This window comes from Aeromonas sp. s13, from assembly GCF_040907905.1.
Taxonomy (GTDB): domain Bacteria; phylum Pseudomonadota; class Gammaproteobacteria; order Enterobacterales; family Aeromonadaceae; genus Aeromonas; species Aeromonas veronii.
Window position 1 is genome coordinate 1 of record NZ_JBFOCS010000034.1, and the last position, 50,217, is coordinate 50,217.

Here is a 50,217-nt window from a genome sequence, read left to right on the forward strand (position 1 = left end):
ATGAAGGGGGTGGCGGCACGACTTCCCCCCTGCTGCTGTTGCTGGCCCTCTGGCCCCGCCTCTGGCGCCGGAGCACCCCGCGCCGTTGAATCCTGCACCACGGGGGTTACCGCCCCCGTGAACCTGTGACCGAATCAAGGAATGTGAAGTGAAACCATCCGTACTGGTTATTGCAACCCTCTCAGCCCTGCTCAGCGCCTGTGGCGGCGGGGAAGATAACGCACCACTGGCGATCCCGGACTACCGGGTCGATGTCGCCCTGCCGACTGCCGGTACCCTGTGCGCCGATCTGGATCAGAACTGGCAATGTGATCCTGCCGACCCTGCCGTCAGCGGCGAAGGAGCTCTGGCCCTGGTCAGCCGTTCGGCCAACATCGTCAACTCGCCTCTGCTTTTCGTACCGAGGAGCGGAGGCCTGCTACTGGCACATCCGGCCGCCAAAGGGGATCCACAACGGCTGCAACCAACCCTGCTCAGTACCCTGTGGCAGAGCCGCATTGCCGAAGGGGTGGCCGCCGATCGCGCTCTGTCACTGCTGCTGGCCGATCTCGCCCCGCTGCAACCGGGCAGCGATCGCGCCGCCCTCGCGGGCCTCGGCCAGTTTGATCAGGCGCTGCAGCAGGTGGCGATCAGCTTGCAGCAACAGGCCCGCGCACGACTTGCCAACGCCAAGGAGACCCAGTTGCTCACCACCAGCTATCGCGCCATCAGCCTGATGCTGGCGCAATTGGCTCAGGAGTGGCAACGCAACGGCCAGTTTGCTGAAGAGACCCAAAGAGAGCTGCTGGCCCTGCTGGTGCAGCAGCAGCCACGCAACCTGCTGACCGTCACCGGCGTCACCACCTTTAGCGATGGCAACGACCCGCTGCTGGAACAGGAACCCGCCGACTATCCGGGACAAGATGCCAGCTGGAATCGCACTCGTCCCCAACTTGCCTATCGCAAGCTCGATGATCGCGGTCAGGTGCTCCCCGACAACGCGCCGAGCTGGCAGTGCGTCAAGGATCTCAATACCGGTCTGGTGTGGGAGGTCAAATCGGATGATCCCTTGAGTCCTGACTGGAAAAGCAGACCCTTTGCCTATGAGGATGAGCAGTTCAAGGCGACCGCAGGCGAGCAGCAAGAGGCCTACCAGCATATTCATAAGAGGATCGAACAGCTCACCGCCGAAGGAGATCTGGCGGCCCTCGCCCGGGCACAGGCGCTGACCACCATGCTGACCACCCGCGCGTATCAGCAGTGGCTCAATGGCGAGCAGCGCTGCGGCATCAGCCAGTGGCGGCTGCCCACCATGGGTGAGCTGATGTCACTGATGCACTACGGTAGCCTGGCCAAGGACCCGCTGGGTCAGCGCATCATCGTGGATACCCGTTACTTCCCGGATATCGCCTCCTCGGAAGATGACACCTACCATGGCTACTACTGGAGCGCCACCAGCAACACCGCCCAGCGCTTCTCCGGTGGCCCCATCAGCAAACGCACAGTCCTGCTCTTGGGAGAAGATGCGGGCACCACCTATCCCGCGCGAGTGCAGCAAGATGAATATATCGAGCTGATGCAAGTACGACTGGTCGCTACTCCCCAATAATCCGAGGAATATCATGAGCCTTTATCGCTTTTCGTTCGCCATGATGGTACTGATGGCCCCCCTGGCCCACGGTGCTGCCATTTGTGATGACACCATGGATCGCACCGCCCCCTCTGCCCGTTTTCTTGACCATGGCAACGGCACCGTCACGGATCAACACACCGGCCTCACCTGGATGCGATGCAAACTGGGGCAGACATGGAGTGGCAGCAGTTGCCTGGGGGAACCGACCGTTTACTACTGGCAGCAGGGGCTGCAAGTGGCGGAGCGGATCCGCAGTGACAGCAGCCATGCTCTCTATCACTTCGGCGGTATCAGCCAGTGGCGCCTGCCCGACATCAAGGAGCTGGCAACCCTGGTCGAGCATGCCTGCTACAAGCCCTCTCTCAATGAAGCCATTTTCCCGCGCGCCATGGCGGGGGGCGGTAAAGAGGTCAATGAGGGTTATGTCTATCTGATGAGCAGCACGGTAACCTCCGCCAATGGTCAGCGGGCGTATCTGGACATCACCTCGGGAGATATCGGTCTTCGCGCCATTGGCGCCTACCCGGATCAGGTCTTGCTGGTCGCCAATAAACCCTGACCGCCCCACGCTCGAAACCGGAACGCGATGACAGGAGAGGCTTGAAAGCCTCTCTTTTTATTGCTCTTGCCGCCCCCCCCCTACCTCACCCGCCATCACGCTCTTCTCCCGCCTGTGCCCCCTGCCCGCGATACCGATCTGATCCTGCTTCGCACGCGACATACCCCTTTCAGGTGATGACGAGGAGCAACTCTCTGCGCTTTCCAGGCCTTTCTCGCCCGCCATAACCAGCAAAAAAGTGCGCTTCTTAACAAAATTTAATTACCGGTTAACCGATTAATAATTAACCCGTAAAAATGACATGTAAATCAGTGCGAAAGTGTCATAATGCGTAACATTATTGTTAAGTCACTTGATTAATTTGGTTAGGAAAAACCTCTATGTTTGCTGATATTTCTGCTCAACATTGGGCTTTTGCCATTTATGTCATCGGTGCCATCACCATCTGTCTGGTGATGATAGGCCTCGCTGCCCTGCTGGGAGGTCGCGCCTACGGCCGCACCAAGAACAAGCCATTTGAATCTGGTGTCGACTCGGTCGGCAGTGCCCGCCTGCGTTTTTCCGCCAAGTTCTATCTGGTCGCCATGTTCTTCGTCATCTTCGACGTCGAGGCGCTCTACCTGTTTGCCTGGTCTGTCTCCGTGCGGGAGAGCGGCTGGGTCGGCTTTATAGAAGCCACCATTTTCATCGGACTGCTGCTTATCGGCCTGATCTACCTCTGGCGCATCGGCGCACTGGACTGGTCGCCGCGCAAACCGCAGCTGAACAACAAAAACAGTGATTGAACCACAGACCCTTTCCTTGAGGTTGCACCATGAAGTACACCCTGACCCGGATTGACCCGGATGCACCCGTTGAGCGCTACCCCCAGGAGCAGCGCCAGACCGTCGATGACCCACTGGCGCAAGAAGCGACGCGCGGCATCATGATGGGCCGCCTCGAGGAGGTGCTGCAAGACACAGTCAACTGGGGCCGCAAAAACTCCCTCTGGCCTTACAACTTCGGCATCTCCTGCTGCTACGTGGAGATGTGTACCGCCTTCACCTCCCCCCACGATGTGGCCCGCTTCGGCGCCGAAGTTATCCGCGCTTCGCCCCGTCAGGCCGATTTCATGGTGATTGCAGGGACCCCCTTCATCAAGATGGCGCCAGTCATCCAGCGCCTGTATGAACAGCTGCTCGAACCCAAGTGGGTTATCTCCATGGGGGCCTGTGCCAACTCCGGCGGCATGTATGACATCTATTCCGTGGTGCAGGGGGTGGACAAGTTCCTGCCGGTCGACGTCTACATTCCGGGTTGCCCGCCCCGTCCCGAAGCCTTTTTGCAAGCCCTGATGCTGCTGCAGGACTCCATCGGCAAAGAGCGCCGTCCCCTCTCCTGGGTAGTGGGCGATCAGGGGATCTACCGTCCCCAGATGCAGGCCGAAAAAGAGCGCAAGCGCGGCGAACGGATCAATGTGACCAACCTGCGCACGCCGGATGAGATCTGACCATGAAACTGACTCGTGATTTTCCCAGCAATTACGCCATGGCCCAGTGGCAGCCCAGCGACCACAAGGATGCCAAAGTCATTGGCGAACTGTTTGCCCACTTCGGGGCCGAGCACTTCACCGTGCAGACCACGCGCACCGGCGTGCCGGTGGTCTGGCTTCCCCGCGAACTGCTGCAGGATGTGATGGGCTTTTTGCGCAAGGTGCCCTCCCCGTTTGTGATGCTGTTTGATCTCAGCGCCACCGATGAGCGGCTGCGCAGCCATCGCGACGGTCTGCCCCAGAGCGATTTCACCGTCTTCTATCACCTCATCTCCATCGACCGTAACGCCGATGTGATGTTGAAAGTGGCGCTGGCCGAAAGTGACCTGCATCTGCCCACCATCACCAACCACTTCCCCAACGCCAACTGGTACGAGCGGGAAGTGTGGGATCTGATGGGCATCACCTTCGATGGCCACCCCCATCTGACCCGCATCATGATGCCCAAGAGCTGGCAGGGTCACCCGCTGCGCAAGGATTACCCGGCGCGCGCTACCGAATTCGATCCCTTCATGCTCGATGCCGCCAAACAGGACATGGAGCAGGAGAACCTGCTGTTCAAACCGGAAGAGTGGGGGCTGGCCCGCGGCAACGAGAATGAGGACTACATGTTCCTCAACCTCGGCCCCAATCACCCCTCTGCCCACGGCGCCTTCCGCCTTGTGTTGCAGCTCGATGGCGAGGAGATCCGCAACTGCGTGCCCGATATCGGTTACCACCATCGCGGTGCCGAGAAGATGGGCGAGCGCCAGTCCTGGCACAGCTATATCCCCTATACCGACCGGGTCGAGTATCTGGGCGGGGTGATGAACAACCTCCCCTATGTGCTGGCGGTCGAGAAGCTGGCCGGCATCAAGGTGCCGCAGCGGGTCGACATGATCCGGGTGATGATGGCGGAGCTGTTCCGCATCCAGAGCCACCTCTTGTTCCTCGGAACCTATATCCAGGACGTGGGGGCCATGACCCCGGTCTTCTTCACCTTCACCGACAGGCAGAAGATCTACACCATCATCGAAGCGATCACCGGTGCCCGCATGCACCCGGCCTGGTTCCGTATCGGCGGTGTCGCCCACGACCTGCCGAAGGGATGGCAGCGGCTGGTGCAGGACAACCTGTTGAGCTGGCTGCCCAAGCGGCTGATGGATTACGAAAAAGCGGCGATGCGCAACAGCATTCTGCGCGGTCGCACCATAGGCGTCTCTGCCTACACCACCGAGCAGGCGTTGTCCTGGGGCACCACGGGGGCCGGATTGCGCGCCACCGGCCTCAACTTCGACGTGCGCAAGTGGCGTCCCTATTCGGGCTATGACCAGTTCGACTTTGAAGTGCCGGTCGGCAGCAATGGCGATGCCTACGACAGAGCCACCGTGCGGATCGAGGAGATCCGCCAGAGCATGTCGATCATCGAGCAGTGCATGAAGAACATGCCGGAGGGCCCCTTCAAGGCGGATCACCCCCTCACCACCCCACCGCCCAAAGAGCGCACCCTGCAGCACATCGAGACCCTGATCAACCACTTCCTGCAAGTGTCTTGGGGCCCGGTGATGCCCGCTGCCGAGTCGTTCCAGATGATTGAGGCGACCAAGGGGGTCAACAGTTACTACCTGACCAGTGACGGCTCCACCATGAGCTACCGGACCCGGATCCGCACCCCGAGCTTTGCTCACCTGCAGCAGATCCCCTCGGTGATCAAGGGCAGCATGGTGTCGGACCTCATCGTCTATCTGGGCAGTATCGATTTTGTTATGTCGGATGTGGACCGTTAAGTGATCCGCCATCCCGGCCATGGCCGGGAATCGGGATCGCCGGACGAGCAGTAAAAGGACAAGCCACCAAAGGTCAAGTCATGAGCCAGCAATGTCAGTGTCACAATAATCAGACCCCACAGGGGCAAGGGGCATGCAGCAGCAAACAGGACGACTTCGTTCTGAGCCAGGCTGAACGCGATGCCATCGAACACGAGAAACACCACTACGAAGATCCCCGCGCCGCCAGCATCGAAGCGCTCAAGATCGTGCAGCAGGCCAGAGGCTGGGTACCCGACGGCGCCATTCACGCCGTCGCGGCCGAGCTCGGCATTCCCGCCAGCGACGTGGAGGGGGTTGCCACCTTCTATAGCCAGATCTTCCGCCAGCCGGTAGGGCGTCACATCATCCGCGTCTGCGACAGCATGGTCTGCTACATCAATGGCCATGAAGATCTGCTGGCCGGTCTCAAGGAGGTGATGAACCTCGGCCCCGGTCAAACCACCCCGGATGGCCGCTTCACCCTGCTGCCGGTCTGCTGCCTTGGCAACTGCGACAAGGGGCCAGCGCTCATGATCGATGACGACACCTATGGCGGCCTCGATCCGGTGACCTTGCTGAAAACGCTGGAGGCTTACCCATGAGCCTGCCGCAGAACAAACTCCTCGCCTCTCTTGGCACCGCCAATCGCACCCCGCGAGCCCCCGAGACCCACCCGCTCACCTGGCGGCTGCGGGATGACGGCCAGCCGGTGTGGCTGGAGGAGTATCAGGCCAAACAGGGCTATGAAGCGGTGCGCAAGGCGCTCGGCCAGATGAGCCCGGACGAGATTGTCAGTACCGTCAAGGATGCCGGTCTCAAGGGGCGCGGCGGTGCAGGCTTCCCCACTGGCGTGAAGTGGGGGCTGATGCCCAAAGACGAGAGCATGAACATTCGTTACCTGCTCTGCAACGCCGACGAGATGGAGCCCAACACCTGGAAAGATCGCCTGCTGATGGAGCAACTGCCCCATCTGCTGATCGAGGGGATGATCATCAGTGCCCGGGCGCTCAAAGCCTATCGCGGCTACATCTTCCTGCGTGGCGAATACGTTGATGCCGCCATCCACCTGCGCCGTGCGGTGGAAGAGGCCAAGGCCGCCGGTCTGCTGGGCAAGAACATTCTGGGATCCGGTTTTGACTTCGAGCTGTTCGTCCACACCGGCGCCGGCCGCTACATCTGTGGTGAAGAGACGGCGTTGATCAACTCGCTGGAAGGGCGCCGTGCCAACCCGCGCGCCAAACCCCCCTTCCCCGCCGTTTCCGGCGTCTGGGGCAAACCCACCTGCGTCAACAACGTCGAGACCCTCTGCAACGTCCCCGCCATTATCGGCAACGGGGTCGCCTGGTATCACGGGCTGGCGCTGCCGGGCTCGGAAGATCACGGCACCAAGCTGATGGGCTTCTCCGGCAAGGTGAACAACCCCGGGGTCTGGGAGCTGCCGTTTGGCATCACCGCCCGCGAGCTGTTTGAAAATTACGCCGGCGGCATGAAGAGCGGCTATCGCCTGAAAGCCTGGCAACCGGGCGGCGCAGGCACCGGCTTCCTGCTGCCGGAGCACCTCGATGCCCAGATGTATACCGCCGGTATCGGCAAGGTCGGTACCCGGATGGGGACTGGCCTCGCCATGGCGGTGGATGACTCCATCAGCATGGTCTCCCTGCTGCGCAACATGGAGGAGTTCTTCGCCCGCGAGTCGTGTGGCTGGTGCACGCCCTGTCGCGATGGCCTGCCCTGGAGCGTCAAGCTGCTACGGGCACTGGAACGTGGCGAAGGGCAATCCGGCGATCTGGCGACTCTGGAACAACTCTGCGGTTTCCTTGGCCCGGGCAAGACCTTCTGCGCCCACGCACCGGGCGCCGTCGAGCCGCTGGCCAGCGCCATCAAATATTTCCGCTCCGAATTCGAGGCCGGGATCAAAGGCAGCGGTGATAACCGCAAGCCGGTCAAAGGGATCCAGCCCAATCTGCTGGGCGAGCGCTGGTAACGACACCACAGATTTCACAAAACAGGTTTCAGGGAAGTTGTATGGCAACCATTTATGTAGACGGCAAAGAGTACGAGGTAGACGGAGCAGATAACCTGCTGCAAGCCTGTCTGTCGCTGGGTCTGGACGTCCCCTATTTCTGCTGGCATCCGGCGCTGGGTAGCGTTGGCGCCTGCCGCCAGTGTGCGGTCAAACAGTATCAGAATGCCGATGACAAACGCGGTCGTCTGGTCATGTCTTGCATGACCCCGGCCACCGATGGCAGCTACATCGCCATCGAGGATGAAGAGGCTAAAGAATTTCGCAAGAGCGTGGTGGAGTGGCTGATGACCAACCACCCTCACGACTGCCCGGTGTGTGAAGAGGGCGGCGCCTGCCACCTGCAGGACATGACGGTGATGACTGGCCACAACAGCCGTCGCTACCGCTTCACCAAACGCACCCACCAGAATCAGGAGCTGGGCCCCTTCATCGGTCACGAGATGAACCGCTGCATCGCCTGCTACCGCTGCGTCCGTTACTACAAGGATTATGCCGGTGGCGAGGATCTCGGGGTCTATGGTGCCCACGACAACGTCTATTTCGGGCGGGTCGAGGATGGCACCCTGGAGAGTGAATTTTCCGGCAACCTGGTGGAGGTCTGCCCCACCGGCGTCTTCACCGACAAGACCCACTCCGAACGTTACAACCGCAAGTGGGACATGCAGTTTGCCCCCAGCATCTGCCAGCAATGCTCCGTGGGTTGCAACATCAGCCCGGGCGAGCGTTATGGCGAACTGCGCCGCATCGAAAACCGCTTCCACGGCAGCGTCAACCACTACTTCCTTTGTGACCGTGGCCGCTTTGGCTATGGCTATGTCAATCTGGCCGACCGCCCGCGCCAACCGCTGCTCAAAGATGGCAACGACCAGCTTACCATCACGGTCGATGGCGCCCTCAACCGAGCCGCCGATGCCCTGCGCACGGCCCGCGACCTCATCGGCATCGGCTCGCCCCGCGCCTCGCTGGAGAGCAACTTTGCCCTGCGCGAGTTGGTGGGTGAAGCCAACTTCTACGCAGGCGTCGAGCAGGCCGAATGGGCCTGTCAGCTGAAGATGCTGCAGATCCTGCAACAGGGCGGCGTGCCGACTCCGAGCCTGCGGGACATGGAAGAGGCTGATGCCATTCTGCTGCTCGGCGAAGATGTCACCATGAGCGCCGCCCGTATCGCGTTGGCGCTGCGCCAAGCGGTCAAGGGCAAGGCTCGCGAGCTGGCCCGCAAGATGAAGGTCGATCTGTGGCAAGTCGCCGCCGTTCAGACCCTGGGTCAGAACGAGCGCTACCCGCTGCTCATCACCAGCCTCGACACCACCCGTCTGGACGATGTGGCGGCCGACAAGCTGCACGCCCCCTATGCCGATCAGGCGCGCATTGGCTTTGCCATCGCCAACCTGCTCGACCCGAGTGCACCGGCCGTGGCCGACCTCTGCCCCGAGCTGCAAGCACAAGCGACTCGCTGGGCCGAGCTGCTCGGCAACGCCAGGAAGCCGCTCATCATTGCAGGCTCCACTGCCCGCTATGTGGCGCTGCTTGAGGCGGCCAGCAACATTGCCCGCGCCCTGAAAGGCCGAGGACTGGAAGCCAACATCGCGCTGGTTGGCCAGGAGGCCAACTCGCTGGGTCTGGCCATGCTCGGCGCTCAAACCTTGTCAGACAAGCCGCTCGAAGCCGCCCTTGCGCGTATCGAGGCCGAAGAGGGGTTGGCGCTGGTCACCCTGGAGAACGATCTCTACCGCCGCGCGCCGCGCAACCGGGTGGATGCTGCGCTGGCACGGCTGCAGCACCTGCTGGTCATCGACCATCAGGCAACCCCGACCGCCAACAAGGCAGATCTGGTGCTGCCAGCGGCCAGTTTTGCCGAGGCCGATGGCACCCTGGTGAACATGGAAGGGCGCGCCCAGCGCTTCTTCCAGGTCTATGCGCCCGCCTTCTACAACACCGATATTCAGGTGCGTGAAGGGTGGCGCTGGCTGGCGGCGCTGCAAGGAGCGATAGAACGCAAGCCGCTGCGCTGGCAGAACTTCGACCAGGTCAACCATGACTGCGCCACCAGCAATCCGCTGCTGGCTACCATGCTGGAAGCGGCGCCCAACGCAGGCTTGCGGATCCGTGGCATGCGACTGGCCCGTGAGCCGCATCGTTACAGCGGTCGCACCTCCATGCTGGCGGATCAGAACGTCAGCGAGCCGCGGGTAGCGCAAGATCCCGACTCCCCCTTCAACTTCTCCATGGAAGGGTATGCCGGAGCCCGTCAGCCGCTGCCGCAAGTACCGTTCGCCTGGGCGCCGGGCTGGAACTCTCCCTCCGCCTGGAACAAGTTCCAGGATGAAGTGGGTGGCAAACTGCGTGCTGGCGATCCGGGTCGCCGTCTGCTGGAAGCAACAGACCCGCAGGCAGAAGGCAAGGAGCTGCTCGGCTGGTTCACCACCATCCCCACCCCCTTCAAGGCCGTAGAGGCGCTGCAAGTGGTCAATTATGCCCAGCTGTTTGGCGGCGAGGAGCTCTCCGCTCGCAGCCCGGTTATTCAGGCCCGGATAAACGAACCCGAGCTGGTGCTCAATCCCCTTGATGCGCAGCGTCTGGCCCTCCACGGGGGCAGTCAGGTCTCCTTCTCCTGGGGCGGTAGCCACTGGCAACTGCGTCTGCGGCTTAGCGAGCAGCTGAGCGCCGGTCTGGTGGGGCTCCCCCTTGGGGTGAACGGCCTGCCGACGGCCCTGCAACAAGCCTCAATCACTAACCTGCAGGAGGTGATCGCATGAGCGAGTCGCTGATCGATCTGTTGCTGGAGGTGGGCAAGGCACTGATCGTGCTGGTGGGGATCGTGGGGGCTGGCGCCTTCATGAGCTTCATCGAGCGTCGCCTGCTGGCTCTGTGGCAGGATCGCTATGGCCCCAACCGGGTGGGGCCGTTTGGTCTGCTCCAGCTGGCCGCCGACATGATCAAGATGTTCTTCAAGGAGGACTGGATCCCGCCGTTCGCTGATCGGCGGATCTTTATCCTGGCCCCCATCATCGCCTTCACTGCCTTTATTCTGGCGTTTGCGGTGGTGCCCATCACCCCCACCTGGGGCGTGGCGGATCTCAATGTGGGGCTGCTCTACATCCTGGCCATCGCAGGGCTGGCGGTCTATGCGGTGCTGTTCGCCGGCTGGTCGAGCAACAACAAATACTCATTGCTCGGCAGCTTGCGTGCCTCGGCCCAGACCCTCTCCTACGAGGTGTTTCTCGGGCTATCCCTGATGGGGATTGTGATCCAGACCGGCAGTTTCAACCTGCGCGACATCGTCGAGGCACAGGCAGACTTGTGGAACGTGGTGCCCCAGATTTTGGGCTTTGTCACCTTCCTGTTTGCCGGTGTCGCCGTCACCCACCGTCACCCGTTCGATCAGCCGGAAGCCGAGCAGGAGCTCGCCGATGGCTATCACATCGAGTATGCGGGGATGAAGTGGGGTCTCTTCTTCGTGGGCGAATATATCGGCATCGTGCTGATCTCCTCGCTCATCGTGACCCTCTTCTTCGGTGGCTGGCACGGCCCCTGGCTGCCCCCCTTCATCTGGTTTGCCCTGAAGACCGCCTGTTTCATGGTGTTCTTCATCCTGCTGCGGGCCTCCCTGCCTCGCCCGCGCTTTGACCAGGTGATGTCGTTTGGCTGGAAAGTCTGCTTGCCGCTGACCCTGATCAATATGCTGGTCACCGCGGCAGTTGTACTGATAAGTACGCAGTGAGGCACTCAATATGAAAATTGTTAGCATTATTCAGGGTGTCGGCACCCAGTTACGCAGCCTGGCCATGGTCTTCTCCCATGCCTGGAGGCCCCGTGAAACCCTCAACTATCCGGAGCAGGCAGTCTATGCGGCCCCCCGCTACCGCGGTCGCATCGTGCTGACCCGCGACCCGGACGGGGACGAGCGCTGCGTGGCCTGCAACCTCTGCGCAGTTGCCTGCCCGGTCGGCTGCATCTCGCTGCAAAAATCCGAGCGGGAAGATGGTCGCTGGTATCCGGAGTTCTTTCGCATCAACTTCTCTCGCTGCATCTTCTGCGGCCTGTGTGAAGAGGCTTGCCCCACCACCGCCATACAGCTGACACCGGATTTCGAGATGGGTGAGTATCGCCGCCAGGATCTGGTGTACGAGAAGGAGGATCTGCTGATCAGCGGGCCCGGCAAATACCCGGACTACAACTTCTATCGCATGAGCGGGATGGCCATCGACGGCAAGCCGAAAGGGGATGCCGAAAACGAAGCCAAGCCCATCGATGTCAAGAGCCTGCTGCCCTGAGGAGTCAATCATGGAACTGGCATTTTATGCCTCGGCCCTGGTGGCCATTTACAGCACGCTGCGGGTGATCAGCACCAGCAATCCCATGCATGCGCTGCTCAATCTCATCATCTCCCTCATCGCCGTGGCCATGATCTTCTTCTGCCTGGGTGCCGCCTTTGCGGGGGCCCTGCAGGTGATCGTCTACGCCGGCGCCATCATGGTGCTGTTCGTGTTCGTGGTGATGATGCTGAACCTGGGGAGTGCCCAGGCACAGGAGAAAAAGTGGCTCACCCCCATGACCTGGGGGGGGCCAGCCCTGCTCTCGCTGATCCTGCTGGGCTTTCTGGCCCACGGCATTCTCGGGGTGATCGGGGGCCTGATCGGAGTGACCGAGGTGACCGCCAAGCAGGTAGGTGTCGAGCTCTTTGGCCCCTATGTACTGGCGGTGGAGCTTGCCTCCATCCTGCTGCTGGCGGGTCTGGTAACCGCCTATCACCTGGGTCGAGAAGAGAAGAGCGGTGAAGTGCTCTCCGTCCCGCGCTCTGCTTCCCGCTCTGCACAAGAAGGAGGTCAGCAATGAATGGAATCCCTATGGAGCACGGCCTCCTGCTGGCCGCGGTGCTCTTCTGCATCGGCTTGTGCGGTCTGCTGATCCGCCGCAACCTGCTCTACATCCTGATGAGTATCGAAATCATGATGAATGCCTCGGCACTGGCGTTTGTGGTGGCGGGGAGCCGCTGGGCCCAGGCAGATGGCCAGATCATGTATATCCTGGTGATTTCTCTGGCGGCAGCGGAGGCCAGTATCGGCCTTGCCCTGTTACTGCTGCTCTATCGTCGTTACCACACCCTGAACGTGGACACTGTGAGCGAGATGCGCGGATGAGCCTCCTATACCTGACTTTTCTGTTTCCGCTGCTGGGATGGCTGGTGCTGGCCTTCTCCCTCGGTCGTTTCGGGGAGCGCACCTCGGCGCTCATCGGCGTCGGCAGCATAGGGTTGTCGGCCCTCACTACCCTGTGGGTCGGCATTGATTTTCTCAACACCATGCCGGCGGGCGGCGTCTATACCCAGACCCTGTGGCAGTGGATCTCGGTGGGCAGCTTCAGCCCCAGCTTCCGCCTGGCACTGGACGGCCTGTCGCTGACCATGCTGGGCGTGGTCACCGGGGTGGGCTTCTTCATCCACCTGTTCGCCTCCTGGTACATGCGTGGGGAAGAGGGTTATTCGCGCTTCTTCACCTACACCAACCTCTTCATCGCCAGCATGCTGTTCCTGGTGCTGGCCGATGACCTGCTGTTCGTGTATCTGGGCTGGGAAGGGGTAGGTCTGTGCAGCTATCTGCTGATCGGCTTCTACTACAAGGATCGCAAGAACGGAGCGGCGGCCCTCAAGGCATTTGTCGTGACCCGGGTGGGTGATGTCTTCCTCGCCATCGGCCTGTTTATCCTCTATCGGGAACTGGGCACCCTCAATATCCACGAGCTGCTGGTTCGTGCCCCGACCCTGTTTGCCGAGGGCTCCCCTGCCCTGTCGCTGGCCTGCCTGATGCTCCTGGGCGGCGCGGTCGGCAAATCGGCACAGCTGCCGCTGCAAACCTGGCTGGCGGATGCGATGGCAGGCCCGACCCCTGTCTCCGCGCTGATCCACGCCGCCACCATGGTAACCGCCGGTGTCTACCTGATTGCCCGTACCCACGGCCTGTTCCTGCTGGCGCCGGAGATCCTCCATCTGGTCGGGCTGGTCGGCGCCATCACCCTGGTGCTGGCAGGCTTTGCGGCGCTGGTTCAGACCGATATCAAGCGGATCCTCGCCTACTCCACCATGAGCCAGATTGGCTACATGTTCCTGGCACTCGGTGTCGGCGCATGGGAAGGGGCCATCTTCCACCTGATGACCCACGCCTTTTTCAAGGCGCTGCTGTTCCTCTCCGCCGGTGCCGTTATCATCGCGACACACCACGAGCAGAACATCTTCAAGATGGGTGGCCTGCGCAAGAGTCTGCCGCTGGTCTATGCCTGCTTCCTGGTGGGTGGTTCGGCTCTGGCCGCGCTGCCGCTGGTCACCTCCGGTTTCTACAGTAAGGACGCCATCCTGTGGCAAGTAGAAGCCTCTGGCCAAAGCGCACTGCTGTGGGCCGGTCTGGTAGGGGCATTCCTCACCTCCCTCTACACCTTCCGGCTGATCTTTATCGCCTTCCATGGCAAAGAGCAGACCAAAGCCCACGCCGGTCACGGTCTGGCTCACCATCTGCCGCTCTTGGTTCTGCTGGTGCTCTCCACCGGCATAGGCGCGCTGATCACCCCGCCGCTGGCAGGTGTGCTGCCGGCAGGCCCGGGAGATCATATCGAAGAGGGGCGCCATGCACTGGAGGTTGCCTCCGGCATCATCGCCATTGCGGGCATCGCGCTGGCCGCGTTTCTGTTCCTTGGTGAGCGCCGTCTGGCCACCTCCATTGCCAACAGCGCGCCGGGCCGCCTGCTCAGCACCCTCTGGTTCAACGCCTGGGGTTTTGACTGGCTCTATGACCAGCTGTGGGTCAAACCCTATCTGCTGGCGACCCGTCTGGTCGGGCAGGATCCGCTGGACTGGATGATGGGCCTGCCCGCCTGGCTTGCCCTGCGTGGCAACCAGCTGCTGGCCTGGACCGTGACCGGCAAGTTGCGCTGGTATGCCGCCTCCATGGGGATCGGCGCCGTGCTGGTGCTGGCGCTGTTGCTGCTGGGATAACGCGATGAACAATACGAAGATCGTACAGCCGGGCTGTTTGCTCTCCCTGATGGAACAGGGAGCGCAATCTCATATGAACTTGAACGAGAGCTGATACCGTGACCTTACTCTGGATCTTGCTAATTCCTTTTATCGGGGGCTTGCTCTGCTGGCAGATGGAGCGTCTCGGCGGGCAGTTTGTCCGCTGGGTTGCCCTGCTCTCCATGAGCGCCAGCCTGCTGCTCTCCTGTGCCATCTGGCTAAGTGGTGATTTCTCCCTTGCCACCACGGGCCTCGACAGCGCGGGCGTCTCCGGTGCTGCCTCAGCCTGGGCCGCCGAGTGGCGCCTGCCGTGGATCCCCCGCTTCGGCATCTCTTTGCATCTGGCGGTGGATGGCCTGTCGCTCTTGATGGTGATCCTCACCTGCTTTATCGGGGTACTGGCCATTCTCTGTTCGTGGAAAGAGATCGTGCAGCGCATCGGCTTCTTCCACCTCAACCTGCTCTGGATCCTGGGCGGCGTGCTCGGGGTCTTTATGGCGCTGGACCTGTTCCTCTTCTTCTTCTTCTGGGAGATGATGCTGGTCCCCATGTACTTCCTGATTGCGCTCTGGGGCCATTCGGTCACTGACGGCAAATCACGGATCAACGCAGCAACCAAGTTCTTCATCTACACCCAGGTGAGCGGCCTTATCATGCTGGTGGCCATCATCGGGCTGGTGCTGACCCACCAGCATGCCACCGGAGTCTTCACCTTCAACTATCTGGAGCTGCTCAATACCCCGATGAGCAAGGGCGTTCAGTGGCTGCTGATGCTGGGCTTCTTTATCGCCTTCGCGGTCAAGATGCCGCTGGTACCGCTGCACGGCTGGCTGCCGGATGCCCACAGTCAGGCGCCGACCGCAGGCTCGGTGGATCTCGCCGGTATTTTGCTGAAAACCGCCGCCTACGGTCTGCTGCGCTTCGCCCTGCCGCTGTTCCCGGAGGCCTCAGCCGAATTTGCCCCCTACGCCATGGTGCTTGGCCTGATCGGGATCGTCTACGGCGCCATCGTGGCCTTTGCCCAGACCGACATCAAACGGCTGGTGGCCTACACCAGCATCTCCCACATGGGTTTTGTGATGATCGCTATCTACTCGGGTAGCGAGCTGGCCCTGCAGGGCGCCGTGGTGCAGATGATCGCCCACGGTCTCTCGGCTGCCGGCCTCTTCATCCTCTGCGGTCAGCTCTACGAGCGGTTGCACACCCGGGATCTGCGCCAGATGGGCGGCCTGTGGGGACGCCTGCGCTATCTGCCCGGTGTGATGCTCTTCTTCTCGGTGGCGTCACTTGGCATGCCGGGCACCGGCAACTTTGTCGGCGAATTCCTGATCCTGATCGGCAGCTTCCAGGTTGCCCCTGTCATCACGGCAGTCGCCACCTTCGGTCTGGTACTGGCCTCGGTCTACTCTCTCATCATGTTGCAGCGCGCCTGCTTTGGCCCCGCCAAGGATGAGAGCATGCTCAAGGGATTGGATCGCCGCGAGCTGACCATGATGATGGTGATCGCGGGCCTGCTGGTTGTGCTTGGCCTCTATCCCCAACCCGTGATTGACACCGCCAGCAGCAGCCTTATCAACGTGCTGCACTGGTATCTGCTGCCGACTGCTGGAGCCCTGCAATGACTTTCTCCGCTTCCCAACTGCTGGCACTGCTTCCCCTGCTGTTGACCACCGGGGCCATGGCGGCCCTGATGCTGGCCATCGCTTGGCGCCGCTGTGTCACCACCGCCTTTACCGTGACCATTGTTGGCCTCAACCTTGCTCTGTTCTCGCTGCCCATCGTGATGGCGCAAGGGGATCAGGGGGTCACACCGCTGCTGCAAGTGGACAGTTACGCCGTCTTCTACATGGGACTAGTGCTCATCGGCGCCCTGGCCACCTGCACTTTCGGTCAATCGTGGCTGAAAGCCTACCCGGACAACCGGGAGGAGTTCTTCCTGCTGCTGCTGATCGCCACCGCTGGTGGTCTGGTGCTGGCCTGCTCCCGTCACCTCGCCTCTCTCTTTATCGGGATCGAGATGCTGACCCTGCCGATGTTCGGTCTGGTGGGTTACGCCTACCGCGAGCGCCACTCGCTGGAAGCCGCGGTGAAATACATGGTGCTCTCTGCCGCCGCCACCGCCTTCCTGTTGTTTGGCATGGCGCTGCTCTATGCGCAGGCAGGCAGCCTGAGCTTTGCAGCCCTGGGGCAGACCCTGGCCGAGAGCCCGGCTCACCATCCGCTGCTGATGGGCGGTTTGGGGTTAATGCTGGTCGGCTTTGCCTTTAAACTCTCCCTGGCCCCCTTCCACCTCTGGACCCCGGATGTCTACGAAGGTGCCCCGGCACCGGTCGCCACCTTCCTCGCCACCGTCAGCAAGGTGGCGGTCTTTGCCGTGCTGCTGCGCTTCTATCTGGCGGTACCGGCGGCGAGCGATCCCATGATCCACTGGCTGCTGGCAGCCATGGCGGTCATCTCCATCATGGTCGGCAACCTGCTGGCCCTGGTGCAGACCAACGTCAAACGGATGCTGGGTTACTCCTCCATCTCCCACTTCGGTTACCTGCTGGCGGTGATCGTGGCGAGCCGATTCGGCCAGATGCCGGTGGAAGCAGCCGGGGTCTACCTGCTGATGTATCTGTTCACCAGCCTGGGTGCCTTTGGTGTCGTCTGCATGATGTCGAGCCCCTATCGCGGCAAGGATGCAGACTCCCTGCACAGCTATCGCGGCCTGTTCTGGAAACGCCCTTACCTCACCGCCGTGATGACGGTAATGATGTTGTCGCTCGCGGGTATCCCGATGACCCTCGGCTTTATCGGCAAGTTCTACCTCATCGGCGTCACCGTCGAGGCGCAGCTCTGGTGGCTCTCCGGTGCCATCGTGCTCGGCAGCGCGCTGGGGCTCTACTACTACCTCAGGGTGATGGTGACCCTCTATCTGCGCGAACCGGGCATGCAGCAGCGCGATGCCAGCGCCGACTGGGCACTATCCTCCGGTGGCGTGGTTGTGCTGCTCTCTGCCGCCCTGGTGGTGTTGCTGGGGCTCTATCCCCAGCCGGTCATCAGCCTGGTACAAGGGTTCCAGCACGTGGTATTGCAGTAACCTTTACCGTCACACCCCCTCATTACCCGCAAAACCGGCAGCCTTGACTGCCGGTTTTCTCTTTCCGGCCCGACAGCATCGCGCACTCCGCGAGCCAGCAAATGACAGATAAGTCAGCGAGGGTGATACCCATCATGGTTTTTGCCATACAACCAGAACCGGGCGAGATCCTCATACACTCTTGAATTCCTTATTGATATATTGGTTATATTCTGGAATGGAGTTCAGATTGATGAAGCAACACTACGTTTGCCAATTTAACCCGACAGAACTGGCCGCCACGCTGGCACCCTTGCAAGGAGGCAAGCTGACCATACTGTTGGCCGAACAGGATTGCGCGCAGGTTCCCCTGTTGCAGCAGTTGTGCCGCGACTTCAACATCGCCCTGGATGGCGCCATTTTCCCCCAACTGATCGGTGCGCAAGTATTGTTGCCGCAAGGGGCCTGGCTACTGCCCAGAGCCAACCCCTATCACGCCACACTGCTGCCCCTGACACCGCAGGCCAGCGCAGCATCCCTTGCCCACCTGATTGCGGAACAGGTGGAGAGCATGCTGGCCACCTGGCCAACCCCTTCGCCGCCACCAACCCTGTTTCTGACCTTCGACAACCTCATTCCCAATATCGCCTCCATTCTGGATGCGCTTTATCTGCAGCTGGCCAATCGCGTCAACTATGCCGGCGCCAACGCAGGCAGCGGCAGCTTCACCCCTATTGCCTGCCTGTTCGACAATCAACGGCAACTTGCCTACGGGGTCACCTGCACGCTGCTGCCCAGCAACAGCTTTCCCTTTCTGGAACATGGTTATCAACTCTCGGCACAACCAATGCTGGCCACCAGCAGTGAAGCGAACAAGATTGCCTACATCGACTGGCAACCGGCCTTTCAAAAATATCAGGGGCTGATCCGCCAGCAATTCCAGCACACTATTGTGCGCGAGGAGCTCTACCGCTTCGTGGTGCACATGCCACTGGGCCTGCTGCGGGCCAACGGGGATGTGATTGTCAGGATCCCCGTCGAGGCAAACGATGACGGCGCCCTGCTCTGCGCCGGCGAGGTCGCGGAGCACAGCATCCTCACTCTGCTGAAGGCGCCAGAGAGTGCCACCGAACATGCCTGCTCACTGGCCAGGCGCCTTAACCAGCAACAAACCCTCACCCGGGCACACTTGCTGGAGGTCTACTACTGCGCGGGACGCCAGCTGCACTTCGACCAGCAGACGGTGACCGAGCTGCACACCCTGCTGACCCACTCGGGGGCCGGCGATCTGGCAGGAGCCCTCTCCCTTGGCGAAATTGGCAGCGTGCGCCACGGGGATTACCCCCAATTTCATAACGGCGCCATTCTCTGTAACGGGGCATTGATATGAACAACGACCACGCCATGGCCATCGTCTGCGATCTGGCGCTCTGCATCGGGCGTGAAGTCACGCTGGATGCGCTGCTCACCAAGGTACTGCAACGTTTTATGCATCACTGCGCCACGCCGGTTGGCGCGGTATTGCAGCAGCAACAGGAGGGATACAAGCTGCTCAAGGTGATCGGCGACGAGCAGCTGCGCCAGCACACCGGCACCACCCTGCCACTGCCTGGGTGGGTCAGCGAGGAGGAGCACTGCCTGCTGCAACAGACGCTCCCCCTGCCGGGCAGCCGCCCCTACCAGTTTGCCTATCGGCTCAAGGTTGAAGGGGGTTATCTCATCTTGCTGCTCGCCCCCCAGCCACATCAGCAGATCGTACCGGTCTGCCATCTGTTCAGCCCGGTGCTCGGCAACCTGGCCCGCGCCATTTCCCTCTGCAAGGACAGCGAGCTGCTCGCCCTGCGTCAGCAGGCCGAACTGAAGGATCTGAAACACTTCAACGAATCCCTGCTCAAGGCCATCCCGATCCCTGTGTTCTACAAAGATATCGAGGGGCGGTTTCTGGGCTGCAACCAGGCCTTCAATCAGGTGATCGGCATCGGCAAGGAGGCGCTGCTGGGTCGACGAGTCGAGGAGCTGCTGCCAGTCGGGCTTGCCGAGGCCTACAGCATGCGGGAAGCCGAGCTGCTGCGAAGTCGCCAGCCCCAGTGCATCGAACAGCAGTTGCATGACCGCAATGGCATGCGCTATCAGGTCATCTGTTTCAAGGATCTCTTCTATGACCATCAGGGGATGGTTGCAGGCATCATCGGCACCCTGGTCGACATCACCCGCCTCAAGGAGAGCGAGCGCCACCAGCGTGACCTGCTGTTCCAGACCATCAGTGCCCTCGCCAGCGCCATCAGCCACAAGGATCGCAACAGTGCGGGCCATGAGCTGAGGGTGCGCGATTTGGCACTGGCCATCGGGCAGGCCATGCAACTGCGGCAAGAGCGGCTGGATGCGCTGGGACTGGCGGCCATGGTGCACAATATCGGCCTGCTGCAGATCCCCACCGAGATCATCACCCGCCCACGTGAATTGCGGCCGGTGGAGTTCGAACTGATCAAGCAGCACCCCCAGGCCGGCCACGATATTCTCAAACAGATCGACTTCCCCTGGCCCATCGCCACCATAGTGCTGCAGCACCACGAAAACCTCGATGGCAGCGGCTATCCGCAGGGGCTGGCGGGCAACGCCATTACCCTGGAGGCGCGCATTATCCGGGTGGCCGACTCGCTGATCGCCATGACCTCCCATCGCCCGTTCCGCCGGGCCATGCCCCTGAGTGACGCCATTGCCGAACTGACCCGCTATGCCGGGATCCATTACGATGAAAAAGTGGTCAACAGCTGTATCGTGCTCTGGCAGACTGGCTACCACTTCGGCCCTCCCATCAGTCAACTTACAGACAAGGCGGGATAAGATGTCCGAACTTCTCACCTCCTGTGCACTCCCCCACCCACTGACCGATGCGCTCCCCTCCTCGGCGCTGTTGCTGACCCAGGTGATGGATCAGCTTCCCTATCGGGTGCTGCTCAAAGACACCCGATTCAGCTACATTGCGGGCAACCGCCTGCTGGCGGCGGATCTCGCCCTCTCCCCAGAGGCACTGGTGGGCAAGAATGACTGCGACTTCTTTCCCCCCGAACTGGTACAACGCTATCGGGAGGATGACGCCCGAGTCATGCGCGAGGGGATACACCAGCACATCGAAGAGCCCTATCTGAAGGGGGGAGAAGCCCGCTGGCTCAGCACCACCAAGTTTCCCCTGCGTGATGAGGCGGGGAGTATCGTGGGGGTCGGCGTCTTCTTCGAAGACATTACCGAGCAGAAGTGGCAGCAGGAGAAACTGCAACAGTACAGCTGGACCCAGCAGGCGATCAGCCGCGCCCACCACGCCCTGCTCAAACCGGGCGATGAGCCGCAACTGCTGCAGGATATCTGCGATGCCATCGCCGTCGATGACCGTTTTCCGCTGGTGGCAGTGCTGCAAGGCCAGCCCGAACTCGCCCAACCGCCGAGGATCGTGGCGCAGGCAGGCAGTGCCGATGCCTCGGAACAAACGCTGTGGTTGAACGATGAGGCCCTCACCCAGGCCATCCTCCACCAGCGGCGTCTCAATCAGGTGATCTTCCACGAGCGGCCCCATACCGGCCACCACCCGTTGCGTTCCCGCCTGCTTATCCCCTTGCCACTGCAGGAGGATCTGGCCGGTGCGCTGATCATTCACAGCGACCAGCCGCGGTTGTTCAGCCAGGAGGAGGAGCAGCTCTTCATCCAGCTGACCGACTACCTCACCTATGGCCTGCAGGCGCGCCATACCCAGCAGGCTTATCTGCGCTCGCAACAGGAGAAGATCTTCCATGCCCGCCAGCTGGAGCTGGCACTGGAAGATGCGCTGGGTGCCATCGCCGCCGTGCTGGAGCAGCGCGATCCCTATACCGCAGGCCATCAGAAACATGTGGCCAAGCTGGCCCAAGCCATCGGCCGGGAGCTCAGGCTGGAAGAGAAGCGGCTGCGGGGGATCTATCTGGGCGCCATGGTGCACGATATCGGCAAGATCCAGGTACCGGCTGAAATTCTCACCAAACCGGAACGCCTCACGCCACTGGAGTTCGAGCTGGTCAAGGAACACCCCGCCATCGGCTATCTGGTGCTCAAGGATATCGACTTCCCCTGGCCCATCGCCCGGATGATCCACCAGCACCACGAGTATCTCGATGGCTCCGGCTATCCGCTGGGACTCAAGGGGGATGAGATCCTGCTGGAGGCCCGCATCCTCACCGTCGCCGATATCGTCGAATCCATGTCCTCTGATCGCCCCTATCGCGCCGCCCTCGGCATTCCCCAGGCCCGTGAGCAGATCATCCAGATGCGCGGCCATCAGCTCGATGCGGATGTGGTGGATGCCTGTCTGCGGATCCTCGACCGGGGAGACTTTATCCCCCAACCGCTCGGCAAGCCGTAACGACACGGATAAAAAAACCGGCCAAATGGCCGGTTTCTGTTTTTATGCGCTGGTGCTGTCTCTATTAACCCAGACGAACCCGGGCGTTGCGGAACATCCGCATCCAGGCGCCGTCCTCGCCCCAGTTGTCGGGGTGCCAGGAGTTGGCCACGGTGCGGAACACCCGCTCCGGGTGCGGCATCATGATGGTGGCACGGCCATCGGTGGTGGTCACGGCGGTGATACCATCCGGCGAGCCATTCGGGTTGGCCGGGTACTGCTCGGTCACGCTGCCGCGGTTGTCGACAAAGCGCAGCCCTACCAGACCGCTCTGCTGCAGTGCGCTCAGGTGAGCGGCATCGCGCACCTCGACACGCCCTTCCCCGTGGGAAACGGCAATAGGCATCACCGAGCCTGCCATGCCGGCGAAGAAGGCCGATGGGGACTCCTGCACCTCAACCAGACTGAAGCGGGCCTCGAAGCGCTCGGAGCGGTTGCGCACAAAGCGCGGCCAGAGATCGGCACCCGGGATGAGATCCCGCAGGTTGGACATCATCTGGCAACCGTTGCAGACACCCAGAGAGAGGGTATCGCCGCGCTCGAAGAAGCGCTGGAACTGCTCACGGGCGTTGTCATTGAACAGGATGGACTTGGCCCAGCCTTCACCGGCACCCAACACATCACCGTAGGAGAAGCCGCCACAGGCTACCAGGGTCTGGAACTCCTCCAGCTTGATGCGACCGGAGAGAATATCGCTCATATGGACATCGACCGCCGCGAAACCGGCACGATCGAACGCCGCCGCCATCTCCACATGGGAGTTGACCCCCTGCTCGCGCAGCACCGCCAGACGGGGGGAGACCCCACGGGCGATATAGGGAGCAGCCACATCCTCGGACGGGTTGTAAGTCAGCTTGGCATGCAGACCCGGATCGGTGGCGTCCTGACGGGCCGCGTGCTCACTGTCGGCGCACGCCGGGTTGTCGCGCAGGCGCTGCATCTGCCAGCTGGTCTCGCCCCAAATGGTGCGAAGGGCAGTGCGGCTGGCGCGATAGACCTCCTGACCGCCCCGCTGCAGGGTGATGAGATCCCCTTCGCGCACGGTACCGAGCACATGGGAGCAGGCCGCCAGACCGTGGCCGGCCAGCAGGGTCATCACCGCCTCTTTGTCTTCACGACGCACCTGAATGACGGCGCCCAGCTCTTCGTTGAACAGTGCAGGCAGCAGCTCGCCGCCGATGCGATCGAGCTGGATGTCGAGGCCACAGTGGCCGGCAAACGCCATCTCGGTCAAGGTGACGAACAGGCCACCGTCAGAGCGGTCGTGGTAGGCGATCAGTTTGCGATCAGCCACCAGTGCCTGAATGGCGTTGAAGAAGCCTTTGAGCTGGACCGGGTTGTCGAGATCCGGCGCCTTGTCACCCAACTGGCGATAGACCTGCGCCAGCGCCGAGGCGCCGAGGCGCTGCTTGCCATTGCCAAGGTCGACGAGGATAAGGTCGGTTTCACCGAGATCGGTACGCAGTTGTGGCGTGACTGTGTTGCGCACATCCTCGACTCGGGCAAAGGCGGAGATGAGCAGGGAGAGCGGCGAGGTGACGCTGTGCTCCTTGCCATCCTGCTGCCAGCGGGTCTTCATGGACATGGAGTCCTTGCCCACCGGGATGGTGATACCCAAGGCCGGGCAGAGCTCCTCGCCCACCGCTTTGACCGCCTCATAGAGACCGGCATCTTCCCCCGGGTGACCGGCAGCGGCCATCCAGTTAGCGGAGAGCTTGACCCGCTTGAGGGAACCGATGTGGGCCGGCGCCAGGTTGGTGAGCGCTTCCGCCACCGCCATGCGAGCGGAGGCGGCGTGGGAGAGCAGCGCCACCGGGGTACGCTCGCCCATGGACATGGCTTCGCCGTGATAGCTGTCGTAGGTCGCCGCGGTGACGGCGCAATCGGCCACCGGGATCTGCCAGGGGCCAACCATCTGATCGCGATTGACCAGACCGGTCACGCTGCGATCGCCGATGGTGATAAGGAAGGACTTCTCCGCCACGGTCGGCAGGCGCAGTACCCGCTCGGCCGCGTCACTCAAAGTGATGCCATCGAGCTGGAGCGCTTTGCCTTGTGCAGGCAGAGTCACCACGTCGCGGTGCATCTTGGGTGCCTTGCCGAGCAGCACGTCCAGCGGCAGATCGATGGGCTGATTGTCAAAGTGGCTGTCAGAGAGGGTCAGATGCTTCTCTTCGGTCGCGGTGCCGATCACGGCATAGGGGGCGCGCTCGCGCTCACACAGGGCCTTGAACAGCGGCAGCTTGTCCTGCGCTACCGCCAGCACGTAACGCTCCTGGGATTCGTTGCACCAGATCTCCAGCGGGCTCATGCCCGGCTCGTCGCTCTGGATGGCGCGCAGATCGAAACGACCACCGCGCTCACCGTCGTTGACCAACTCCGGCATGGCGTTGGAGAGACCGCCCGCCCCCACATCGTGGATAAAGACGATGGGGTTGTCGTCACCCAGCTGCCAGCAGCGATCGATCACCTCCTGGCAACGACGCTCCATCTCGGGGTTGTCACGCTGCACCGAGGCAAAGTCGAGATCTTCGGCTGACTGGCCGGAGGCCATGGAGGATGCGGCACCGCCGCCCAGACCGATGTTCATCGCCGGGCCGCCCAGCACGATCAGCGCCGCGCCGACCGGGATCTCCCCTTTCTGGACATGTTCGGTGCGGATGTTGCCGATGCCGCCTGCCAGCATGATGGGTTTGTGGTAGCCACGCACCTCGACACCGTTGTGGCTCGGCACCTCCTCTTCGAAGGTACGGAAGTAGCCGAGAATGGCCGGACGGCCGAACTCGTTGTTAAACGCGGCGCCGCCGAGCGGCCCCTCCTGCATGATGTCGAAGGCGCTGACGATGCGGCTCGGCTTGCCGAAATCCTGCTCCCAGGGCTGCTCGAAGCCGGGAATGCGCAGGTTGGAGACGGAGAAACCGACCAGACCCGCCTTGGGCTTGGCACCGCGACCGGTGGCTCCCTCGTCGCGGATTTCGCCGCCGGAGCCGGTGGCTGCGCCCGGGAACGGGGAGATCGCGGTCGGGTGGTTGTGGGTCTCCACCTTCATCAGGATGTCGACCTGTTCCTGGTGATACTGGTATTCGCCGTTGGCCGGGCTCGGGAAGAAGCGGCCACCCTGGCTCCCTTCCATCACGGCGGCGTTGTCTTTATAGGCAGAGAGGACATGATCCGGCGTCTGCTCGAAGGTGTTCTTGATCATCTTGAACAGCGACTTGGGCTGCTGCTCGCCATCGATAGTCCAGTCGGCATTGAAGATCTTGTGACGGCAGTGTTCGGAGTTCGCCTGGGCGAACATGTAGAGCTCGATGTCGTTGGGGTTGCGACCCAACTTGGTGAAGTTCTCCACCAGATAGTCGATTTCGTCGTCGGCCAGCGCCAGACCGAGCGCCACGTTGGCTTCGGCCAGGGCTGCGCGACCACCGCCCAGCACATCCACCTGGGTGAAGGGGCGCGGCTCGTGGTGAGCAAACAGGGCGGCAGCTTCACTCATCTCGGCAAACACCACTTCCATCATCCGATCATGGAGCACGGCGGCAATGGCGCTGCGCTGGGCGGCACTCAGCTCCCCCTGCCCCTTGATGGTCAGGTAATAGGCAATACCACGCTCCAGCCGCTTGACCTGTTTCAGGCCACAGTTGTGGGCGATGTCGGTTGCTTTGGAAGACCAGGGGGAGATAGTGCCGGGGCGGGGGGTAACAAGAAACAGCTGACCGCTGGGGGTGTGTTCGGGGATGGTCGGGCCGTAGCGCAAGAGCTGGCCCAAGGTCGCTCGCTCGGGGGGAGAGAGGGGGCTTGTCAGCTCGGCAAAGTGCACATACTCGGCATAGACATCCTCTATCTCTACTCCGCTCTCTACTCCACTCTCGTTTCTCATCTGTGCGAAGCGTTGCAGCAGTTTTTGGACACGAAAATCAGACAGTGCTGGGGCACCACGCAAGATATCCATATGACCTTTCTCACCAAGTTTTAAAGTGGGGGGGAATTGAGACGCGCGTATTATAGGGATCTGGCTCACAGCGGACAAACGTTTTTCTCACTTCGTGCAGTGTGACTCTGCGCACACTCTCTGGTATAAAGGTGCCTCTTTTTTGACAAATGCCGATTTTTTCAACAAAGGTACTCACCTACTTGCGCTGCATTTTTCGACTGTTTATCGGGCTGTTGTTGACGCTGACGCTGGTTGGCTGCGACTTCTATAGCCCCTCCAGCCAGCTGGAGCAGATCCGCCAGCGAGGCGAGATCCGGGTTGGCACCATCTATGGTCCCACCTCCTATTACCAGCGTGACGACCTCGCCCAGGGGTTCGATTACGAGCTGGCGCAAAATTATGCCGACTGGTTGGGGGTGAAACTCACCATCATCCCGGTCGACACCACTGACCAACTGGTCACCCTGCTGAAAAAGGGCAAACTCGATCTGGCGGCTGCCGCCATCATGGTCACCCCCGAACGGCGCGAGCTGTTTCGCTTCGGCCCGGGCTTCTATCAGGTCTCTCCCAAACTGGTCTACCGCAACGGCAAACCCAAGCCGGCCTCATTGAACGATATCAAGGGCAAGCTGGTGGTGGCCGCCGGCTCCACCGGTGAAGATCTGCTCAAAGAGATGAGCAAAGAGAATCCGAAACTAGCCTGGAGCACCAGCGACAACGCCGATGTGGAGGAGCTGCTCAAGCAGGTGGTGGATGGCAAGATTGACTACACGGTGGTGCAGGATACCGTGCTGGCCCGTACCCAGCGCTACTACCCGGAGCTCACCGAGGGGCTGACCCTGGCCCAGAAGCAAACCGTTGCCTGGGCCATGAGCAAGCTGCCCGATGACAGCCTCTATGCCAGCGTGATCGACTTCTTCGGTCAGCGCTTTATGGATGGTGCCATCGCCAAGCTCGACGAGAAGTACTTCGGCCACGTGCAGAACTTCGACTTTGTCGATACCCGCACCTTCCTCAAGCGCGCCAAGAGCCTGCTGCCCAAGTACCAGCCGCTGTTCCAGACTCACGCCAAGAATATCGACTGGCGTCTGCTCGCCGCCATCAGCTATCAGGAGTCCCACTGGGACCCGCAGGCCCGCTCCTACACCGGCGTGCGCGGCATGATGATGCTGACCGAGCCCACTGCAAAAGCGATGGGGGTCAACGACCGGCTTCATCCGGAAGAGAGCATCAAAGGTGGCTCCCTCTATCTGCAACAGATGATGGAGAAGGTGCCGGATTCGGTGCCCGATGACGAGAAGGTGTGGTTTGCCCTCACCGCCTACAACATCGGTTACGGCCACATGATGGACGCCCGCCGCCTGACCAAAGAGCTCGGCAAGAATCCTGACGCCTGGAGCGACGTGAAAGAGGTGCTGCCGCTGCTGCAGCAAGCGCGCTGGCACCGCAAGGTACGTTACGGCTATGCCCGTGGCAGCGAGGCGCGTAACTATGTCAACAACGTGCGCCAGTACTACCAGAGTCTGCTCTGGCTCGACAACGAGCAACAGAAGGCACATCAGCGGGAGAGTCTCGACAACGACAGCGAGCCCGAGCTGGCCGAGCGCCCCACCGCCATCGCCGAAGTGGTCAATCAGATCACCATGCGCTAACCAGCCATTATTCGGCTGTTTTCACGCAAACTTCTCTGTTACCATCGATTCACATCGGAGCCTATCCGAAATCGCATTGTTTTCATTATGTTGAGAGATTAAATAACAGCAATTTCGGATGGGCTCCATCAATGACCCAAGGCCGGGATGGCCAACTGAGTTGGGAGGAGACCAAGATGCAAAAACGTAGAAAAATCAGTCTGGTCAGAAAAGCGAAGTGCAGCTGGAGCCCCAGACGCAAACTCAAGCTTAATGACATCAAGCGCAACCTGTGGCGCAGAAATCGATCCTATACCCTGCTTATTGCAGAGCACACAGCATAAACCCGGCATTCGCCGGGTTTTTTTATCTTCTTTCTCACCTGAATACTGTCTTACACCAGCGCCGCCTTGAACTGTACCGACCGCTTGGAGATCAGCGAGTTGCAGTGGTTGCAGAAGTAATCCACCGCGCCGCACGCCTTGAGACGCTCCAGCTCCTGCTGGCAGGTGGGGCAGATGGCAGTAACCCGAACAGGGGCCTGGCACTGGCCACAGGTTTGCTCCTTGCTGCAGGTATCCAGTTCAGCCTGGCATGACGGGCAAAGCAGGGCTTCCATAATCAACTCCTCAAAAAGTGGATCTGCCATGGTCTTGTTCCATGGCAGATCCCCCTCCCCTTATTCCTCACCTTAACATGGCGAGGATAACAAAGCGGCTGCCGGTGAGGGCAGCCGCAAGGACTTATTTCTTCTTCATTTTCAGCAGGCGTTTGCGCTGACGTTCCTGACTCAGGGTCATGGTGTTCTTCTTCCCTTCAAACGGGTTGACCGACTCCTGGAACTCGACCCGGATCGGCGAGCCCATGATCTTGAGGGACTTGCGGAAATAGTTGATCAGATACCGCTTGTAGGAGTCCGGCAAGTCGTTCAGCTGGTTGCCGTGGATCACGATGCGCGGCGGGTTGTAGCCACCGGCGTGAGCATATTTGAGCTTGACGCGGCGACCGTTGACCATCGGCGGCTGGTGATCTTCCTGCGCCATCTGCATGATGCGGGTCAGCATGGCCGTGCTGGTACGACGGGTGGCGGACTGGTAAGCCTCCTGAATGGATTCAAACAGGTGGCCGACGCCGCTACCGTGCAGGGCGGAGATGAAGTGGACGCGAGCGAAGTCGATGAAGCCCAAGCGACGATCCAGCTCGTTCTTCACATCCTCTTTCACCTTCTGATCCAGACCATCCCACTTGTTCACCACCAGCACCACGGAGCGACCGGCGTGGAGCACATAGCCAAGGATGCTCAAGTCCTGATCGGTGATGGTCTCCTGGGCGTCGATCACCAGCAGGCAGACGTTGGCATCTTCGATAGCTTTCAGGGTCTTGATAACGGAGAACTTCTCAACCGTCTCGTGCACCTTGCCACGACGACGCACACCGGCGGTGTCGATAACCACATACTTCTGCTCGTCACGCTCCATCGGAATGTAAACGGAGTCACGGGTGGTGCCGGGCATGTCATAGACGATGACCCGATCTTCACCCAGCATGCGGTTGGTCAGGGTCGATTTACCGACGTTGGGACGACCAACGATGGCGAACTTGATGGGCAGGTCGGCGAACGGGGTCTCCTTGGTGTCCTCTTTGGTATCGAGTTCACCGGCAGCCACCATACGCAGCAGGGCTTCTTCGTCGAAGTCCTCCTCTTCCTCATCCTGCGCATCTTCATCGGTAGCGGAGTCGACCAGGGTCTCCAGATGGGGAGCCAGGGCCAGTTCCAGCAGGCTCAGCACGCCACGACCGTGGGCGGCAGCGATCTGGTAGACCTCGCCCAGCGCCAGACCGTAGAACTCGGAGACCGCGGAATCACCGTCGATACCGTCGGTCTTGTTGGCCACCAGAAATACCTTCTTGTGGGCCTTGCGCAAGTGCTCGGCGATGGCTTGATCCGCCGCGGTCAGACCGGCACGGGCATCCACCATGAACAGCACGACGTCCGCTTCTTCGATGGCCAGCAGGGATTGCTCGGCCATCTTCAGCTCGATCCCCTCTTCGGTGCCATCGATACCGCCGGTATCGACCACGATAAATTCCAGCTCGCCCAACTTCGCCTGACCGTATTTACGGTCCCGGGTCAGACCGGGAAAATCGGCAACCAGGGCATCCCGAGTACGGGTCAAGCGGTTAAACAGGGTGGATTTCCCCACGTTGGGGCGGCCCACCAGGGCTACTACAGGAGTCATAAAAGCCTCATTCTCAAGACGACAAAGGCTCCGGGTCCGAAGACCAGGAGCCGGATATTCACATTATCGGACGATCAAGGACGCTTGAGGGCGTACAACTTGCCGTCACGGCTCTGCACATACAGGGTCTCGCCATCCACCAGCGGGGCGGCGTAGAGACCACTGCTATCGAGCTGCTGCATCGCCTTGATGGTACCGTCGGTACGATCAAGCCAATACAGGTATCCTTCCACATCACCCACCACCACATAGTCACCGAAGATGACAGGTGCAGTGACGGTACGATTTTCCAGCTGGGTGTTGGACCACAGCTCCAGACCGTTGCGACGGTCGATGGCAAACAGATGGCTGCGACTGTCGGTCAGCACGATGGCATTGCCGGTCATCGCCAGATCGCGATAGCCGGAATACTTGCGCTTCCACACTTCATCGCCGGTCATCAGTTTGCGCGCCATCAGCTGACCGTTGTAGGCGATGGCGTAGAGCTCATCACCGGCAATCAGCGGGCTGGCATCGACGTCAACCATGCGGTCCAGCTCGGTGGCACCGCGCGGATCAGCCACCTTGGACTGGCGCACAGGCTGGCCGTTGCTCAGCAGGGCGATGCCCACCTTGCCATCGGCACGACCGTAAATCACGGCGCCGTTGGTGATCACCGGTGCACCGGCACTGCGCAGGGTCAGCGGCGGCTGCTCTTCGGAGAGCGACCACTGCATCTTGCCTTCATCAGTGTCGAGGGCGATCAGGCGACCGGAGGTGGTCAACACCACCACGCGGCCATCTTCCACCGCGGGGCTTGCCACCACTTCGCCGGGCACATTGGTCTGCCACAGCACTTCGCCATTCTCTTCGTTCAGGGCGTAAACCACCCCGTTCTCGGAGCCGAGGAACAGCTTTCCGTAACGGGAGACCAGGCCGCCGGAAAGGCGGGCGCTGCGCTTGTCGGCGTTGACCGGCAGGTCGGCCAGATCGACAGTCCAGAGGCGATCGCCACTGGCACGGTCAAAGGCGCTGACATCGCCGTCACGGGCCGCCGCATAGATACGATCCTCTTCCACCACCGGCTTGAGCTGGGAGTAGAAGTCACCGATACCATCACCCACAGTAGATGACCATGCGGTGTCGGCAGTGAAGGCAGATTCAACCTTGGGCAGCGGCGCCATCGGGTTGAGATCCTCTTCGGAACTGAACAGGGAGCAACCCTGCAGAGCGAAGGAGACCGCAGCCCCCAGCGCCACCATCTTGAATAAATTACGCATCCGGTGCCTCACCAGTCGCTACGGCCGGCAGGGCCAGATCGTCCATTTTCAGCTTGAGCTCGGCGCTACCCTGCAGGCCGCCGGCATCCGCCGCCGCCTGATAGGCATCACGAGCCTCTTCGGTCTTGCCCTGCTTTTGCAGCACATCACCACGGGCTTCGGCTACCTGCGCCTTGAAGGCCTCATTCTGGATGGTTGCCAGCTTGGCCAGCGCTTCATCTGCCTTGCCCTGATCATTCAGCACACGGGCCAGACGCAGCGCCGCGATGGGACGAATGCTCTCGTCACCCGTGGTCGCCACCAGCTCCAGCTGCTCGGCAGCCAGATCCAGCTTGCCCGCCTTGACGGCAGCGGCAGCCAGTTGCAACGCGGCCAGTTCACCGTAGGAGTCACCCTTGTTGGCGGTAACAAACTGCTGTGCCTGCTCGAAACCGGCGGCATCGCCCTTGGCCAGCTGCTCAATCACCTGGTTGTAAGAGTGGGAGGAGGCCTCCATGGTCTCTTGCTGGTGCTGGTTGTAATAGCGCCAGCCGAACAGACCGACCAGACCGATCACGGTCCCGGCAATCACCGAGGTTCCGTTCTCTTTCCACCACTCCTTGATAACCTCAACCTGTTGTTCTTCGGTGGTATAGACTTCCACAGCTTACTCTCCTTTGGCTGCCAGCAGGGCAATGGCGGCGTCAACCTTGACGGTCTGTTGCTCGGCCTGACCACGCAGATATTTGATAGTGATCTCCCCGTTTTGCACCTCGGTCTCACCAAGGATCAGGGCGATTGCCGCGCCGCTCTTGTCGGCACGTTTGAGTTGTTTCTTGAAGTTGCCACCACCGCAGTGGCTCATCAGGCGCAGATCCGGCAGGGCATCGCGCAGACGCTCGGCCAGCTGGAAGCCAGCCTGTTCGGTCCCCTCGCCCACCATCGCCAGATAGACATCCACCGCCGGGCGGATATCGGCGTTGAGCTCGAGAGTTTCCAGCATCAGCACCAGACGCTCCATGCCCATGGCAAAGCCCACGGCCGGGGTCGGTTGACCGCCCAGCTGCTCTACCAGACCATCGTAGCGGCCACCGGCACAGACGGTGCCCTGGGCACCCAGACTGCTGGTGACCCACTCGAACACGGTCAGGTTGTAGTAGTCAAGACCACGTACCAGACGCTCGTTCACTTCGTATTTGATACCGGCAGACTCGAGCAGGCGCTTGAGCCCCTCGAAGTGGGCCAGGCTCTCTTCGCCCAGATGGTCGAACAGACGCGGGGCACCCGCCAAAATGGCCTGCACCTTTTCATCCTTGGAGTCGAGCACCCGCAGCGGGTTGCTGTACATGCGGCGCTGGCTCTCTTCGTCCAGCTGCTCCTTGTACTGCTCCAGATAGGCCACCAGCGCATCGCGGTAAGCGGCACGCTCGGCGCTCTGACCCAGGGTGTTGAGCTGCAGGGTGACATGCTCGCTAATGCCAAACAGACGCCAAAGACGGTGGGTCAGCATGATCAGCTCGGCGTCGATGTCCGGCCCGTTGATGCCAAACAGCTCGACACCGAACTGGTGGAACTGGCGATAACGGCCCTTCTGGGGACGCTCGTGACGGAACATGGGGCCCATGTACCACATCCGGCGTTCCTGGTTGTAGAGCAGACCGTGTTCGATACCGGCACGGACGCAACTGGCGGTCCCTTCCGGACGCAGGCTCAGGCTGTCGCCGTTGCGGTCTTCAAAGGTGTACATCTCTTTTTCGACCACGTCGGTCACTTCACCGATGGCGCGCTTGAACAGATGAGTCTGCTCGACAATCGGCATGCGCACTTCGCTGTAGCCATAGCTGGCAACGACCTGGCGCAGGATCTGTTCAACCTTCTGCCATACCGGGCTCTGCTCCGGCAGGCAATCATTCATACCGCGAATAGCTTGGATCTGTTTTGCCACGTTGATACTCGAGAAAAAGAGGTAAAATTTGGCCGCATTATAGGGATTTTCCCCCCCAAGGTAAAATCAGGGAATCCGGATGCGGGATTTAAAATCAGTCACCTGGAAAAAGGGCCACCCAATGTGGCCCTGTTTCGCTCACTCCTTGTCCATCGGGATCCGGTTGGCGGGATCCAGCATGGCGGCGCGGGCGCGAATGCGGCGCTCCAGAGTTGGAATGAGATCCTTGTTGTCGAGCCGATCGACCCGCTGGCCCCCTTCATAGAAGGCACTCTTGTTGGCGGCACCCGCCAGACCAAGGTCGGAGACCAGCGCTTCGCCCGGCCCATTCACCACACAGCCGATGATGGAAACATCCATCGGGGTGATGATGTCTTCGAGCCGCTCTTCCAGCGCGTTGACAGTGGCGATCACATCGAACTCCTGCCGTGAGCAGGATGGGCAAGCGATAAAGTTGATGCCACGGGAGCGAATACGGAGGGATTTGAGGATATCGAAACCTACCTTTACCTCCTCCACCGGATCCGCCGCCAGCGAGATACGCAGGGTATCGCCGATGCCGTCGGTAAGCAGCATACCCAGACCGATGGCAGACTTCACCGCGCCGGCACGGAAACCGCCCGCTTCGGTGATGCCAAGGTGCAGCGGCTGCTCGATCTGCTTGGCCAGCAGGCGATAGGCACCGACCGCCAGGAACACATCGGAGGCCTTGACGCTCACCTTGAAGTCCTGGAAATCGAGACGATCGAGATAGTCCACGTGACGCATGGCGGACTCCACCAGCGCCTCTGGGGTCGGCTCGCCGTACTTCTCCTGGATATCTTTCTCCAGCGACCCGCCATTGACCCCGATACGGATCGGGATATTGAGGTCGCGTGCACAATCGACCACCGAGCGCACCCGCTGCTCGTTGCCGATGTTGCCCGGGTTGATACGCAGGCAATCGGCACCGTACTCGGCCACTTTCAGGGCGATGCGATAGTCGAAGTGGATATCGGCAACGATGGGGATGCGGGTTTGCTGTTTGATGAGCCGGAAGGCTTCCGCCGCTTCCATGGTGGGCACGGAGACACGGACGATATCGGCACCGACTCGCTCGATCCGCTGGATCTGCTCGATGGTGGCGGCGACATCTGTGGTCTTGGTATTGGTCATGGTCTGCACGGTAATGGGGGCATCGCCCCCAACCGGTACATTACCAACCATGATCTGTCTGGATTTACGACGAATGATGGGTGATTCGTGAGAAGACATGGGAAACAGATTACTCCTGCGGCAGTGAGAAGCGGGCTGTACGACCGTTGTTGTAACGGCTCATATCAAACGACTGACCCTTGTAGTCAAGCTTGACGGCCATGGGCGCGCCAATGATGAACTTCAGGGGCTCGGCGCCTTCCAGCACCAGCTCGTCGTTGGCCTTCTTCAGACCACTGAACAGGGTCTTGCCGTTGGCATCCTTCACATCCAGCCAGCAATCGGCGGTGAAGCTCATCTTCAGTTGCGGCGCAGTCGCCGGATCAACGACAGCCTCTTCAGATTCAGTGCCATTGGCACCGGATACAGCAGCATCGGTCGCAGTGCCGACAGCCGCACTGACATCGGTCGGGGCAACAGCCGCAGAAGCAGGCGCCAGGGTAGCCGTCGCATCGGAGACCACTGCTGGGGCAGCCACGTCCGTGGCGGCCGGTGCGATGGTAGCGCCTTCCACCGGAGCGGTGTTGATCGCATCGGGCGGCGTGATGGCAGGTTCAGCCGGAGTCGAACCGGTTGCACTCATCTCGGTGGCTGCCAGCGCTTCATCACCGGCGGAGCGGCGTGAAGTACTCTGCCACCACCAGGCGACCGAGAGCGCAATCAACACCAGGATCACCAGCCAGGTCACCACCTTGAGCCGACTGTCGTTGGCTTGCTGGCGGGAGCGACGGGAGAAGCTCTGCATGTCGATATTGTCGGGAGGAGTCAGACCCAGCTTGTCGTAAGCGGCCAGAATGGTCTCGTCGGGGATCCCGACCAGCTTGGCATAGGTACGCAAATAACCCCGAATAAAGGTATGGGAGGTGTGCTTGTCGTAGGTATCCGATTCGATAGCGGCGATCAGGGTCAGACGAAGGTGAATGCGGGACGCAACCTGTTCTCGTGTCCAGCCAAGCTGTTCACGGGCATTGCGCAGCAATTGGCCTGGGCCTACTGCCTGGGAGTCGTCTTGGAAATCGTGTTGCTGTTCAATAGTCATTGGCTAAATAACGCTTGGCTTGTTGCGAAGTGGGATATTGCCTTACCAGCTCAGTCCCGAATTGGTGAAGTAATGCCGGCTTGTCCATCGCCTGTGCCAGCCGAAGTCTCAACCAGAGACTCTCCTCGTTCTCGTCTGACACATCGGCAAAACGGGCGAGGTAGGACTGCACATCAGGCAGCTTGCCATCTTTCATGGAAAGCTCGGCCAAGTCCAGCAATAACCCTGGATTGCGGGGATTATACCCCAAGGCCAGGCGATAGTACTCGCCTGCTTTATCATTTCTGCGATTTTGCAGCGCACAAAGTGCCGCATTTTCATAGGTATCGGCAATTTTTACATAGCCTGGCTGAATAACAGCCTGGTTGAACGCCTGATCTGCCTCGGCATACCTGCCGCGATCACAGAGGAAGGCACCATAGTTGTTCATTGCGTCAGCATTGGACGGATCCATGGCAAGGGCGTTCTTGTAATGGGTCTCGGCTGCCTTGAAATCTCCTACCTTCTGGTAAAAGTAGGCAAAACCGATTTGGGTCTGGGGGTTGGAGGGGTCATACTGGAGGGCGCGGTCAAGATTGAACTTGGCCTGCTCGGCATTGCCCTGACGCAGGTACTGGATACCCAGGTCGAGGCGGGTTTGGGCAGCCGCCTTGAGGTCAGGACCCACTTCACGCTGGGTCGAGTTCTGGCCAGCGTAAGTGGTCTCGGTCACACAGCCTGGCAGCGCGCAGAGCGCTGCCACTACGATCAATGTACGTGTATCCATTCCCTGTCTATACAATGGCTTAGCATTTAAACCATTTTGACGGAAATCCCATCCTGTTGCATCCGATTTTTGATAGTTCGCTTGGTACGGTCAATCACGTCACCCACCAGCTGACCACAGGCGGCATCGATGTCATCACCACGGGTCTTGCGGACAATCACGGTGAAACCGTACTCCATCAGCACCTTGGAAAAGCGATCGATACGGCTGTTGCTCGGCTTGCCGTAAGGGTTGCCCGGGAAGGGGTTGAACGGGATCAGGTTGATCTTGCTCGGAGTGTCCTTGAGCACCTTGGCCAGCTCGTGAGCATGCTGCATATCGTCATTGATATGATCGAGCAGCACATACTCGACGGTCACCCGACCACCGTTGGCATTGGATTTGGCCAGGTAACGACGGACACCGGCGAGGAACTCCTCGATGTTGTACTTGTCGTTGATCGGCATGATCTCGGAGCGCAGCTTGTCGTTCGGGGCGTGCAGGGAGATAGCCAGCGCCACGTCGATCTGGTCACCCAGCTTGTCCAGCGCCGGTACCACGCCAGAGGTAGAGATGGTCACCCGGCGCTTGGAGATGCCAAAGCCGTAGTCATCCATCATCAGACGCATGGCGGGCACCACGTTGGCGAGGTTGAGCAGCGGCTCGCCCATCCCCATCATCACCACGTTGGTGATGGGACGCTTGCCACCGACCACACGGGCAGCACGCCACACCTGACCGATGATCTCGGAGACTTTCAGATTGCGGTTGAAGCCTTGTTGAGCCGTGGAGCAGAACTTGCACTCCAGCGCACAGCCAACTTGAGAGGAGACGCAGAGGGTCGCGCGGTCATCTTCCGGGATGTAGACGGTCTCTACCTCCTGATCGCCCACCTGCAGAGCCCACTTGATGGTGCCATCGGCAGAGCGCTGCTCGCGGCTGATCTCGGGAGCCTTGATCTCGGCGATCGCCTTGAGGCGCTCTTTAAGCACCTTGTTGACGTTGGTCATCTGATCGAAATCATCACACCCAAAGTGATAGATCCACTTCATGACCTGATCTGCCCGGAATGGCTTCTCGCCCAGTTCGACGAAAAAGGCACGCATGGCATCCCGATCAAGATCCAGCAGGTTGATTTTTGTTTCGCTCATCAATGGCCTCAGTTCAAACACTTCATCAATTATTGGCTGACGACGTCAGGGGGCGGCATTGTACAAATAATGGGTCTGGCTTTCCACCTGGAGAATAGAGGGATATTGCGTAAACGGCGAAAACAACAAAGGGAGCCGAGGCTCCCTTGGGTCATCATCCACAAAAATCAGCCGCGCGGGCAGATCTCGTTGTCAGAGAAGAAGTAGGCAATTTCGCGGGCAGCGGATGCAGGTGCATCGGAGCCATGCACTGCGTTGCGATCGATGCTCTCGGCATAACAGGCACGCAAGGTACCAGCCAGCGCCTCTTTCGGGTTGGTAGCACCCATGATCTCGCGATTGCGACGGATGGCGTCTTCCCCTTCCAGCACCTGCACCATGACAGGGCCAGAGGTCATGAAGCTGACCAGATTGTCATAAAAAGGCTTGCCCTGATGCTCGGCATAGAAACCGGCAGCCTGTTCACTGCTCATGTGCAGCATTTTGGATGCCACCACTTTCAAGCCTGCGCTTTCGAAACGGCTATAGATGGCACCGATCAGGTTCTTGCTGACAGCATCCGGTTTGACGATAGAGAAGGTACGTTCGATGGCCATTGATATCTTTCCTTAACTACAGAGTTTTATTGTTAGAATCCATGTTCGCTGGCGATTATACGTAAACAAAAACCGGAAAAACACACAAACAAGCAACTTTTTATTAAACATCACTCCCTTGCAATCAACATCCACACTCATCTTGACCGAGCAGAGCAGGAAAATATGTGCGCTTGCGCACGATAGTTACCTTAAGCCGCCAAAATCCCATCTTTTGTTCACAATTCGAACAGCATAAAAAAGGCACCCGAAGGTGCCTTGTCTCGCCTATTTGGCTTCAGCCAGCAGGGCCCGCGCTATGGTGCGCATCCCCAGGGTATTGGCCCCCGGCGCCCAGAGAGCATCGCCGTTGTCACTGAAGCAGGCGGCCAGATCGATATGCAACCAGCCCATCCCTTCGTTGGCAACGAAACGGGAGAGGAAACCCGCCGCGTTGGAGGCGCCACCCGGCCCGCCCCCCTTCACCGGACGGCTGTTGGCCGTGTCGGCGTAATGGGAGGGGCACTGCTGGCGGTGCCAGGGCTCCAGCGGCAGCGGCCAGGCAGGCTCATGCTCGGCATCGGCATAGGTCATGGCCCGGCTTACCAGCCCTTTATCGAGGCCGAACAGAGCATTGTAGCGCCCACCCAGCGCCATCACAGCAGCACCGGTCAGGGTCGCGGCATCGATGATCAGCGGTGCGCCGGACTCGCTCGCCAGTTGCAGGCCGTCGGCCAGCACCAGCCGCCCCTCGGCATCGGTATTCACAATCTCGACCGTGGTGCCGTTCTTGTAGGTGAGGATGTCGCCCAGCTTGTAGGCGTGGCCGGAGACCAGGTTCTCGGCGCAGCAGAGGATCAGCTTCACCCGCTTGTCGAGCCCGCGCAGCATGGCCAGCGCCAGCGCACCGGTGACAATCGCCGCGCCCCCCATGTCGCACTTCATGGTGAGCATCCCCTCGGAGCTCTTCATGGAGTAGCCGCCGGAGTCAAAGGTGATCCCCTTGCCCACCAGCGCTGCCGCCACCGGCGCCTTGGGGTCACGCCCCGGGTTGAAGTCGAGCTCCAGCAATACCGGTTCGCGCGCACTGCCGCGGCCCACCTGATAGAGGCCGACCCAGCCCGCCTGTTGCAGCGCTTCGCCTTTCAAAATGCGATGACTCACCTTGTCCGGCGCCAGCTCGGTAATAAAGGAGGCCGCTTCCACCGCCAGCTCCAGCGGGCCCAACTGCTCCGGGGTGGCATTGGTCATCTCGCGCACCCAGCGGCCGCAGAGCCAACGCGCTTCCAGCTCCTCTCTGTCCTCTTCCGAGGACATGGCCCACTGCAGTTGCACCTCCGCCTTGGGGGTTTGCAGCCCTTGGGCAAAGGCCCACTGCTGTTCACGCTCCCAATGACCAGCCAGGGTCACTTTCTGGATCCCCTGCTGGCAGAGGCGACGGGCCGCTTGCTGGATATCGAGCAGCGGATTGGCCGTTACCAGATGGATCACCATGCCGTCGGCGCGGTGAGAGAGCAGCGCCCCCTCCCCCCACTCGGCCGGTGCAAATTCACGACTTAACCAGACATTCATGCGGTCACCTCCTGCAGCCAGCGGGCGATGGTGCGCAGACCGTGCCCCTTGGCGCCGGTCGCCCAGAGATCGTTGCCCGATTTCTGATAAGAGGCCGCCAGATCCAGGTGCACCCAACCCTTACCCTCATCACGCACGAAGCGGGAAAGGAACGCAGCAGCCGTGGTGGCACCGGCCGTGCCTTCTGCCGAGGCGACGTTGCCCAGATCGGCAAAGGCCGAGGTGAGCTGGCTGGCATGCCAGGGTTCCAGCGGCAGCGCCCACGCCTGCTCGTTTTCCACCTTGGCGGCGGCCAGCGCACGCAGCTGTTCGGTCTCATCGAGGGCAAACACCGCATTGTAGTCGCGCCCCAGCGCCATCTTGGCGGCGCCGGTCAGGGTGGCTGCGTCAAGGATATAAGCCGCACCGCTGTCGGAGGCCGCCATCAGGCCATCGGCCAGCACCAGACGACCTTCCGCATCGGTGTTCTGGATCTCGACCGAAACCCCATTCTTGTAAGTGAGGATGTCGCCCAGCTTGAAGGCGTGGCCGGAGACCAGGTTCTCGGCGCAGCAGAGAATGAGCTTCACCCGCTGGTTCAGACCGCGGCTGATAGCCAGCGCCAGCGCACCGGTCACCATGGCCGCGCCGCCCATGTCGGACTTCATCGGCAGCATGTTGTCAGAGGACTTCATGGAGTAGCCACCGGAATCAAAAGTGATCCCCTTGCCCACCAGCGCCGCCACCACGGGCGCATTGCGATCACCGGTCGGGTTGTAGTCGAGCTCCAGCAGCACAGGCTCGCGCTCGCTGCCACGGCCAACCGACCAGATCCCGATATGGCCGGACTCGCGCAGCGCTTCACCGGCGGTGATGCGGGCAGTAACCTGATCCCCGGCCAGACCACGAATGAGCAACAGGGCCGATTCCGCCAGACTCATGGGGTAGATCTCTTCCGGACAACCATTGGTGATGTCACGTACCCAGCGAGCCGCCTTGATCAGCGCATCCAGTTCACGGGCTTCCGCGTCGCTCTGCTGGCCGAAATCCAGTTCACGCGCACCCTTGGCGGCGTAGAACCCCTGGGCGAACGCGTAGCGACGCTCCAGATCCCAGCCTTCACCGACCAGCGTCACCCGCTTGATCCCGCTCGATTCGAGGCGACGGGCGGCGCGCTGAACGGTGCGCAGAACATCCTTCTGCTGACCGGCGGCACCAAGATGGATCAGTGCCTCGTCGCCATTGAAACTGAGCTGGGCGCCCTCGCCCCAATAGGCGGCCGCAGCCTGGGTGGATAACGCTACCTTCATCATGTCAGCCATCGTGTTTGCTTCCTTTTTACTGGCACTATGTATAAGCACTCTTTATGGGAAAGAGCTTATTGGCAAAGAGAGAATAACGAATACAAAAAAGGCCGTGTCCCCGAGGGTCACGGCCTTCCACCATATCACCGAAGCACCACAGGATGCTGCACGTGCAATTCACTCATGTGTAATTAATGGCGTTCAGAGGCAAGGTTCAGGGTGTACTTGGGCAGTTCCACCACCAGATCCTCGTCCGCCAGTTTTGCCTGGCAGCTGAGGCGCGATTCCGGCTCCAACCCCCATGCCTTGTCCAGCATGTCGTCTTCCAGCTCGTCACTTGGCTCGAGCGAGTCAAAGCCCTCGCGCACCACGCAGTGGCAGGTAGTGCAGGCACAGGATTTCTCGCAGGCATGCTCGATTTCGATACCGTTGCGCAGCGCCACATCCAGAATGGTCTCGCCGCTTTGCCCCTCGAGGGCGGCGCCATCCGGACAGAGTACGGGATGAGGAAGAATGATCAGTTTTGGCATATTACACCTTGTTGACGTTTTGTCCGGTCAGCACCTTGCGGATGGAGGCGTCCATCCGGCGGGCTGCAAACTCGCCACTGACAGCATCGGCTGCCTCAATGGCTTCTTTGATTTGATGGGTTGCGCCGCTGTTGCGCATGGTCAGCAGATGGGCGATGGCGGCATCAATCTCGGCACGCTCGGCAGTATTGAGCAGGGCATCGCCATCGGCGGCCAGCGCCGCATTGAGACTCTCGACCACCCGGTCGGCTTCAACCTGCTGCTCGGCCAGCATACGGGCATCCATATCCTGCTGGGCATTCTCGATGGAGGCACTCAGCATGTTGAGGATATCCTGCTCCGCCAGCCCGTAAGAGGGCTTGACCTGGATCTCGGCCTGCACGCCGGAGGATTTCTCCATGGCGCTGACCGAGAGCAGCCCATCCGCATCCACCTGGAAGGTGACGCGAATATGGGCGGCGCCGGCTGCCATTGGCGGAATACCGGTCAGGGTAAAGCGGGCCAGGGAGCGGCAATCGGCCACCAACTCGCGCTCACCCTGTACCACGTGAATGGCCATGGCGGTCTGACCATCCTTGAAGGTGGTGAACTCCTGGGCGCGGGCAACCGGAATGGTAGTGTTGCGCGGGATCACCTTCTCAGCGAGGCCACCCATGGTCTCCAGACCCAGCGACAAGGGGATAACGTCCAGCAGCAGCATCTCGGCATCGGGCTTGTTGCCCACCAGAATATCGGCCTGGATGGCGGCGCCAATGGCGACCACCTTGTCCGGATCGATGCTGGTCAGCGGCGTACGCTGGAAGAACTCGCCCACCAGTTCACGCACCAGCGGTACGCGGGTGGAGCCACCGACCATCACCACTTCCAGCACTTCCACCTGCTCAAGGCCCGCATCGCGCAGGGCCCGGCGACAGGCCAGCAAGGTCCGTTTCACCAGCGGGGCGATGAGTTCATCAAACTGGCTACGGCTCACTGAACCCTGCCAGCCAGCAAAGGTGCTCGCCACCTGCTCGGCATCGGTCAGGCCGTGTTTGACGGCAGCGGCCACATCCAGCAGCTCGCGCTGCAGATGGGCATCCAGCTCGCCGGAGAGGCCCGCTTGCTCCTTGATCCAGTCCGCCAGCAGGTGATCAAAATCATCACCGCCGAGGGCGGAATCGCCGCCGGTCGCCATCACTTCAAACACACCGCGGTGCAGACGCAGGATGGAGATATCGAAGGTGCCGCCCCCCAGATCGTATACCGCGATCACCCCTTCCTGACCGGAGTCAAGGCCATAGGCAATCGCGGCCGCGGTCGGCTCGTTGAGCAGTCGCAGCACGTGCAGACCGGCCAGACGGGCCGCATCCTTGGTGCCCTGACGCTGGGCATCATCGAAATAGGCGGGCACGGTAATGACCACGCCGTCGAGATCGCCACCCAGGGTCTGGGCACCACGCTCGGCCAGCTTTTTGAGAATTTCGGCCGAAACCTGCACCGGATTGACCAGCCCCTGACGGGTTTGCAGTTGCGGCATGCCATTGTCGGCGGCAACAAACTGGTAAGGCTGCTGGCGGGTATCGATATCGGCCAGCGCCTTGCCCATCATCCGTTTGACCGAGACGATGGTGTTGTGAGGATCGAGCGCCGCTTCGCGCTTGGCATCAATCCCGACTCGAATGGCCTCGCTTTGATAGTGCACCACTGACGGGAGCAGGTCGCGCCCTTGCTCATCGCAAAGGGTATCGGCGTGACCGCTGCGAACCGCAGCGACGAGAGAGTTGGTGGTGCCGAGATCGATGCCGACGGCACGTTTGTGCTGATGAGGAACAGCGCTCTGGCCGGGTTCGGCGATTTGCAGTAATGCCATGGGTAATGAAACTTCCAGCGTTAAAGGATCAAGACTCGAGAAGCGAGTCTTCGAATCGTTCCAGCTCTTCGAGGAGCTTGTCGACAAACTTGAGTTTGCGAACGCAATCAGCGGCAACGAGATCTCTGCCGGCGGCAAGAGACTCGGTCAGCTGCTGCATCAACATCTGGTGATCATGCCTGATCTCACTGCGAAAATCCTTGATGGCGCGCTCAGGGTCGGCGTCATCTTTCAGATCGGCCAGACGCTCGCGCCACTCCAGCTGCTGCATCAGAAATGCGGTATCTTGCAGGGTCTGCTGTTCACCACGGATATCAGTGCCACGCAGGGAGAGCAGATATTCTGCACGGCGTAGCGGCGCCTTGAGGGTGGTGAATGCTTCGTTGATCTGGGCGGCACGTTGCACAGCAGCCAGCTGCTCCCGTTCGGGGGCGGTGGCAAAACGATCAGGATGGAATTGGGTTTGCAGCTGGCGGTAGGTATCAGCCAACTGACGGGTATCGAGCTCGAAGCCTTCAACCAGCCCAAACAGCTCGAAATGATTCATGCAAACCTCTTGGGAACATTCGCCACAACCTCACTCGCCCCTGGCAAATGAGATGTGGTTGAACGGGTCATGGGCAACCCGCTCAACCACAGACGAAGGATCATTGACGTCAAACAACTCAGACACTGAAGCTTTCGCCGCAACCACACTCGCCTTTGGCGTTGGGATTGTTGAACTGGAAGCCCTCGTTGAGGCCCTCCTTGACGAAATCCAGCTCGGTGCCATCCAGATGGATCAGGCTCTTGGCATCGACAATAATCTTGACGCCCTGCTGCTCGAACACCTGATCCTCATCGGTCAGTTCATCAACGAACTCAAGCACGTAGGCCAGACCGGAGCAGCCGGTGGTTTTGACGCCGAGGCGCAGGCCAATGCCCTTGCCCCGGTTAGCCAGAAAAGAGGAAACCCGTGCCGCGGCGGCATCTGTCATGGTAATAGCCATACTGCTCTCCGGCGCTTAGAGACCTTTCTTCTGCTTGTAATCGGCGATGGCGGCCTTGATGGCGTCCTCAGCCAGAATGGAGCAGTGGATCTTCACCGGTGGCAGGGCCAGCTCTTCAGCGATATCGGTGTTCTTGATGCCAGCCGCTTCGTCCAGGGTCTTGCCCTTGACCCATTCGGTCACCAGGGAGCTGGAGGCGATGGCGGAACCGCAGCCGTAGGTCTTGAACTTGGCATCTTCGATGATGCCTTCGTCGCTGATCTTCAATTGCAGCTTCATCACGTCGCCACAAGCGGGCGCACCGACCATGCCGGTTGCAACGCTGGGATCATTCTTGTCGAAACCACCGACGTTGCGAGGATTCTCGTAGTGGTCGATTACTTTTTCACTGTAAGCCATATATCACTCCTGCTAATTCTGTTGCCCACTGACCAGATAGATCAGTGATGAGCCCATTCGACCGTGTTCAGATCGACGCCGTCTTTGTACATCTCCCACAGAGGGGACATCTCGCGCAGACGACCGATGGAGTCACGAATAAGCTTGACCGCGTAGTCAATCTCTTCCTCGGTGGTGAAGCGACCCATGCTGAAACGGATGGAGCTGTGTGCCAGCTCGTCGTTCAGACCCAGTGCGCGCAGCACATAGGAAGGTTCCAGGCTGGCGGAGGTACAGGCCGAACCGGAAGAGACCGCCAAATCTTTCAGCGCCATGATGAGGGATTCCCCTTCCACATAGGCAAAGCTGACGTTGAGGTTGCCCGGAACACGCTGATCCAGATCGCCATTGATGTAGACGGCTTCAATATCCTTGATGCCATTCCACAGACGCTGGCGCAGAGCCAAGATACGCTCGCCTTCACTCACCATCTCTTCTTTGGCGATGCGGAAAGCTTCGCCCATCCCGACGATCTGGTGGGTCGGCAGAGTACCGGAACGCATGCCGCGCTCGTGGCCGCCACCGTGCATCTGGGCTTCCAGACGAACGCGGGGTTTGCGGCGAACAAACAGTGCACCGATCCCTTTCGGACCATACACCTTGTGCGCTGAGACGGAGAGCAGGTCCACTTTCAGTGCTTCCACATCTACCGGGATCTTGCCCACACTCTGAACGGCATCCACGTGCAGCAGGATCTTGCGGGAACGGCACAACTCGCCGATGGCGGCAATGTTCTGAACCACGCCGATTTCGTTGTTCACATGCATGATGCTGACCAGGATGGTGTCATCACGCATGGCATTCTCGATCATCTCGATAGTGAACAGGCCGTTTGGCATCGGCTCAAGATAGGTCACCTCGAACCCTTCACGCTCCAGCTGGCGACAGGTATCGAGCACCGCCTTGTGTTCGGTCTTGGAGGTGATGATGTGCTTGCCCTTGCTGGCATAGAAGTGGGCAACACCCTTGATGGCCAGGTTATTGGATTCGGTCGCACCGGAAGTGAAGACGATCTCACGGGGATCGGCACCGATCAGATCTGCCACTTGATTACGGGCCAGATCCACCGCCTCTTCGGCTTGCCAGCCAAAGCGGTGAGAACGGGAAGCCGGATTGCCGAACAGGCCATCCATGGTGAGACACTGCATCATTTTTTCTGCGACACGCGGGTCCACCGGACAGGTTGCCGAATAATCAAGGTAAATAGGCAGTTTCATGTTTTTCTCCGTCACAGTCCGGGTCATACAGAGTCCCGCTGTGGAAAGCACGTTTATAGTTGGACTTTCAAGCTCACATCGCCGTGTTCTGCCCGATCAACCAGGGACAACACGGTCTTCATTTGTTCATCTTGCTTGCCGGCAATGCGGCGCACATCGGCCTGGCGTACCAGCTCAGCCAGGGTGATATCCCCGAGGAAGCTGGAGATCCGCTCACTCAGGTCGCGCCACAGGGAGTGAGTCAGGCACTGGGTACCGCCGTGGCAACCGCCCTTGCCGAGACACTTGGTGGCATCGACCGACTCATCGACCGCGGTGATCACCTGACCAACCGAAATCTCGCCTGGGGCCAAACCGAGGCGATAACCACCACCCGGGCCACGCACGCTGCTCACCAGACCATGTTTGCGCAGGCGGGCAAAGAGCTGCTCGAGATAGGACAACGAGATGCCCTGGCGCTCGGAAATATCTGCAAGGGGGACGGGCCCCTGCTCTGCATGCAGCGCCACGTCGAGCATGGCGGTTACAGCGTAACGTCCTTTTGAAGTCAGTCTCATGTGCCTTACCGTCTTGCGAAGCAATTTAATGGGGCACATGGTCACATACCCGACAAAATCAGTCAAGTATATGGTTGAGTAAATCAGTCGGATTAATCCGGTACGCGCGCTTTCTGCACCGAGGTCAGAATACCGCGCAGAATGTTGAGTTCAGCTGCTTCCGGCCGAGCCCGATTGAACAGGCGACGCAGCTTGCTCATCACATGACCCGGATGGTCATCGGCAATAAAACCGGTCTTCATCAGGGTTTGTTCCAGGTGCTGATAAAACCCTTCCAGCTGGGCGGCACTCGGATAGGTCATCTCGTCTTCAGGCTCGGCGGCCTGCCCCTGCAGCCAGCGCATCCGCACTTCGTAGCAGAGAGTCTGCACCGCCATAGCCAGATTGAGGGAGCTGTAATCGGGATTGGCCGGAATGGCCACGTGGTAGTGGCACTTTTGCAATTCGTCGTTGGTGAGACCGGTGCGTTCACGGCCAAATACCAGCGCGACCGGGTGCTGCATCCCCTCAACCACCGACTTTTCGCCGGCCTCACGGGGATCGAGCATGGGCCAGCTCAGGGTTCGAGAACGAGCGCTGGTGCCAATCACCAGACCACAATCGGCGATCGCGTCGTCCAGTGTCGGGACGATACGGGCATTGGCAAGCACATCGCTGGCACCAGCCGCCAGGGCGAAGGCATTGTCATCCGGCAAGGCTTGCGGATCAACCAATACCAGCTGGGTCAACCCCATGGTCTTCATGGCGCGTGCCGCAGACCCCATGTTGCCGGTATGAGAGGTGTTTACCAAAACGATACGAATCTGATCCAACATGCCCAGTCAATCTTCAGTCAAAAATGGCGCGCAATTGTAACATAAGAGAACACGATGTTGGCACCGTAAAAGCCGAGCCATTTCAGAACAAAACCACCCGTTTGTATAACAAACCAGCATGAGGGAAGTGAGAGGGGGGGACTAAACTTGATGGATATCCGATAAACGGCACAGGAGACACAACGCCATGCTTCCTCCCTTTATCTATGAGAGATTACCCAGCCTCTACCTGCTGGCAGCCATTGCCATTATTACGTTGAGTGAACAGCCCCTGCTCTGGTTTGCAGGCGCCTTGCTGTTTATCGCCGGAGCGGTGACCTGGATGATGCGCTCCAGCTACCGACGTACCGATCTGATTATCTTTCCGAGCAAACGCTGGCTACAGCCGGAGTGGCTGTATGAAGCGCAACCCTTTATCTGGCTGGCTGCGGGGCTGGCCATGTCACAGCTGCCCGCCCCTGCGGCACTCATCGCCTTGGTGCCCTGTCTGTGGGCCTGTCGCTGCCTCTGGGCACGGCACCATTATCGTCGCCATGCCCATGGGGTGATTGTCCACTTAAGACGGGATCCCGCCCGGCGCCGTCTGCACCGGAGCCTGCGCTGACTCGGTGCGGGCGCGTTCGATAAACGTCGCCAGATCCATCAGGGGATACTTCACCAGGCTCGGCAAGCCATCGAGATCCAGACTGTCCATCAGGTTTTTCACCTCAAGGCCCAGTTCGGTATCTCCTTCTATCTTCAGCTTGCGCTGGAAAAAGAGCGAATCCGGATCCTCTTTGCGACCGGCAATCAGGATCAGGTCGTTGGCGGTACCGCTGAAGCAGACATCGGCCTTGTCACACTCGCGAGCCACCACCAGCTGGCCATTCTGCTCACTGATAAACCAGCACAGCTCCAGATCAGAGACTTCGACTTTCAGCCACTTGTCTGCCAGAAACTCGAAATCACCATCTTCGATAGCCTCTTTGAAAACCCGGGCCAGCAAACTCTCCATCAGCTGCTTTTGCAGATTGAAGGGAACAAGCTTGAGGGGATGGCGCAAGAAGCGCGGAGCCTGTTCGACCAGGCGGCGTTGCAGTTGTTGAAACACGATAGACTCCCTTTTTTGCGCATTCAAACACAGGGAGAGTGTCAAGATCCTGTTGGAAATCAAACTTGTGCAGGGTTACCTCAAGAAGGGTAAAGCCACACAAAGCTGCCTCAGGTCAAAAAGCGGGAGTGCATGGCTGCATACAATCAGGGCTCGTTTGCCCTTCATATGCACTCTCGGAGCGTACCAATGGAATTACTCTGTCCGGCAGGCAGTTTGCCGGCACTGAAAACCGCCGTGGATAACGGGGCCGATGCCGTTTATATCGGTTTCAAGGATGACACCAATGCCCGCCACTTTGCCGGTCTCAACTTTACCGACAGCAAACTGGAGAAGGCGGTAGATTATGTGCATCAACATGGTCGCAAGCTGCATATTGCCATCAATACCTTTGCCCATCCCGGGGCCGATGCACGATGGAAACAGGCGGTTGATCGCGGGGTGGCCCTCGGCGCCGATGCGTTAATCATCGCCGATCTCGCCGTGCTGGAATATGCCAGCCGCCACTACCCCGAGATGGAACTCCATGTCTCGGTGCAGGCCAGCGCCACCAATGCCGCCGCCATTCGCTTCTATCAGCAGCAATTCAATGTCACACGGGTAGTGCTGCCCCGGGTGCTCTCCATGCATCAGGTCAAGCAACTGGCCCGTGAGACCGATGTTGGCCTCGAGGTATTCGCTTTTGGCAGCCTCTGCATCATGGCCGAGGGGCGCTGCTATCTCTCCTCCTACATGACGGGCGAAAGCCCCAATACCGTGGGCGCCTGCTCCCCCGCCAAGTTCGTCCGCTGGGAAGAGACCCCGAACGGCCTCGAGTCACGGCTCAACGAGGTGCTGATCGACCGCTACGGCCCGGGTGAAAATGCTGGCTACCCGACCCTGTGCAAGGGGCGTTTCGACGTGGATGGCCAGACCTACCACGCGCTGGAAGAGCCCACCAGTCTCAATACCCTGGGTCTCCTGCCCGAGCTGTTCAAGACCGGGATCCAGTCGGTCAAGATTGAAGGGCGCCAGCGCAGCCCCGCTTATGTGGAGCAAGTGACCCGGGTCTGGCGTGCGGCCATCGATGCCTATCAGGCCAATCCCGAGGCCTATCAGGTTAAAGCTGAGTGGGATGCCCAGCTCGCCCGCGTCTCCGAAGGTAGTCAAACTACCCTCGGCGCCTACCATCGTCAGTGGCAATAAGGAGTCCACCCATGCAATTTTCTCTCGGGCCTCTGCTCTTCTACTGGCCCAAAGCCGATACCGAATCCTTTTACCATGCCGCTGCCGACAGTCAGGCCGACATCATCTATCTGGGGGAGACCGTCTGCAGCAAGCGGCGCGAACTCAAAGTCGATGACTGGATTGCGCTGGCCCGTCAGGTGGCTAGCTCCGGCAAACAGGTGGTGCTCTCGACCCTCGCCCTTATCTCCGCCCCTTCCGAGCTCAAGGAGGTGAAGCGGCTGGTCGACAATGGCGACCTGATGGTCGAAGCCAACGATCTCGGTACGGTGCAACTCGCCTGGGAGGCAGGGCTCCCCTTCGTCTGTGGCCCCGCCATCAACGCCTATAACGCCGATGTGCTGCGCATGCTGCTCAAACAGGGGATGAAACGCTGGGTCATGCCGGTGGAGCTCTCCCGTGACTGGCTGATCCAGCTCAATCAGGATCTGGGCTCCCTGCGCGACCAATTTGAGGTGGAGGTGTTTGCCTACGGCCATCTGCCGCTCGCCTACTCGGCGCGCTGCTTCACCGCCCGATCCCTCGACAAGCCCAAAGACAACTGCGAGCTCGCCTGCATCAACTACCCCACCGGACGACTGGCCAACAGCCGCGAGGGGCAGCGGGTGTTCAATCTCAACGGGATCCAGACCCAGTCCGGTTACTGCTACAACCTGGGTAACGAGCTGGCTGGTATGGAAGGTCTGGTAGATGTGGTCAGGCTTTCGCCGCAAGGGATGGAGACGCTGGAGATGCTGGCCTGCTTCAAAGCCAACCGGCAGGGCAATCAGCCCCTCGTTCTGCAGCAGGATCGCGATTGCAACGGCTACTGGCGCCAGATCCCCGGCATGAGCCTGGTGGAGTAAACCCGCCATACGCTGTCTAGTCCTGAAATAGGTTTACACATTTTCAACTAGCATTTCTCTACTCAGAACCCCCTATGTACCGCATCGGGGGTTCTGTATTTCAACGCA

The 50,217-nt window shown here is 60.3% G+C and carries 44 protein-coding genes; 22 read left to right on the forward strand and 22 right to left on the reverse strand.

What is annotated here, in order from left to right:
- The first annotated feature begins 148 nt into the window (after nt 1-148).
- The 18 genes from AB5Y82_RS04665 (at nt 149) to AB5Y82_RS04750 (ending at nt 21,972) form a co-directional block, all read left to right on the forward strand.
- Entirely contained in the window at nt 149-1,588 is a 1,440-nt protein-coding gene (locus AB5Y82_RS04665) for a DUF1566 domain-containing protein (protein WP_368173714.1), read from the forward strand.
- 13 nt (nt 1,589-1,601) lie between these two features.
- Nucleotides 1,602-2,171 carry a DUF1566 domain-containing protein gene (locus AB5Y82_RS04670; protein ID WP_111899619.1) on the forward strand — a complete coding sequence of 190 codons (570 nt, stop codon included), beginning with the start codon at nt 1,602-1,604 and terminating at the stop codon, nt 2,169-2,171.
- Nucleotides 2,172-2,551: 380 nt separating this feature from the next.
- Nucleotides 2,552-2,956, forward strand: a complete 405-nt coding sequence (locus AB5Y82_RS04675) for an NADH-quinone oxidoreductase subunit A (protein ID WP_005344919.1) — start codon at nt 2,552-2,554, stop codon at nt 2,954-2,956.
- A gap of 29 nt (nt 2,957-2,985) precedes the next feature.
- Nucleotides 2,986-3,660, forward strand: a complete 675-nt coding sequence (locus tag AB5Y82_RS04680; protein ID WP_005344917.1) for an NADH-quinone oxidoreductase subunit B family protein — start codon at nt 2,986-2,988, stop codon at nt 3,658-3,660.
- A 2-nt stretch (nt 3,661-3,662) separates the two neighbouring features.
- Entirely contained in the window at nt 3,663-5,468 is a 1,806-nt protein-coding gene (gene nuoC, locus AB5Y82_RS04685) for an NADH-quinone oxidoreductase subunit C/D (protein WP_040067274.1), read from the forward strand.
- A gap of 80 nt (nt 5,469-5,548) precedes the next feature.
- Nucleotides 5,549-6,091, forward strand: coding sequence for an NADH-quinone oxidoreductase subunit NuoE (gene nuoE, locus AB5Y82_RS04690; RefSeq protein ID WP_111899617.1), 543 nt, complete (start codon nt 5,549-5,551; stop codon nt 6,089-6,091).
- On the forward strand, nt 6,088-7,473 hold the full coding sequence (gene nuoF, locus AB5Y82_RS04695) for an NADH-quinone oxidoreductase subunit NuoF (RefSeq protein ID WP_227340743.1): 1,386 nt from the start codon (nt 6,088-6,090) through the stop codon (nt 7,471-7,473). The genes nuoE and nuoF overlap by 4 nt, the downstream gene beginning before the upstream one ends.
- 41 nt (nt 7,474-7,514) lie before the next feature.
- Nucleotides 7,515-10,271, forward strand: coding sequence for an NADH-quinone oxidoreductase subunit NuoG (nuoG, locus tag AB5Y82_RS04700; protein WP_368173715.1), 2,757 nt, complete (start codon nt 7,515-7,517; stop codon nt 10,269-10,271).
- Nucleotides 10,268-11,236: an NADH-quinone oxidoreductase subunit NuoH gene (gene nuoH, locus AB5Y82_RS04705; RefSeq protein ID WP_005337244.1), complete on the forward strand. Its 969-nt coding sequence runs from the start codon at nt 10,268-10,270 to the stop codon at nt 11,234-11,236. Before nuoG ends, nuoH begins: the two co-directional genes overlap by 4 nt.
- A gap of 10 nt (nt 11,237-11,246) precedes the next feature.
- On the forward strand, nt 11,247-11,789 hold the full coding sequence (gene nuoI, locus AB5Y82_RS04710; protein WP_005337245.1) for an NADH-quinone oxidoreductase subunit NuoI: 543 nt from the start codon (nt 11,247-11,249) through the stop codon (nt 11,787-11,789).
- Nucleotides 11,790-11,799: 10 nt separating this feature from the next.
- Nucleotides 11,800-12,351, forward strand: coding sequence for an NADH-quinone oxidoreductase subunit J (gene nuoJ / locus AB5Y82_RS04715; protein ID WP_368173716.1), 552 nt, complete (start codon nt 11,800-11,802; stop codon nt 12,349-12,351).
- Nucleotides 12,348-12,656 carry an NADH-quinone oxidoreductase subunit NuoK gene (gene nuoK / locus AB5Y82_RS04720; RefSeq protein ID WP_005337247.1) on the forward strand — a complete coding sequence of 103 codons (309 nt, stop codon included), beginning with the start codon at nt 12,348-12,350 and terminating at the stop codon, nt 12,654-12,656. Before nuoJ ends, nuoK begins: the two co-directional genes overlap by 4 nt.
- Entirely contained in the window at nt 12,653-14,500 is a 1,848-nt protein-coding gene (nuoL, locus tag AB5Y82_RS04725) for an NADH-quinone oxidoreductase subunit L (protein ID WP_368173717.1), read from the forward strand. The genes nuoK and nuoL overlap by 4 nt, the downstream gene beginning before the upstream one ends.
- A gap of 98 nt (nt 14,501-14,598) precedes the next feature.
- A complete protein-coding gene (gene nuoM, locus AB5Y82_RS04730; protein WP_257725398.1) occupies nt 14,599-16,143 on the forward strand; it encodes an NADH-quinone oxidoreductase subunit M in 1,545 nt (514 codons plus the stop codon).
- Nucleotides 16,140-17,603 carry an NADH-quinone oxidoreductase subunit NuoN gene (gene nuoN / locus AB5Y82_RS04735; RefSeq protein ID WP_368173718.1) on the forward strand — a complete coding sequence of 488 codons (1,464 nt, stop codon included), beginning with the start codon at nt 16,140-16,142 and terminating at the stop codon, nt 17,601-17,603. The genes nuoM and nuoN overlap by 4 nt, the downstream gene beginning before the upstream one ends.
- A gap of 232 nt (nt 17,604-17,835) precedes the next feature.
- Nucleotides 17,836-18,972: an FIST C-terminal domain-containing protein gene (locus AB5Y82_RS04740; protein ID WP_368173719.1), complete on the forward strand. Its 1,137-nt coding sequence runs from the start codon at nt 17,836-17,838 to the stop codon at nt 18,970-18,972.
- Nucleotides 18,969-20,426: an HD domain-containing phosphohydrolase gene (locus AB5Y82_RS04745; RefSeq protein ID WP_368173720.1), complete on the forward strand. Its 1,458-nt coding sequence runs from the start codon at nt 18,969-18,971 to the stop codon at nt 20,424-20,426. The genes AB5Y82_RS04740 and AB5Y82_RS04745 overlap by 4 nt, the downstream gene beginning before the upstream one ends.
- A gap of 1 nt (nt 20,427) precedes the next feature.
- Complete coding sequence (locus AB5Y82_RS04750) at nt 20,428-21,972, forward strand: HD domain-containing phosphohydrolase (protein WP_307896633.1); 1,545 nt, start codon at nt 20,428-20,430, stop codon at nt 21,970-21,972.
- 64 nt (nt 21,973-22,036) lie between these two features.
- Here the strand turns inward: AB5Y82_RS04750 and purL are convergent, their stop codons facing one another.
- On the reverse strand, nt 22,037-25,960 hold the full coding sequence (purL, locus tag AB5Y82_RS04755) for a phosphoribosylformylglycinamidine synthase (protein ID WP_368173721.1): 3,924 nt from the start codon (nt 25,958-25,960) through the stop codon (nt 22,037-22,039).
- Between the two features lie 149 nt (nt 25,961-26,109).
- Here purL and mltF point away from each other — a divergent pair, with 149 nt between their 5' ends.
- Complete coding sequence (gene mltF / locus AB5Y82_RS04760; protein WP_005344877.1) at nt 26,110-27,594, forward strand: membrane-bound lytic murein transglycosylase MltF; 1,485 nt, start codon at nt 26,110-26,112, stop codon at nt 27,592-27,594.
- 373 nt (nt 27,595-27,967) lie between these two features.
- Here mltF and AB5Y82_RS04765 read toward each other — a convergent pair whose 3' ends face one another.
- From AB5Y82_RS04765 to trmJ, 20 genes are all read right to left on the reverse strand, one after another.
- The gene (locus tag AB5Y82_RS04765; protein WP_368173722.1) at nt 27,968-28,192 is read right to left on the reverse strand and encodes a zinc ribbon domain-containing protein; all 225 of its coding nucleotides are present in this window, start codon (nt 28,190-28,192) and stop codon (nt 27,968-27,970) included.
- Nucleotides 28,193-28,316: 124 nt separating this feature from the next.
- Complete coding sequence (gene der, locus AB5Y82_RS04770; protein ID WP_005333794.1) at nt 28,317-29,813, reverse strand: ribosome biogenesis GTPase Der; 1,497 nt, start codon at nt 29,811-29,813, stop codon at nt 28,317-28,319.
- A gap of 74 nt (nt 29,814-29,887) precedes the next feature.
- Nucleotides 29,888-31,072, reverse strand: coding sequence for an outer membrane protein assembly factor BamB (bamB, locus tag AB5Y82_RS04775; RefSeq protein ID WP_005333796.1), 1,185 nt, complete (start codon nt 31,070-31,072; stop codon nt 29,888-29,890).
- The gene (locus AB5Y82_RS04780) at nt 31,065-31,715 is read right to left on the reverse strand and encodes a tetratricopeptide repeat protein (protein WP_021229680.1); all 651 of its coding nucleotides are present in this window, start codon (nt 31,713-31,715) and stop codon (nt 31,065-31,067) included. Before AB5Y82_RS04780 ends, bamB begins: the two co-directional genes overlap by 8 nt.
- 3 nt (nt 31,716-31,718) lie before the next feature.
- Nucleotides 31,719-32,996, reverse strand: a complete 1,278-nt coding sequence (gene hisS, locus AB5Y82_RS04785) for a histidine--tRNA ligase (RefSeq protein WP_005351051.1) — start codon at nt 32,994-32,996, stop codon at nt 31,719-31,721.
- 138 nt (nt 32,997-33,134) lie between these two features.
- Entirely contained in the window at nt 33,135-34,250 is a 1,116-nt protein-coding gene (gene ispG, locus AB5Y82_RS04790; RefSeq protein ID WP_005333801.1) for a flavodoxin-dependent (E)-4-hydroxy-3-methylbut-2-enyl-diphosphate synthase, read from the reverse strand.
- Nucleotides 34,251-34,260: 10 nt separating this feature from the next.
- Nucleotides 34,261-35,229, reverse strand: a complete 969-nt coding sequence (gene rodZ / locus AB5Y82_RS04795; RefSeq protein ID WP_159157089.1) for a cytoskeleton protein RodZ — start codon at nt 35,227-35,229, stop codon at nt 34,261-34,263.
- Nucleotides 35,219-36,010: a PilW family type IVa pilus biogenesis/stability lipoprotein TapF gene (gene tapF, locus AB5Y82_RS04800; protein ID WP_106844530.1), complete on the reverse strand. Its 792-nt coding sequence runs from the start codon at nt 36,008-36,010 to the stop codon at nt 35,219-35,221. The genes rodZ and tapF overlap by 11 nt, the downstream gene beginning before the upstream one ends.
- Before the next feature lie 11 nt (nt 36,011-36,021).
- Complete coding sequence (locus tag AB5Y82_RS04805; protein WP_005344856.1) at nt 36,022-37,125, reverse strand: bifunctional tRNA (adenosine(37)-C2)-methyltransferase TrmG/ribosomal RNA large subunit methyltransferase RlmN; 1,104 nt, start codon at nt 37,123-37,125, stop codon at nt 36,022-36,024.
- A gap of 167 nt (nt 37,126-37,292) precedes the next feature.
- Nucleotides 37,293-37,721 carry a nucleoside-diphosphate kinase gene (gene ndk, locus AB5Y82_RS04810; protein ID WP_005333805.1) on the reverse strand — a complete coding sequence of 143 codons (429 nt, stop codon included), beginning with the start codon at nt 37,719-37,721 and terminating at the stop codon, nt 37,293-37,295.
- A gap of 267 nt (nt 37,722-37,988) precedes the next feature.
- Nucleotides 37,989-39,272: an aminopeptidase PepB gene (gene pepB, locus AB5Y82_RS04815; RefSeq protein WP_005359802.1), complete on the reverse strand. Its 1,284-nt coding sequence runs from the start codon at nt 39,270-39,272 to the stop codon at nt 37,989-37,991.
- A complete protein-coding gene (gene pepB, locus AB5Y82_RS04820) occupies nt 39,269-40,573 on the reverse strand; it encodes an aminopeptidase PepB (protein WP_368173723.1) in 1,305 nt (434 codons plus the stop codon). Before pepB (AB5Y82_RS04820) ends, pepB (AB5Y82_RS04815) begins: the two co-directional genes overlap by 4 nt.
- A 173-nt stretch (nt 40,574-40,746) precedes the next feature.
- Nucleotides 40,747-41,085, reverse strand: coding sequence for an ISC system 2Fe-2S type ferredoxin (gene fdx / locus AB5Y82_RS04825; protein WP_005333808.1), 339 nt, complete (start codon nt 41,083-41,085; stop codon nt 40,747-40,749).
- A 1-nt stretch (nt 41,086) separates the two neighbouring features.
- The gene (gene hscA / locus AB5Y82_RS04830; RefSeq protein ID WP_368173724.1) at nt 41,087-42,934 is read right to left on the reverse strand and encodes a Fe-S protein assembly chaperone HscA; all 1,848 of its coding nucleotides are present in this window, start codon (nt 42,932-42,934) and stop codon (nt 41,087-41,089) included.
- 28 nt (nt 42,935-42,962) lie between these two features.
- Nucleotides 42,963-43,481: a co-chaperone HscB gene (gene hscB, locus AB5Y82_RS04835; RefSeq protein ID WP_005351031.1), complete on the reverse strand. Its 519-nt coding sequence runs from the start codon at nt 43,479-43,481 to the stop codon at nt 42,963-42,965.
- A 118-nt stretch (nt 43,482-43,599) separates the two neighbouring features.
- Complete coding sequence (gene iscA, locus AB5Y82_RS04840) at nt 43,600-43,923, reverse strand: iron-sulfur cluster assembly protein IscA (RefSeq protein WP_005333812.1); 324 nt, start codon at nt 43,921-43,923, stop codon at nt 43,600-43,602.
- 15 nt (nt 43,924-43,938) lie between these two features.
- Nucleotides 43,939-44,322 carry a Fe-S cluster assembly scaffold IscU gene (gene iscU / locus AB5Y82_RS04845; protein ID WP_005333813.1) on the reverse strand — a complete coding sequence of 128 codons (384 nt, stop codon included), beginning with the start codon at nt 44,320-44,322 and terminating at the stop codon, nt 43,939-43,941.
- 41 nt (nt 44,323-44,363) lie between these two features.
- A complete protein-coding gene (locus tag AB5Y82_RS04850; RefSeq protein WP_021229687.1) occupies nt 44,364-45,578 on the reverse strand; it encodes an IscS subfamily cysteine desulfurase in 1,215 nt (404 codons plus the stop codon).
- A gap of 53 nt (nt 45,579-45,631) precedes the next feature.
- A complete protein-coding gene (gene iscR, locus AB5Y82_RS04855; RefSeq protein WP_026035025.1) occupies nt 45,632-46,135 on the reverse strand; it encodes a Fe-S cluster assembly transcriptional regulator IscR in 504 nt (167 codons plus the stop codon).
- A gap of 92 nt (nt 46,136-46,227) precedes the next feature.
- Complete coding sequence (gene trmJ / locus AB5Y82_RS04860) at nt 46,228-46,950, reverse strand: tRNA (cytosine(32)/uridine(32)-2'-O)-methyltransferase TrmJ (RefSeq protein WP_159143910.1); 723 nt, start codon at nt 46,948-46,950, stop codon at nt 46,228-46,230.
- Nucleotides 46,951-47,137: 187 nt separating this feature from the next.
- Here trmJ and AB5Y82_RS04865 point away from each other — a divergent pair, with 187 nt between their 5' ends.
- Nucleotides 47,138-47,554, forward strand: coding sequence for a hypothetical protein (locus tag AB5Y82_RS04865; protein WP_005351023.1), 417 nt, complete (start codon nt 47,138-47,140; stop codon nt 47,552-47,554).
- Here AB5Y82_RS04865 and AB5Y82_RS04870 read toward each other — a convergent pair.
- Nucleotides 47,507-48,040 (reverse strand): SCP2 domain-containing protein, encoded by a 534-nt coding sequence (locus AB5Y82_RS04870; protein WP_159143911.1) that lies wholly within the window; start codon nt 48,038-48,040, stop codon nt 47,507-47,509. The genes AB5Y82_RS04865 and AB5Y82_RS04870 overlap by 48 nt on opposite strands.
- Nucleotides 48,041-48,229: 189 nt before the next feature.
- On the opposite strand from AB5Y82_RS04870, the gene AB5Y82_RS04875 reads away from it, so the two are divergent.
- The gene (locus AB5Y82_RS04875; protein ID WP_005344835.1) at nt 48,230-49,225 is read left to right on the forward strand and encodes a peptidase U32 family protein; all 996 of its coding nucleotides are present in this window, start codon (nt 48,230-48,232) and stop codon (nt 49,223-49,225) included.
- An 11-nt stretch (nt 49,226-49,236) separates the two neighbouring features.
- Complete coding sequence (locus AB5Y82_RS04880) at nt 49,237-50,109, forward strand: U32 family peptidase (protein WP_368173725.1); 873 nt, start codon at nt 49,237-49,239, stop codon at nt 50,107-50,109.
- The last annotated feature ends 108 nt before the right edge of the window (nt 50,110-50,217 follow it).

What these genes read in the sequence shown, in the direction of transcription:
- nuoK (WP_005337247.1), top strand. Translation starts at nt 12,348, where the DNA reads ATGAATGGAATCCCTATGGAGCACGGCCTCCTGCTGGCCGCGGTGCTC.
- fdx (WP_005333808.1), bottom strand. Translation starts at nt 41,085, where the DNA reads ATGCCAAAACTGATCATTCTTCCTCATCCCGTACTCTGTCCGGATGGC.
- AB5Y82_RS04765 (WP_368173722.1), bottom strand. Translation starts at nt 28,192, where the DNA reads ATGGAAGCCCTGCTTTGCCCGTCATGCCAGGCTGAACTGGATACCTGC.
- AB5Y82_RS04740 (WP_368173719.1), top strand. Translation starts at nt 17,836, where the DNA reads ATGAAGCAACACTACGTTTGCCAATTTAACCCGACAGAACTGGCCGCC.
- rodZ (WP_159157089.1), bottom strand. Translation starts at nt 35,229, where the DNA reads ATGACTATTGAACAGCAACACGATTTCCAAGACGACTCCCAGGCAGTA.
- nuoJ (WP_368173716.1), top strand. Translation starts at nt 11,800, where the DNA reads ATGGAACTGGCATTTTATGCCTCGGCCCTGGTGGCCATTTACAGCACG.
- bamB (WP_005333796.1), bottom strand. Translation starts at nt 31,072, where the DNA reads ATGCGTAATTTATTCAAGATGGTGGCGCTGGGGGCTGCGGTCTCCTTC.
- pepB (WP_368173723.1), bottom strand. Translation starts at nt 40,573, where the DNA reads ATGGCTGACATGATGAAGGTAGCGTTATCCACCCAGGCTGCGGCCGCC.
- hscA (WP_368173724.1), bottom strand. Translation starts at nt 42,934, where the DNA reads ATGGCATTACTGCAAATCGCCGAACCCGGCCAGAGCGCTGTTCCTCAT.
- nuoI (WP_005337245.1), top strand. Translation starts at nt 11,247, where the DNA reads ATGAAAATTGTTAGCATTATTCAGGGTGTCGGCACCCAGTTACGCAGC.
- AB5Y82_RS04850 (WP_021229687.1), bottom strand. Translation starts at nt 45,578, where the DNA reads ATGAAACTGCCTATTTACCTTGATTATTCGGCAACCTGTCCGGTGGAC.
- AB5Y82_RS04675 (WP_005344919.1), top strand. Translation starts at nt 2,552, where the DNA reads ATGTTTGCTGATATTTCTGCTCAACATTGGGCTTTTGCCATTTATGTC.
- iscR (WP_026035025.1), bottom strand. Translation starts at nt 46,135, where the DNA reads ATGAGACTGACTTCAAAAGGACGTTACGCTGTAACCGCCATGCTCGAC.
- AB5Y82_RS04805 (WP_005344856.1), bottom strand. Translation starts at nt 37,125, where the DNA reads ATGAGCGAAACAAAAATCAACCTGCTGGATCTTGATCGGGATGCCATG.
- AB5Y82_RS04865 (WP_005351023.1), top strand. Translation starts at nt 47,138, where the DNA reads ATGCTTCCTCCCTTTATCTATGAGAGATTACCCAGCCTCTACCTGCTG.
- nuoF (WP_227340743.1), top strand. Translation starts at nt 6,088, where the DNA reads ATGAGCCTGCCGCAGAACAAACTCCTCGCCTCTCTTGGCACCGCCAAT.
- iscA (WP_005333812.1), bottom strand. Translation starts at nt 43,923, where the DNA reads ATGGCTATTACCATGACAGATGCCGCCGCGGCACGGGTTTCCTCTTTT.
- AB5Y82_RS04875 (WP_005344835.1), top strand. Translation starts at nt 48,230, where the DNA reads ATGGAATTACTCTGTCCGGCAGGCAGTTTGCCGGCACTGAAAACCGCC.
- AB5Y82_RS04745 (WP_368173720.1), top strand. Translation starts at nt 18,969, where the DNA reads ATGAACAACGACCACGCCATGGCCATCGTCTGCGATCTGGCGCTCTGC.
- AB5Y82_RS04750 (WP_307896633.1), top strand. Translation starts at nt 20,428, where the DNA reads ATGTCCGAACTTCTCACCTCCTGTGCACTCCCCCACCCACTGACCGAT.
- AB5Y82_RS04670 (WP_111899619.1), top strand. Translation starts at nt 1,602, where the DNA reads ATGAGCCTTTATCGCTTTTCGTTCGCCATGATGGTACTGATGGCCCCC.
- mltF (WP_005344877.1), top strand. Translation starts at nt 26,110, where the DNA reads ATGCCGATTTTTTCAACAAAGGTACTCACCTACTTGCGCTGCATTTTT.
- der (WP_005333794.1), bottom strand. Translation starts at nt 29,813, where the DNA reads ATGACTCCTGTAGTAGCCCTGGTGGGCCGCCCCAACGTGGGGAAATCC.
- AB5Y82_RS04680 (WP_005344917.1), top strand. Translation starts at nt 2,986, where the DNA reads ATGAAGTACACCCTGACCCGGATTGACCCGGATGCACCCGTTGAGCGC.
- ndk (WP_005333805.1), bottom strand. Translation starts at nt 37,721, where the DNA reads ATGGCCATCGAACGTACCTTCTCTATCGTCAAACCGGATGCTGTCAGC.
- hscB (WP_005351031.1), bottom strand. Translation starts at nt 43,481, where the DNA reads ATGAATCATTTCGAGCTGTTTGGGCTGGTTGAAGGCTTCGAGCTCGAT.
- trmJ (WP_159143910.1), bottom strand. Translation starts at nt 46,950, where the DNA reads ATGTTGGATCAGATTCGTATCGTTTTGGTAAACACCTCTCATACCGGC.
- nuoH (WP_005337244.1), top strand. Translation starts at nt 10,268, where the DNA reads ATGAGCGAGTCGCTGATCGATCTGTTGCTGGAGGTGGGCAAGGCACTG.
- iscU (WP_005333813.1), bottom strand. Translation starts at nt 44,322, where the DNA reads ATGGCTTACAGTGAAAAAGTAATCGACCACTACGAGAATCCTCGCAAC.
- purL (WP_368173721.1), bottom strand. Translation starts at nt 25,960, where the DNA reads ATGGATATCTTGCGTGGTGCCCCAGCACTGTCTGATTTTCGTGTCCAA.
- nuoL (WP_368173717.1), top strand. Translation starts at nt 12,653, where the DNA reads ATGAGCCTCCTATACCTGACTTTTCTGTTTCCGCTGCTGGGATGGCTG.
- nuoN (WP_368173718.1), top strand. Translation starts at nt 16,140, where the DNA reads ATGACTTTCTCCGCTTCCCAACTGCTGGCACTGCTTCCCCTGCTGTTG.
- nuoG (WP_368173715.1), top strand. Translation starts at nt 7,515, where the DNA reads ATGGCAACCATTTATGTAGACGGCAAAGAGTACGAGGTAGACGGAGCA.
- nuoE (WP_111899617.1), top strand. Translation starts at nt 5,549, where the DNA reads ATGAGCCAGCAATGTCAGTGTCACAATAATCAGACCCCACAGGGGCAA.
- nuoC (WP_040067274.1), top strand. Translation starts at nt 3,663, where the DNA reads ATGAAACTGACTCGTGATTTTCCCAGCAATTACGCCATGGCCCAGTGG.
- pepB (WP_005359802.1), bottom strand. Translation starts at nt 39,272, where the DNA reads ATGAATGTCTGGTTAAGTCGTGAATTTGCACCGGCCGAGTGGGGGGAG.
- ispG (WP_005333801.1), bottom strand. Translation starts at nt 34,250, where the DNA reads ATGTCTTCTCACGAATCACCCATCATTCGTCGTAAATCCAGACAGATC.
- AB5Y82_RS04880 (WP_368173725.1), top strand. Translation starts at nt 49,237, where the DNA reads ATGCAATTTTCTCTCGGGCCTCTGCTCTTCTACTGGCCCAAAGCCGAT.